Origin of the sequence: Herpetosiphon sp. NSE202 (assembly GCF_042688385.1) — a bacterium.
Classification (GTDB): domain Bacteria; phylum Chloroflexota; class Chloroflexia; order Chloroflexales; family Herpetosiphonaceae; genus Herpetosiphon.
This window is the reverse complement of record NZ_JBHUPY010000017.1, coordinates 57,672-115,342: the sequence shown is the minus strand read 5'-3', so window position 1 is coordinate 115,342 and position 57,671 is coordinate 57,672. Positions and strand designations below refer to the sequence as shown.

Genomic DNA, 57,671 nt, shown 5'->3' with positions numbered 1-57,671 from the left:
CATCACCCGCGCCTCAGGATAAAGCAATTTAACTTCTTCGACCACCCGCTGCGTGCCAACCCCAAAATCGCGAATGCGGGTGCTAAAACAGCTTGGGCAATTACGCGGCACCCAATCGACGTGGCCACAATAATGGCAGCGCAACGTCGGCGGCGCATTCGGCTCGCCCTCGGTTCCGTGCACCGCCAAAGCTACAGCGCAACGCGGGCACTGAATCGTCGTGCCACAATCGCGGCACATCACAAACGAGGCGATGCCGCGCCGATTCAAAAATAAAATGGTTTGTTCGCGTTTTTCGAGCGTGCGCTGAATCGCGCTTTGCAACGGGCGGCTAAACATCGACCTCACGCCGGCCTTGAGTTCGCTGCGCATATCGACGATGTGGACTGGCGGCATCGGAATCGGATCGGCTTTGGTTACGCCTGCCACGGTTTTGCGCCCAACTCGTTCGTGTAATTCCAACACTTCGTATTTGTTGATTTGCACGGCATAGGCACTTTCGAGCGCAGGCGTGGCGCTGCCCAAAATCAGCACTGCGCCCGCCAATTCGGCCAACTTCACTGCCAAATCGCGGGCGTGATAGTAGGGCGTGGCTTCGTGTTTAAACGAATGCTCGTGCTCTTCGTCAACAATAATTAATTGCAATTTGCCCAGCGGCGACCAAATTGCCGAACGCGAGCCGATTGCTACTTGGGCAGCGCCACGCCGCAAGCGCCGCCATTCGTCGTAGCGCTCGCCAACGCTCAGTTCTGAGTGCAACACCGCCAATTGCTCGGGAAAGCGCGCCGCAAACCGCCGCACTAACTGCGTGGTTAGGGCAATTTCTGGCACCAGCACCAAGGCTTGGCCGCCATTGCGCAAGGCACGGCCAATCGCCCGCAAATACAGCTCGGTTTTGCCGCTGCCTGTCACGCCATGCAACAAGATTGGTTTGGCTTTGCCAGTGCGGCTTGCTAAATCTTGGGCCTCAACAATTTGTCGCCAACCCCGTTCTTGCTCAAGCGTTAGTTCTGGCGGAAATTCCAAGGGTGGAATACGCCCAAGCAGTGGGTCGCGCCGCACCTCAACTTGCTCAAGCTGAATCAAATTACGCAAGGCCAAGCTGCGCAGATGGCTCAAGGTTGCGCCAACATCACGTAACTCAGGCAACAGCACCATTTCACCATCAAGCGCTTGCTCCAAAATTGCTTGATAAATTGCCGCCAAACGTGGTGCTTTGCTCAATTCGGCCAAGGCATCAGCAGGGCTGGCGCTGGTTGGTTGCACGCTCCATTCGCGCTTTGGCTTGGCCGCTGGCCGCGAAACCAAACTACCCAGCGCAATCAAGCCTCGTTCATGCAGTTCGGTATAACTGCGGCGCAGATCAGCGTCCGAGCCACGCAAATCAACTCGTAGCTGGCGTTCGCTTTGCTCGCCAACTCGCCGCAGATGAAACAGAATCGCCCGTTCGCGCTCATCGAGCACGCCAAGCTCGATCTTCTGGCCTTGCTCGGTTGGCCGCCACGTGCGCTCAATTTCTTGCTTCACACCAGGCGGCATAGTCAATTGCACCGCTTCCCACAGGCGCACCGCTTGGGTTTGGCTAAACCATTGAGCCAAGGCCAATTGAGCGGGCGCGGCAATCGCTTCTGGGTCGGCGTGTTCAAGAATATCGCGCACCACAAAGCCTTGAGGCCGTTGGGTAATAAATTCTAAAACGACACCTTGTACCCGCCGCGGCCCAAGCGGAACCCACACCAACGCTCCAACGCTCAACGGTCGGAGCTGCGGCGGCACGGCATAGGTCAAAATCGCCTCAGGGTTATCGGGCAAATAGGCATTGAGAGCAACGTGGGCATACATAGCAGTAGGCTTGCTTCCTTCACACAAAACAGCGCAAATCTATCATAGCACATCCTTGCTAGCCCATTTTTAATGAAGGATGAAGGATGAAAACAAAAGTCAAAAGTCAGAAGGCAAAATGCAGAAGGCAAAATGCAGAAGTGAAAAAGTGATCAGGGATCAGTTGTCAGGTGCTAGGGATCAGGCTGTAAGAACAGAGATATTAGGGATTGGGCTTTTGGCTATGGGAACATCACATCATCAAGCAAATCTGTGGCAATCTGTGGCTAAAAGATAATTATTCGTGGAATTCGTGGAATTCGTGGCTAAAAAACGTTCTTCGCGCTCTTCGCGCTCTTCGCGGTTTCATCCTTCGTGTTCTTCGTGGCATTTGTGGGTCAATCCGTTAACACAGCGAGCAAGGAGCGGGCTAGTGGGTGAGGGAACCTTTCTTGTGCACTTAATTCGGTCAAGAGGCGGTACAATCAATTGCGATTAATTGGCATAATTGGAGCGATCAAGGAGGATGCAATGCTCGACGATCAAACACTTATTCGCCAATTGGTAACGACATGGATCGAAGCAACTGAGGCTGGAGACGTTAGCAAAATCTTGCCGTTGTTGGATGATGAGGTGATTTTTTTGGTCGCAGGCCAAGCCCCAATGCGCGGCAAGCAGGCCTTCGCCACTGCTTCAGCAGGTTTAAGCCAATTCAAACTCAATATCGCGTTTGAAATTCAAGAGATTAAGCTCAATGGCAAATGGGCCACCTGCTGGAACCAACTGCGGGTGCAGATTCAGCCACCCAATGGCCAAGCGCCAATCATTCGGGCGGGCGATAGCTTTTCGTTGTGGCAGAAGCATGCCCACGGTTGGCTCTTGCTGCGCGATGCGAATATGCTCCAAACATTAAAAGAGGATTGACCATGTACATCCCCAAACATTTTGCCGAGCCACGCCGCGAAGTATTGCACGAATTAATCCAGCGCCAACCCTTGGCAACAATTATTACCCTCAATCAAAACGGCATCAACGCCAATCACATTCCGCTCTATCTCGACCCACAAGCTGGCGAGTTTGGCACGCTCTACGGCCATGTGGCTCGCGCTAATAGCATCTGGCAGGAACATACTTCGCAATACGAAATCTTGGCAATTTTCCATGGCACTGATAGCTACATCACGCCAAGTTGGTATGCTAGCAAAGCCCAAACTGGCAAGGTTGTGCCAACTTGGAATTATGCCGTCGCTCATGCCTATGGCCCTTTGCAGGTCATCGATGATCCGCAATGGCTGCGCCAACAACTCGAACAGCTGACCAAGCACAATGAAGCTTCATTTGAGCATCAATGGCAAGTTGGCGATGCGCCGCACGAATATACCGAAGCCTTGCTCAAGGCGATTGTTGGCATTGCAATTCCAATTACTCGCTTGCTGGGCAAATGGAAGGTTAGCCAAAACCAACCTCATGCCAATCAACAAAGTGTGATCGTAGGCCTAGAGGCCAGCAACGAACCAGCAGCCTCGGCAATGATTGAACTGATCAAACAACGCCAATCATCGTGATCAAACGATGTGCCAACCCCTCTCCCTTTCAAGGGTAGGTTGTTAAGATCCCCTCACCCCAACCCCTCTCCCGTGGCGCGGGAGAGGGGCTTTAACTCCCTCGTTCTTAGGCAATGCGTCGGTAAAAACGAGTGCGCCCCCTCGCCCGCGTCCAGTGGGAGAGGGGGTTGGGGGGTGAGGAAACGTGCCAAACCACCACCAATTCTTAAAAACCTACCCTTGAAAGAACCCCGCTCCCCCGTGGCGGGCGAAGGGCTTTAATGCCGTGGTTCTGCCGCAATGCGTAGTAAAAAACGGGTGCTCACCCTCGCTCGCTCGCGAGGTGAGGGGGAACCGCGCGGTCGGTGCTCCCCTCGCCCGCGTTCAGTGGGAGAGGGGCCGGGGGTGAGGGAATGCTTCTGGTGGCCAATCCAATGTACCAGTGCGATTACACAGCTACATCGCGGCGCTCAAACAGTTTGACCGCAGCAAACCCACAGAGCACAATCACGCTGCCTAACACCAAAAATGGCAAATAGTGAAAGCCATGTTTGAGCGGTTGGTTGTAATCGGCATAATAGAATGGCGAAAGTTTTTGCAATGGCGCGAGCCAATCGATCACCGTGGCCAGCGAATTCACAAAATAGCCAATCACTGCCAAAATCGTGGCCACCGCCATGCTCAAGGCGCGCTTGCCTGTTGCCGCGCCAATTAGCAAGGCGATAGCCCCAAAACACAGCGCCATCAAGCTCATGTTGAATGAGGCAGCGCCAAGTTCGCTAGCGCCAATTTGCATATCCAGCAGCAGCACACCAAGCCACAAACTGAGCCAGGTAATTAGGCCCATCGCCAGCGACAGCACACTTAGCGCCGCAAAACTTTGCCAAACAATCGTCGAGCGCCGAATTGGATGGGCCAAAATCAGGTCGAGTGTGCGAGCTTCTTCTTCGCCAGCAATCACCCGTGAGCCAAGCCCAATCGTAAAAATCATGACGATCAGCGGCAGCATAAAGCCAAATAAGCGGCCTTGAATATAGCCTGCTGGCGTGGTCAAATTGGCAACATCAGTTACCCCAAACGCCGCCAACATCTCCTTGGGCATGGCTTCCATAGCTTTGGCAAGCTGCTGGCTGGTTTCTGGGTTGTTCATCGCTGGGTAAAAGCCAATCAACACAGCAACTAACATGATAATGCCCAAGCCCCACCACAGCAGCGAGCGCCGGCGTTCGTAGATGGTTTTGCTGAAAATATTACGCAACATCGCTCACCTCGCCTTTGTAGTAAGCCAAGAAAATATCTTCCAAATCGGTTGCTTGGCTGACTAAATCGCGCAATTCAAATTGGGCTGCGGTTTTGATCAACTGGTCAATCGAGCCAGTGACCGCACAATGCACATGGTTGCCAAGCACTTGCAAATCGTCGATATTCGGAATATGGGCAAACGCACTAGGCTCAACTGGCTGGGCAAAATAGAGATCAAGTGTGCGCCGCGCCCGCGCCTTGAGCGCTTTGACCGTATCAATTGCCAGCAACTTGCCAGCCCGAATAATTCCGACCCGATCGCAAATATGCTCAACCTCCGACATCACATGCGACGAGAGAAAAACCGTGCGCCCAGCGTTTTTGGCTTCGAGCACCAGTTGATAAAAGGTTTGCTGCACCAACGGATCAAGCCCGCTGGTCGGCTCGTCGAGAATTAACAGCTCTGGCTGGCCCATAAAGGCTTGCACCAAACCAACTTTTTGCTTATTGCCCTTGGATAAGGTGCGAATTGGCCGCTTTAAATCCAGTTCAAGGCGCTCGGCTAATTGCTTGATTGCTTGTTGGCTGACATTGCCACGCAGCTGGGCAAAATAATTCAGCATTTCGCTGCCCGTCATTTTTTCATACATCACCAATTCGCCAGGCAAATAGCTAATTTTCTGATGAATTGCCAGCGAATCACGCTGCGAATCGAGGCCAAAAATCTGCGCGTTGCCGCTGGTTGGCCGAATAAAATCTAAAATTGTCCGAATGGTCGTGGTTTTGCCTGCACCATTTGGCCCCAAATAGCCAAAGACTTCGCCTTGCAACACCTGCAAATTTAAATCATCGATGCCGCGATTTTTGCCATAGGTTTTGCAAAGGTTCGTGGTTTGAACAACCGTGGTCATGGTTATTCCTTTCGTTCGTTGCGCCATTTTTCAATGAGCAACGGTAATTCACGCTCAAAAAATGCATACAGATCGTGCATTTCGCGCAGCCGTGCACCTTCGTGACCCTCAGGATCGTTCAATAAGGCCAAGCCTTGGTTCGCCAGCTCGCGAAATGCCCCAACCGCTTGAAATTGTTGGGCCAGCAAATCGGCCCATGTGCCTTCGCGAATCTCAAAATAATCGCGCCGTTCACCTGGAATGGTGGTTTTGTTGATCAGGCCAATGTGCAGCAACCAGCGGGTCATGGTGCTAATCGAGCCTTTGCTAGCGCTCAACACCTGCGCCAGCTCAGTCGCATTTTGCTGCGGCGGATCGCAAACCAACAACCAGCCCATAATTCGCCCAGCCATGCGTGGGATACCTCCAGCTTTTTCGTAAAAAACCGCAATTCGTTCTGCATACGCCAAACGTGCTTGTAAATTGTCCATAGCGCTACTCAATTCTGTTCAGTACTGATTGAATAGAATCTAGCACGTTCAGCAAGTTCAGTCAATACTGAACTGATTGAATATGATACGTGGTCTAAAACAAAAGGTTGCAAACTACTTGACGAAGCGCAAACGATTTGATAATTTAGCAATTGTGCAATCGTTTATGTGAGGTCTCGATTATGCATGACCATAATCACGATGGAATTAATCCGGCCATGGTTGAGCGTGGGCGGCAAATGCTCCACGACGACGAAAGCTATTTTTTGATGGCCGAAACCTTTCGAGCCTTGGCTGATTCGACGCGAGTAAAAATTGTTGGCTGTTTGCTGGAGCAGGAGCTGTGCACCGCCGATTTGGCGGCGATTCTAAATTATTCCGAATCGGCGGTTTCGCAACATTTGCGGGTGCTACGCCAATTGCGCTTGGTCAAGCAGCGCCGCGAGGGCAAATTGGTTTTTTATAGCCTCGACGACGACCATGTGCGGGTGCTGGTGCTGGTTTGTCTGAATCATATTCGCCATGGCTCAACCACAGATCCATCGGTTGCGCCAATTTTAGCTGTGCTGGAGGAAGAACGATGAGCGGACATCACGACCACGGACATCATCACCATCATAGCGTGCCCGCCGATGCCGGTGGCCGCCTGATTTTGGCTTTAATCATTACCTTTGGCTTTGTTGGGGTCGAAATTGTAGCTGGTTTGTGGTCTAACAGTTTGGCGTTGCTCACCGACGCTGCCCACAACGCCAGCGATGTATTAGCCTTGCTGATTAGCTGGATTGCGCTGTGGCTCACGCGTCGTCCTGCTCACGCCCGCAAAACCTTTGGCTACCATCGGGCTGGCATTTTGGCGGCCTTCGTCAATTCGTTGACCTTGGTTGGCATCGCTTTGGGTATTGGCTGGGAAGCGATCGAGCGCTTACAAAACCCGCTAGAAGTTGATGCGCCAATTATGATTGGGGTTTCGTTGATTGCGGTGTTGGTCAATGCTGGCACGGCGTGGCTGGTACATCGGGGCAGCGAAAACGACCTCAATCTGCGCAGCGCATTTGTGCATTTGATGGGCGATGTGCTCTCGACGATTGGTGCAACGATTGCAGGGGCTATCATCTTCTTTACCAATTGGCGCTGGCTTGACCCGCTAGTTTCGGTGTTGATTGCAGGCTTTATCATCTGGCATGCTTGGCAAATTCTGCGCGATTCGATCGATGTGTTGTTGGAAGCAACGCCCCGTGATATTGATGTCGACAAAGTGGTCAGCGATTTGCAAACCATTCCTGGGGTGCAGGCGATTCACGATTTGCATATTTGGAGCATCACTGCCAGCATGCGCGCGCTCTCGGCTCACGTTGTAACCAACCAACAAGATCCACAGCGCAGCCCACAATTGATTAACGCGATTAATGAATTGCTTTGCCATAGCTACAACATTGGTCACGCAACCTTGCAACTTGAATGTTCGTGCAATACAACCCAACTCTATTGCACGCTGACCGAGCAACACCAACATTAGCAAATCAAAAGTCAAAGGGCAGAAGTCAAAAAGGGGTCAGGATTCAGGGATGAGGTAAAGTCAAAAGTCAGAAATCAAAAGGCAAAATCGAGGGATCAAGATTCAGAACTAGGGCAAAAGCAGAAGGTAATCGAACCAACTATGGGAATCACAGCATAATCGAGCAAATCTGTGTCAATCTGTGGCTAGAAACTTAACTTTGTGTGCTTCGTGGATCAATTCTGACTTTTTGCCTTTTGACTTCTGTTTTTTCGTGGATCAATTTTGACTTTTGCCTTTTGATATTTGACTTGGTAGAAAGTGCTACAATGCACGCCAATTGATTTTTTGCTAACAGGGATGGAATCGAGGCCATGACACAAAGCGAACAAGAAGCGATTATTGCGCAGAGTGATACATTTTTGTTGCCGCTCTACAAACGAGCCAAACTCGCTTTAGTCGGTGGCGAAGGCGCATGGTTGCATGCCGCCGATGGACGGCGTTTGTTGGATGGCACCGCTGGAATTGCGGTCAATGCCTTGGGTTATGGCGATGTCGAAGTTGTGGCGGCGATTCAGCAGGCAGCAACTGGTTTGTTGCACACATCAAATCTCTATTACACTGCCTCGGTCGCCGAGTTAGCCCAACGCTTGGTCGATCTGACCCCGTGGGCCAGCAAGGCTTTTTTCTGTAATTCTGGCACCGAAGCGATCGAAGCCAGCCTGAAGTTTGCCCGCCGCTATACCCATAATCAACGGCCTGAGCAACAAACTGGTTTTGTGGCCTTTCACGATTCGTTTCATGGCCGTTCGATGGGCGCGTTGTCGGTTACCTCGCGCGAGGCCTACCGCACACCGTTTAATCCTTTGATTCCAGGCGTGCGTTTTATTAGCCTTGAATGCGACCAAGCAACCCTCGAAGCAACGATTGATAGCAGCGTTGCCGCCGTGATTATCGAGCCAATTCAAGGCGAGGGCGGCATTCGGCCAATCAGCCCTGAGTTTGCCCAAGCCCTACGCCGTCGTTGCGATCAAGTCGATGCGATCTTGATTTTCGATGAGATTCAATGTGGCATGGGCCGCACTGGCGATGTTTGGGCGCACGAAGCCTTGGGTATGACTCCCGATATTATGGCGCTGGCCAAGCCGCTTGGTGGTGGCTTGCCAATTGGTGCGGTTTTAGTCAACGAACGGGTTGCCAAAGCCTTGAATTATGGTGATCATGGCACGACCTTTGGTGGCAATCCCTTTATTTGTGCCGTGGCCAATGTGGTTTTGCAAAAGCTGACCCATCCAACCATGCTTGATCATGTGCGCTCGGTTGGAGCCGAATTGGGCGCTGGTCTGCGTGATTTGGGCGAACGTTTCGATGTAATTAGCGCTGTGCGTGGGCGGGGCTTGATTTGGGGCGTAGAATTCAAAGGCCCAACCGCTGCCCAAATTACCGATGCCGCCTTCGACCAAGGCTTGTTGTTGGTTGGTTCTGGCAACGATGTGGTGCGGGTTATTCCGCCGTTGGTGCTCGGCCACAACGATGCCGAGGAATTAGTTACCCGCTTGGGCGATGCAATTAGCCAAGTTGTAAGCTAAAAAAAAAGACCCCTCACCCCAGCCCCCTCTCCCACACGGCGGGCGAGGGGCTTTAACAGCGTGGTTCTATCCCAATTCCTTGGTGAACCACGGATGCTCCCCCTCGCCCGCATTCAGTGGGAGAGGGGGTTGGGAGTCAAGGAACCACGGGTTCTCCCCCTCGCCCGCGTTCAGTGGGAGAGGTGGTTGGGGGTAAAGAAACCACGGGTGCTCCCCCTCGCCCGCATTCAGTGGGAGAGGGGGCTGGGGGGTGAGGGAACGGCTTACTTTAGAAAATTTCCTGCAAGGCCACCATTTGCTCACGCGAAGGGCCGACCGAAATCATGCCCAAGCGCACGCCAACCAATTGGCTTAAGCGGCGCACATAGCGTTGGGCAGCTTCGGGCAATTCATCTAAGGTGCGGGCATCGCTGGTATTAGTTTTCCAACCTGGATATTCTTCGTAAATTGGTTCGACTTGGCTCAGCACCGAAATCGACGATGGGAACGAATCAAGCTCGGTGTCGTTCCAGCGATAGCCAATACAAATCTTCAGCGTTTCAACATCATCAAGCACATCGAGCTTGGTCAGCGCGATTGAGCTAATGCCATTGATTTCGGCTGCGTAGCGGGCTGCGACTGCATCGAACCAACCAACCCGCCGAGGCCGACCGGTGGTTGTGCCAAATTCTTGGCCAGCTTGACGAATATGCTCGCCAAGATCGTCGGTTAATTCGGTTGGGAAGGGACCGCCACCAACGCGAGTTGTATAGGCTTTGTAAATTCCCACCACGCCATTTAAACGCATTGGCGGAATCCCAGCGCCTTGGCAAGCGCCTGCTGAGCCAGTTGCGGTTGAAGTCACATAGGGGAATGTGCCATAATCAACATCCAACAAAGCTCCTTGATTGCCTTCGATCAAAATTGGAATATCGCGGCGCAAGGCATCTTGCACCATGCCATGGATTGGCACGATATGGGATTCGAGTTGGCGACCAAACTCCAAATATTGCAAATACATATCGTGCAACGAGGCGCTTGGCTGAGCGCTATACATTTTGTTCAGCACGCGACCTTTGTATTCTAAGACGCTGGTTAGGCGGCTAAGCAAGGTTTCTTCGTGCAACAAATCGCCCATCCGAATGCCCATGCGCGATGCTTTATCAACATAGGCTGGGCCAATGCCGCGTTTGGTGGTGCCAATTTCGTTTGCACCACGATCTTTTTCTTCGAGCGCATCGAGCGAAACGTGATAGGGCATCACGACATGAGCGCGATCGCTGATATACAATTGATCAAGCGAAACATTGGCCTCGCGCAAGGCTTGAAGTTCCTTCAACAAGACCGCAGGATCGATCACCGTGCCTGCGCCGATAATATTGACCACATTGGCATCGAAAATTCCGGCGGGCGTGAGGTGCAATTTAAATGTGCCAAGATGGTTGATCACGGTATGGCCGGCGTTCGAGCCACCGGCAGCGCGAATAACCAATTTGGCTTTAGTTGCCAATAAATCGACAACACGACCTTTGCCCTCGTCGCCCCATTGAGCGCCAAGAACTGCAACGACTGGCATATGTATCACCTTTTCTGTAAGAGGAGCAAATACCGTGGTTATGGGCGACCGAGCAAACGCAAACGGAATAACGCCCAAACCGTCAAAAAGCCATATTTGGGGTGCATTTTCTTGCCCTCTTCATAGGTACGCCCCAAGTATGTAATTGGCACTTCAAAAATTCGCTCACCCTGCATCAGAACCTTCGCCGTTATTTCTGCCTCAATCCGAAAATCGTTGGAAACCAAGTTCATCGAGCGCATAATATCAGTGCGCATGACCTTGTAGCAGGTTTCCATATCGGAGATCCAACAGTTGAACAGCAAATTGGTTAAAAAGGTGAGACCTTTGTTGCCAATAGCATTCCAAAAATACATGCCGGTATGCCGACCCATAAAGCGCGAACCAAACGCAACATTCACCAACCCAGCTTCAATTGGTTTGATCAATTCATAAAAATCTTGGGGGTCATATTCGAGGTCGGCATCTTGAATTACAACAATCTCGCCAGTTGCGTGGGTAAGGGCCGTGCGAATGGCAGCGCCCTTACCGCGATTGTGGCTATGCAGCACAACCTGCATGTGTGGGTAGGTTGTCGTTAATTGTTGTAAGACCTCATAGGTAGCGTCTTTCGAACAATCATCGACGGCGATCCATTGCATTGGAATGGTAATTTGCGCCAAGCGCTCTAGCATTTTTGCAATCGTTGCTGCTTCATTGTAGCAAGGAATTAACACAGATAAAAGCATCATTTTTTTCCTAAAAATCCCCAAGCAGCAATGCAACTAGAACACAAACAACACAATCACAATCAAAATAGCCAGAATGGCAATTGCCGCTCCCAAGAATTTAAGTTGTTCTGTTTGGCGTTGTTTGGCAATAATCACGCGACATTCTGGGCAGTAGGGTACATCCGGCAAGGTTGCACTTAAGAGGGAAGGGGTTTTAAAAGCTGCTTGCACCAACTCTTTGAAGGTAATCAAAGGTTGCGCCATGCGCACGTCATCGGGCGTAAGCTGTCGTTGACAGCGGGTACATACAACAGGTGATTCGGCACTCATGGCGCATCCTTTACAATTTACAATGAACGAACGTAGCGCTCGATTCGTTCTAAAGCGGTTTCAATATTATCCATGCTGGTTGCGTAGCACATGCGCACGAAGCCCGCGCCGCTTGGCCCAAAGGCATCGCCTGGCACAACCGCAACTTTTTCATTATAAAGTAAGCCTTCAACAAAGGCTTCACTGGTTAGCCCCAAACTACTAACTTGGGGGAAAACGTAAAACGCGCCTTGTGGTTCGAAGGTTGGCAGGCCAATTTGGCGCAACCCAGCCACAATCACTTGGCGACGGCGATCGTACTCGCTGACCATGCGTTGCACATCTTCTTCGCCAGTTTGCAAGGCTGCCAAACCAGCATATTGGGCAACCGTTGGCGCAGACATAATAGCGTATTGATGGATTTTGCGCACGGCATTGGCAATCTCTGCTGAAGCTGCCAACCAACCCAAGCGCCAGCCAGTCATGGCGTAGGCCTTCGAGAAGCCACCAAGCAAAATTGTGCGCTCGCGCATGCCAGGCAATTGGGCAAAACTGGTGTGCTCAACGCCATACACCAAGCGATCGTAAATCTCATCGGAAAATACCAAGAGATCGTATTGTTCGGCCAAAGCAGCAATATCCAATAAGCGTTCGCGGCTCATTACCGCACCAGTTGGATTATTGGGATAGCCAATTAAAATCGCTTTGGTTTTGGGCGTAATTGCGGCCTCGATTGCCTCGCGAGTTACTTGAAACTCTTGCTCAACCGAAGTGCTGACATACACCGGAACCCCGCCAGCAAAGACCACACTTGGGCCATAAGCCACAAAACATGGCTCAGGAATAATCACTTCATCGCCAGGATCGATAGTTGCCAGCATAGCATTTTGCAAAGCTTCGCTAACCCCAACCGTAATCAACAACTCATTCTCAGGATCATAATTGATTCCATAGAGCTGATTGAGATGTTTTTGCAATTCTTGGCGCAGCTCAATCGTCCCCGAGTTTGAGGTATAGGCAGTTTTGCCTTGCTGCAACGAACGAATCCCCGCTTGGGTAATCGTATAGGGCGTGACAAAATCTGGCTCGCCTATTCCGAGCGAAATCACATTCTCCATTGTGGCAGCAATATCAAAAAACCGCCGTATCCCTGATGGTGGAACGCTCTGCACCCTTGCAGAAAGTCGCTCACGCGTCATGGCTGCCTCCTTAGCTGCTTGATTTGGCTTGCTGGTCTATGATACCACAGCCATTTTGCAAAAAAACATCCCCCTGAATCGCCGTAGCAATCCAGGGGGAAACGATTGGGCGAGCCAATCAAGTGCTTATTGAGCAGCGGCTTTGATCACGATGACCAAAATGCCATCGCCCATGCTCATGCTCGCGCGGTCGAGGGTCATCACAACCAAGGCTTCGCCAGCGCTCATGTTGGTGTAGGTCAAGGTTTGTGAACCAGCCATGCCGGTGCTATCACCAGCAGGCATAGCCATCCAACCAGCTGCTTCTAATTCGCTGTCATAGAAGCTTTTGATTTCTGCAGGGGTAGCAGTTGAAATGTAGGCTGCTTTGCCCAAGACATTGGTATCGCCAGCGCTGCCAGCAAAACCTTTTTCAAAGCTTTCCATGAAGGTATCGGTCAAAGCATCGTCACCAGCTTTGTATTCTTCGCTGCTTGGTGGAGCTGGAATATCGCTCAAGTCGCCAGCTGGCATTGGATCGCTGCTGCCGCTGCCGGTATCAGGAGTCGCGTCAGGCATGGTGCTGCCACCGCCACCCAAACGACCAACAGTGGTGAAGATGATTGATTGGTTCATGCTGCTATCAACGGTTGAAAGATCCAACACGCCAATCATCGCAACGGTAGTTGGTGAGCTTGCGCTTGGGTAAACCAACACTTTACCGAAGTTTTGGTCTTGAACTTGGCCCGTGCCCCAACCGTAGTTTGCCATTTCACCTTCGTAGAAATCGACCATGGTTTGAGGAGTTTCTTCGGTGATGTAGTAGGTCAATGGTTCGAGATCCAAGCCAGTTTGTTTTTCTTGGTTTTCGAATTCACCTTCCATACCACCAATAGCTGCGTCAATAATGGTGTTTTCACCTTTGACGTATGGCTCGCTTTGTGGTGGAGCTGGAATTTCAGCTGCATCAGTTGAGGGGCTGCCAGTATCGCGGGTTGGTTCAACAGCTGCTGCTTCGGTTGCAGTTGGAACCGCAGCTTCGGTTGGAGCTGTAGTTGCAGTTGGAGCCGTGGTTGCGGTTGGAGCGGCAGTGCTGCCACAAGCGCTTAATGCTAGAGCAATTAAAATTGCGCTAATCGTCCGTTTTGACATGAGGGTCAATCCTCCTAAATAAAATCTGTTGTCGGCATTCCTACTGCCAAGAGGTTTCCTACTTAGCAATGATCGCGCCACCCATTCTTCCAAACTCTCAAATCACAAACGTGCCCTACCAAAAACTGTGTGGTAATAATCACAAGCTTTGGTACGCCAATAGCTTTCTAAAGGTTACAACGAGGCTCAATTCTGGCAATCTGCGACACAAAGCCCTCAGCCTAAGCAATTGCTCAACACTGAGGGCCAGCGTAAACTCAGCAGATTTGGAACCTTATTTGACGGTCGTGCCAGTCGTGATAACCAGAATCCCAGTGCCGCCCGCCATACTCATATCAATCATATTAATCGCAGCTACATTGTCATCTGCTTGAAAATTGACTGATGTGGTATCTGGAATCGATGGTGATTCGATGGTTTTCCAACCACGATTGGTCATCTCAGTGGTATAGAAATTCTTGATTTCTTCCGCGCTTGCGGTTGACACATAGAATTTGTTGGTTGTGCTCGTTCCACTGCTTGCCATACTTTGGCTAAAGCTATCAACCATAATATCAAGGGTTGGATCTTGGCCTTTTTGATATTCACTGCTGCTTGGTGGCGCAGGAATGGTTGTATCGCTAACACCACCACCACAGCCAACTAAGCCAACCATTAATACGACGAGTAATACATACCCAAAAAACCGTTGCATTCGACCATCCTCCTAGTAAGTGTTTATTGTTACGCCATGATGACGTATCAATTTTGCAAACCGTTCCTTAAAAGTTAGTCCAATTGCTTGGCACACTGTTTTTGGTTGTTAAGGCACATCAATTGCGCTACTGGTGCAAAGTTGACGAACGCATCATACACGCCTTGTCAACCCCTGAAGCAAAGTCAGAAGGATGAAGGATGAAGGATGAGAGATGAAGTTGAGGGTTCAGGGGTTAGGCTATAGGTGTAATGGTTCATTGCGTTAACCTTCGATTTCCCCCTCACCCCCTAACCCCCTCTCCCGCCCGCGAGGCGAGGGGGAACCGCCGAATCTGTGCTCCCCTCGCCCGCGTTCAGTGGGAGAGGGGCTGGGGTGAGGGCATGCCTCTGATTGCCAAGCCAATGAACTCGTACAAATAGCCCGCAGCCAATAGCCATTTCCCCTTCGTGTCCTTCGTGTCCTTCGTGGATCAAACGTTCGCATGCTTCGTGATTAAACGCCTGAAAACGTTAACGCTTGGCCTCTTGCAATCACCTGCGATATGCCGCATACTGCATAGTACCGAAATATCAATCTACTCTAGTTCGAGGAGGACGAAGGCGACAATTTGGATTATTGCTGCTGCGTCGATCACCAGCCTGCAATAGTAGCGCCGCAAGGCCCGATTGAAGCCGATAGAACCCATGGACCCTGCATCTAGTTTGGAGCTGCTTGGGCTGGCGATGTGTCTCATTATTGTGAGTGTCGCCTCAGCAGCCGAAGCAGCGCTCTCTACTATCTCACGCCATCGAATGAATACGCTGTTGGAAAACGGCGAACGCCGGGCCAACGTGGCTATGCGCCTGTTGGAAGACCCCTATCATCTACGCATCGGCACGCTCTTGCTCAGCACGGTTGGCACAATTGGCGCAACCGCGTTGCTCTTGACGTTTGTTGCCAATCGCACTGGCTGGCAGCAAGCCACGTTTCTCTTGGGCTTTCTGTTGGTCTGGCTCACAATTGGCACAACCTTGCCCAAAACCCTCGCCACCGCCTACCCCGATAGTATGGTGCTTTGGACGGTTCGTCCACTGCGAATTTTGCTCTGGTTAGTAGCGCCTATGCAATGGCTGCTGCGCCAAATTGCCCGCCCAATTGGCCTTGTCACCGGCCAAAATGCCAACCTCGTCACCGAAGAAGAACTTAAATTAATGGTCAACGTCGGCGAAGAAGAGGGCGTGATCGAAGCAGAAGAACGCGATATGATTGCGGGTATTTTTGAATTTAGCGATACCGCCGTGCGCGAAGTGATGGTGCCACGGATCGATATTGTGGGCTTGGCCGCTAGCGCCAGCATGGAAGAAGCGCTCAATTTGTTTATTAGCGCTGGCCATTCGCGCTTGCCAATCTACGACGATTCAATTGACCAAGTGCTCGGAGTGTTGTACGCTAAAGATCTGTTTCCGCTGTTGCGCGATGGGCTACGTGATGTGCCCTTGCGCTCATTGGTACGCCAGCCCTATTTTGTGCCCGAATCACTTAAGGTTGACGATTTGATGCGGGCTTTGCAAAGCCGCAAAGTGCATATGGCCATTATTGTCGATGAATATGGCAGCACGGCGGGCTTGGTGACAATCGAGGATTTGCTGGAAGAGATCGTTGGCGAAATTCAGGATGAGTTCGATAGCGAAGAAGCGCCAATTCAACAGCTTAGCCCCAACGAATGGCTGTTCGATAGTCGGGTCTCGATTGATGAAGTCAACGATGCTACAGGCTTAACCCTAATCAATGACGATGTAGATAGCCTCGGTGGCTTCGTTTTGGCCCTGCTTGGCTCGATGCCCAATGTCGGCGATGTGGTGCATGTCGATGATACAACGATTGAAGTTGTGACGATTCAAGGTTTGCGCCCGCAACGCCTACACTTAAGCTTAGCCACTGGCGAACCAGAAGTAGCCGAGGTTGGGAGCAATACCGATGATGGTTGACTACCAAATGCTCTTGGAGAACGCCAAGAGCGCCCGCGAACGAGCTTATACTCCATACTCACGTTTCAAAGTTGGCGCGGCAGTGCTGACAGCCAGCGGACGCATCTTCCATGGCTGTAATATCGAAAATGCTGCATACCCTGTGTGTTTGTGCGCTGAACGCTCGGCGCTTGCTGCCGCTTGGAGCGCTGGCGAAACTGAATTTGTAGCCATAGCCGTGGTAGCTGATACGCCTGGGCCAGTTGCGCCCTGCGGCATGTGCCGCCAATTTATGTTCGAGCTAGCCCCCGATATGTCAGTGCTGTTGGCAAATTTGGCCGATCAAACCCAGCCTACCACGCCACGCGAGTTGTTGCCCGGCGGTTTTTCACGTGAAAGCTTAACCGCCAACGATTAAGCTGATTTTCAAAATAATGCTTGCTCCAGCCCCTGTTGAATTCAAAAACAGGGGCTTTTGCATGGCCCAAAATTGGCTCTTGACTTAGAGCGCGCGCAAATGTTTAGAATCCTAGCAACGAGAATATTTAGCTAGGAGATACCCGCATGTTAAAGCGAACTATCGGCAAAAGTGGCATCGAAGTGAGCGCCTTGGGCTTAGGCTGTTGGGCAATAGGCGGCCCCTTCAACCACAATGGCAATCCTGCTGGCTGGGGCCAAGTCGACGATGCAGAATCAATTCGGGCAATTCATGCAGCGCTTGAACTTGGGGTCAATTTTCTTGATACCGCAAACGTTTATGGCTGTGGCCACAGTGAGGAAGTGATTGCCCAAGCAATCGCAGGCCGCCGCGATCAACTCGTTTTGGCAACCAAATTTGGCAATAGCTGGGCCGAGGGCAGCAACGATGCCTTTGAGCAAATGCCCATTAGCGCTACAGAAATTCGCCAACAACTTGAAGCGAGCCTCAAACGGCTCAACACCGATTATGTCGATTTGTTGCAACTGCACTTGTGGGGCTATCCCATCGAAGATGCAGCCGCAGTGCGCAATACGCTCGAAAGCTTGGTCAGCGAGGGCAAGATTCGTGGCTATGGCTGGAGCACCGATCGGCTTGAAGCTGTTAAGCTCTTTGCCGAAGGCCCAAATTGTATCGCCGTGCAGCAGCAATTGAATTTATTGCATGGCCATAGCACTGGCGAAAGTGATGCGATTATTGCTTTTTGCGAAGCTCACAATTTGGCCAGCATCAATCGTGCGCCCTTGGCCATGGGCTTGTTGACTGGCAAATTTACCCCAAGCACCAGCTTTAGCAGCGACGATGTGCGCAGCAAAGTCGAATGGTTTGAAGGTTTTCATGCCGGCAAACCAAACCCAGAATGGCTCAAAAAGCTCGAAGCCCTGCGCGAAGTGCTCACCAGCGAAGGCCGCACGCTAACCCAAGGCGCGTTGGCATGGTTGTGGGGCCGCAGTAGCCAAACCTTGCCGATTCCAGGCTTTCGCACCGTGGCCCAAGCTAGCGAAAACGCCAAAGCACTGCAATTTGGGCCATTAACCGCCAGCCAAATGCAGCAAATCGATAGCATTTTGCAACACTAAATCCGATCCACGAAGCGCACGAAGGCTGGAAACCGCGAAGATCGCGAAGAACATTTTTTAGCTACGAATTGCACGAAAATGAGGCTATGGGCTATGTGTAATGGTTCATTGGATTGTCAACCAGGTACATGCCCTCACCCCCAGCCCCTCTCCCACTGAACGCGGGCGAGGGGAGCCCTGATTCAGCGGTTCCCCCTCGCCCGTTCGACGGGCGAGGGGGCTAGGGGATGAGGGGAGAAGCGTCGTTAACGCAATGAACCCTTACAGCTATGAGCTATCGGAAGATTTTGAGGCAGCTCAATAATTCTGATAGCTGTAGTGGTTCATTGGATTATCAACCATGTTCCCTCACCCCCAGCCCCCTAGTCCACGAAAACGCGGGCGAGGGGGAGCACCCGTTTTTACCAAGGAATTGCCGCAGAACCACGGCTTAAAGCCCCTCGCCCGTCGGACGGGAGAGGGGTTGGGGTGAGGGGATCTGCCGATTACCCATCTTATTGCACTCATGTTGCACCCCAACCATTCCACATCTGCTATACTGACAAGGCGAATGCTTGGTGAGGATTATGCAACGCTTTAACCCCAAACGCTATTTTGATTTACGCAATCGCCTGCAAAGCGATCAGCAACGCCTCTGGGCTTTGTTTAGCACATTAATCGTCAGTTTGTGCCTAACTACGCTGGTGCTGCGAATTGCCCCGTCGCCCACGAAAACCGGCCAGCTGATTTTTCGGCCTGTTGATTCGATCTCCGAGGACGACCTCAACCAAGCAGAACAACCGCCACCAACCTTGCCTCCAGCTGTCGAGCCGCAAAATGCAGTCGAAGCGAGTTCGATTTTGCCACGCGCAGCCGAACCGCCAACTTTAATCGATGATATTCGCTTTACATCCGAGCAAAATCTGACTGTTGAGAATATTCAAACGCTCTTGGATGCGCAGCCAGGCACGCTCAAAGCTGCGTTGCTGACAGTTGGCGATCGCAATTTGTCCTTGGCTGAGGTTGTGGTTGGCCAATCGTATCTCTACAGTTTGAATCCCAAATTGTTATTGGCCTTGCTGGAGTTTCAGCAAGGCTTGTTGACTAACCCAACGCCTAATCCCGATCAACTCGATTGGGCCATGAAATATCAGGGCGAAAATGAAAACTGGCGCGGTTTGCATGGCCAAATTCGCTGGGCCGCCCGTGAGTTACGCCGTGGTGTGCGCGATTTTGCCTATGTGACCGAATTGCAATATCGCGATAAAGATGTCAAAGGCCCAATTCCCGCTGGCTTAAACCCTAGTTCATATGCGGTTGTGCGTTTGCTGGCCCAAACCATGACTCCCGAAGAATTAGCCAAAGTGCTGAGCGATGGCAGTTTTGTCGCAACCTACAGCAAGTTTTTTGAAGATCCACGCCAAACTTTGGGCCAAGTACCTGCGCCAGCTACGCCATTTTTGCGTTGGCCGCTGCGTAATGTCACCTATATCACCTCATTTTTCGATCACGAGTACCCCTTTTTAACGCCTAACCAATCGTTGGTCAGTTGGTGGGGTCGGCGTGAAACCCAAATTTCCTACGATGGCCACGATGGCTGGGATTATGGCGCACGACCGCCAGAGGCCGTGGTTGCCGCCGCCGATGGCACAATTGTCTGGGCCAGCAATTCCGATGATGGCTGTGGAGTGCCCGCCAAAGGCGTGGTCATCGATCATGGCAATGGCTATCGCACGCTCTATTGGCATCTCAGCGAAATTTCGGTCGAAGTTGGCCAAGCCATTAAAAGTGGCGAACAATTGGGCATCGTTGGCTCAACCGGCTGTGCAATTGGCCCGCACTTGCACTTCCAAACCCAATATCTTGGCCGCAATACCGACCCGTATGGTTGGTGTGGCAGCGAACCCGACCCATGGAGCAGCTATCCGGTTGGCACAGCGTCGCGCTGGCTGTGGGCCGATCGCCCGAATCCTTGCGATTTGGGCCAAACGATTGCGGTTCGGCCAACCGACCAAGGATTTAGCCGCACCGAAGGCAATTGGCAAACAGTACCAATTGGCGCTGGAGCAGAAACGCTCTGGATTACCTCGCAGATTCCGGTGATTGAGACCGACACGCTGACCGACACGATTTCGGATTTGACTGGTGTGGCGACCCCGCAGCCCACGCCGAATCAACCACCAAGCACCGCAACCTGGCAAACCAGCCTGCCAAGCGCTGGTCGCTACCGCGTGCTAACCTACATTCCCTACTACTACAACGGCCACGACGATGCAGTCACGGCACATTATGTGGTTGAGCACGCAGAGGGCCGCAGCGATGTGGTGGTCAATCAGTATGTTTTCGCCAACGAATGGGCTGATCTTGGGACCTATACATTTGACCCAAACAAGCCCGCCAAGGTTGAGCTGAGCAATGAAACCACCATGGCCGACCAAGGCATTTGGGTTGGCACGACGGTTTGGTTACCAGCTGATTGACATTTCATCCTAATAATGATACATTATATCAATATATGGTCGTGCTGTGCGCGACCACTTTTTTGCCTATTTTATAATGATATACAGTATCAATATGTCAAAGATAATGCCAAATTATGCTTTACCAAAGCCTGTGCAGCACACAGGACGACCATTATTCGAGCAACAATGTTGGTGTTGGGGCCACGATGTGCGGCGCGGTGCAGGCAATTTGCTGCTGGAATATGGGGCAGAGCGCAGCCGCATGCCTGCTGAGCAGCGTGGCAGCAGCAATTATCGCTTTCAACTTGGCAACGGGGCGACGCTTGATTTGTGGGGTTGGGGCTTGTGGTATGGCGATGGCTATGCAGCAAGCCTGTTTTTGCGCCGCGACAAGCTACAAATTGGCTTGATCGATCGGGCCGCACCGCTGTGCAATGTTTGGTCGCTCAGTGCAGTGCCGCCAGTGCGCATGCCCGCCAATTTGAACGAATGGCTGCGCATGACCAGCCTGCTTTGTCATTGCTGCACGTGGATTGCAAGCTATGAGCAGTGGGTAATTGCCCATGCTGGATTAAAATATCGCCAGAATTGCCTCGCCGATTGGAATAAACGCGCCTTGCCAGCCCACGAGATGGCTGAGCGCTGGCAACAACTCCACGAGTTAATTGTTGCCAGCCAAGCAACATCAAGCTCAGTGCTAGCTTAGGCTTGTTTGGCTAACCATTGAGCTGCTTGTAAAGTATTTTGCAGCAACATCATATTGGTAACTGGGCCAGTTCCACCTGGTACAGGAGTGATTGCGCTGGCAACTTCGCTGGCGCTGGCCCAATCGACATCACCAACCACTTGACCTTCGGCCACTTCGTTGATGCCAAAATCGAGCACCACCGCGCCTGGTTTGAGCATTGCACCCGTTACCAAGCCAGCCTTGCCAACCGCTGCCGCCACAAGATCGCCTTGACGAATAACTTCGGCCAAATTGGCGGTGCGCGAGTGGCAAATCGTCACGGTGGCATGGCGCGCCAGCAACAATTGAGCAAGCGGTTTGCCCACCACATTCGAGCGCCCAACCACCACTGCATGCTTGCCAGCCAAACTAATTTGATAGCGATCGAGCAAAGCCATGCCGCCAGCAGGCGTATTTGGAACCAAGGCAGGCAGGCCTTGAGCTAAACGACCAGCGTTGATTGGGTGCAAGCCATCAACATCTTTTTGAGGATTAAGCGCGGCAACTGCTCCATCAGCAGAGAGCTGGCTAGGCAACGGCATTTGAATAATAATGCCGTGAATGCTGGAATCGTTGCTGGCTTGCTGAATTGCTGCTTCTAAGGTCGCTTGATCGCAGGTTTCGGGCAGAAGTTGCAGTGCAAAGCCAAAGCCAACTCCTTCACACGAGCGGCGAATTGAACGCACATACCAATCGGAAGCAGCATTGCCCGCCACCTGAACCACGACCAATTGGGGCGTATAGCCAGTGCGAACCTTGAATTCAGCCGCTTGCTGGCTGATTTGAGCCTTCAATTCCTTCGCTAATACGCGACCATCAAGCAAAAGCGCTGTCATAACATCCTTTACGTAAAAAAGCGGAGCTTATGCTCCGCCAGCGTTGGAAACCATTTTTAGGCTTGCAGTTGTTGGTTGACCAAGGCCATTATTGCCTCGGTATCTTCGTGCAGAGTGGCGGTAAGTTTAGCAACCTCGGCCCGCGTTTCGCGCACATAAAACTGATCTTCAAGCGAATTCAGGTTGATTTCGACGTTGAGCAAGGCGCTCCGCACCGCAGCTTGAGCCAAAAGTACTGCCACGCCAACATCGCTGACCGCAGCAGAATTGCCTTTTTGAGCGGCTGGGCTACACAGCGGCAAAATCGCAGCGGCAGCTTGGGCCGTGCGCAATGGCACATCGGTGGCAATTCTGGTTGCTGCTTGAATCGCATCGCGGCGAATTGCAATATCGGCGCTGGTTTCGCGCGGCAATTTATAGGCCACACTCAAGCGACGAAATGCCTCAACATCAGCCTCGGCCAATTCTTGCAACTCGCGGCGCAACGATTCCGAGCGATCCATCAAACCGCGAATTTCATCCTCGACCTCGGCATATTTCTTCTTGCCAAGCGTCAGTGAACAAACCATTGAAATCAAGCCTGCGGCCATTGCCCCAGACACGGCTGCAACGCTCCCGCCGCCTGGAACTGGCTCTTTGGTTGCAAGCTGATCCAAAAATTCGGTGATTGGCACCTGTAATAGGGTCATAATGACCTCCTTGGTGTTGAATCAAGTTCATGCTGATCGTACCACATCTCGGCAGCTGTGCGGTTGGTTCTATCCGCATGCTTAGCTGCTTAAAGTGGCCCAAACTTGATCATATACAGCAACACACCAAGGCATAAATAGGTTCCATAGGCGATATAGAGCGTGCCTTCGCCTCTGATCTGGCGCATCACCAAAATCCCAAGTGAGGCAAGCCCCGCCAAGCCCATGCCATATATGAGCACACCGCCAAGATAGCCCCAACCAACCGTTGCGCCCATCAAAAAGGCTAGATAGACATCGCCTAAACCAAACGGCGCATCAGCATCAGGATAAAGCACAATCGAGCCAGCAAAAAAGAGCAAAAACAAAAGCCCAGCAATCAAGGCCCCAATCAGCGAAGCTTTGAAACCAAAGGTTAAAAAGGCCGAGCCAATTAACGCGGCGATGGTTGCAATCAACACCAACAGCACATCAATCAGGCGCACTTTCCAATCGACGGCCCCAATCACAATAAAAACTAGGCTCATTGCATACCAATAGATACCCCGCAGCGAAAGCCCATAATCGCGATAACAAATCCATGCCATCAGCCCACTTATTGCCGCAACCAATACGCCAACCCAAGTTGGGCCACCAAGCAAGGGGTGACGCGGGGTTGGCAACGGGTTGGCAGCTTTGGGGTCAGTGGCGATTTGGGTAATCCAAGGGTTTAATCCAAAGCCAATTGCAATCCCAACCACAATCACAAGTGCTAACAACATAGGCTGATTATCCTTGTAGGGCCGCTAGGGCAGCGGTACGCATCACTGCTAGCGGTGCAGGCTGATTAAACCAGAGGCTAAAAGCTAAGCCAGCTTGGCGGACCAACATATCAAGCCCATCGCAATGGGCCGCGCCAATTGCCGCCGCCGCTTTAAGCAATGGCGTTTGGCGATAGACTGTATCGTACACCAAAAGCTTGGCGTGTAATAGGCCTAAATCAAGCGGTGTAGGATCAGTATCCTTCCAACCAAGCGAGGTTACATTGATCAACAAGCTCGCCTTGGCTAAACAATCAGCAACGTGAGGATCAGTGGCCGCTAGCGCTTGCTCGTGGGGCAAAACCAAGGCTTGGGCACTGCTGAGCGTACGATTGATTAGGCTAATCTGTTGGCAACCAGCGTTGCGCAAGGCCCAAAGTGCTGCCCGTGCCGCCCCACCAGCGCCCAAAATCACCGCCCGTTGGCTAGCTAAATCAAGATCAGCGGCTTGGAGCGAGGCTTGGAGCGCGGGTGCATCGGTGTTATGGCCAGTCAAACTGCCATCGGCTTCGCGCACAATGGTGTTGACCGCACCCAGTTCCTGGGCGATTGCGAGCGTGCGATCAAGCAAGGGAGCGATTGCGACTTTATGCGGCAAGGTTACATTTGCGCCCAGCATACCCTCGGCGCGTAGGCTTTGCACGCGGGCGGGCAACTCAGCGGCTGGGGTGTGCCAACGTACATACTGCTGATTAATAGCAAGCGCCTGCAATGCAGCATTGTGCATTGCAGGCGAAAGGCTATGGGCGACTGGATCGCCAATGATGCCAAGGGCAGTTATTTGGGACACGCCAAATACTCTTCTTGTAAGCTGTTAAATTCAATATAGTCGTTGGTAAAAGCGTGGGTTGGCCGTTCGCCAGCGGCAACACATTTGGCCACAAAATAGGTCACATCCTCATCTGCTGGTGCAGCGGCTGCTTGCAAAGCAAACAATCCAGGCGCACTAATTGGGCCTGGTGGTAGGCCAGGGTTGACCCGCGTGTTGTATGGGCCTGCGGCACTATTAATTTGTTCAACCGTCAGCTGATCGAGCTTTGGCCACCAGTTGCCCGGCTCGCCCAAAATATATTGAACCGTCGGATCTGCGCCAAGTTGGTTGCCGGCAAACTCTGGCTTTAGCCGATTCCAGAAGGCGGCGGCAATCCGCGGCATTTCTTCGTTGTTGCTCGCTTCGCGCTGCACAATTGAGGCCACTGTGAGCACTTCGTGGACAGAGCGTCCAGTTGTAGCGCTGCTCAATGGCGAATCGGCCCAGCGAATTGCGAACGTATCGAGCATTTTGCGCACAATATCTTCGCTGCTTGCATCGGAGAAAATGTCATAGGTATCGGGGAAGAGATAGCCTTCTAAGCTGGCGCTATCGGGCAAGCTCGCCAAAAAGCTATAATCGGCCTTGAATTGCGAGCCATTGCGGGCCACGCTCAAGAAATCGTCGGCGCTGACCACGCCAGTCGATTCGATAACGTTGGCAATTTCTTCGATTCGCAAGCCCTCGGGCACGGTAAAGCGCACCGCCGTTTGCACTTCAGGCGCAACCCGAAACATTTCCAAAATTTGGTTGATGGTCATGTTGGGGCTGATTTTGTAGGTGCCCGGGTACAACTCTGTTTCAGCGTTGCGGATATCGGCGAAAACGCGGAAGACAATTGCGCGGCGAACCAAGCCTTCGGATTCTAGATTGCTGCTAATGACGGCCAAACTTTCATTTTGGGCAATCGTAAAATTTTTGGCAATCTTGCTATCGCCAGCAGGCGTGGTTAACTCACGCAGGAACAATGTTGCAACACAAGCGACCACGAGTGCGCCAATGGTGGCAACAATCAACAAAGCTCGAATTAAACGTCTCACAAGCATCCCTTATTATCTATAGGTAGCGTTGGCATGTGCCAACAATCGGTCAATCGCAAACGGCAAAACCTTGGCTATTATAGCCTTGCGTTATCTATTTGACAACAACTCCTCCTTGCTTAACAATCCTTTACCCCATCCTCATGAGCTAAAACCTTAGGCAAGCAATCTGCAAGAGCATCACCTCTAAGGGTGAGATACAAGTCGTCTTAACGAACGGGACTGACGCTTGTTTATACGACTGCACAACAGCCCCAAGTGTTGCTATACTAGCTAGTATTCTTTTTGGATTCGTTGCTGGCTTGTGGCCAGTTAGGTTGCGTTTGGCTGGTTGGTACGCCTTATCAAGATATATTCCATGATTGAGTTTAGGATCAGATTAATGCTTGCTAGTGATTCGATCAGCTTGTGAGTTGCTTAAATAGCTAGCTACACATTGACATGACTTAAGGCCTGAGTCATAATAGTTCTACCGACATACCAACCAATCATCGCAGGATGGTGTTTTATGCAATGGAGCATGCGGCTACGTTCGCTCTGCATTCCTGCTCTATTGACGTTCATGATCGCTGGTTTATTCGCGCTCATGGCTCGTCAACCGCACGCTAGCTTCGCTCAGGATAGCGAAGGTTCGCCCCCCGATTGCCCTGGCTTAGGCGATCTTGGTGCTTGGTTCAGCGCCGAAAACGAAGTTGTTATTATCAATCGTTCGAGTGTTTGTACCTATGAAGTTGGCACGGCTGTGTATCAAAAATTCGATGCCGTAACCGATCATCAGGTGCTCTTTGCCTCGCAAAGCGACCAATTACCCCCCAATACCCAACGCACATATCGCCAAACCTTAACCACCTGCGCTGGCCAAATGAGCGCCTTCTTCGGGCCAGTTTTGCCAAACCTGATGAACCAGCGCTACCACGATCGCTTGTTAGCATCCAATCATTATGGCGGCACCAATTATTGTTTGCGCAACTGCGATTCGGGCCGTTTGCTTGGTTGGGTGGGCGTAAGCCAAAACGCAGTTTTACAACATTCAGCCAGAATTGGCATGAAAATCACTGGCGCGCCACCATGGCAAATTGAATTTCGCCTGACCGGCCCAATGACCAAAACCCACATCGAGCAGATCGATCCCTATCTGTTCACTGGCAACACTTGGAATTTAAGCACAGTGCCTGCTGGCGATTACACACTGAAAGCTTCGTATATTGCCAACCAAGGCATGCGCTGCGATAGCAAAACGATTCAATTTAAGGTCGCAAGTGCGCCTCTGCCAACGCCTACGCCATCACCAACTCCCACGCCAGTGCCAATCTATCGGGCGCGGATTGTGCTCAATTCGTTGGTGATTTGGGATGTTAATCGTGGCAATCAGCTGCATAATTTTGATGGTTTTGTACGGCCTGGTGATACGATTTCGTATACTCTCGCCATCCAAAATACTGGCAACATGCCCTTGAGCAATGTTCAAATCGTCGATCCCTTCTCAAGCGCTACAAGTTTTAGTGGGCTAAGTTGGCCAGCGCCACAAATTCAGCCAAGCCCCAATGGCTCAGGCCCGATTGGCTGGCAAATTCCGCTCTTGCAACCAAATCAACGAATTAATGTGACCTTCCAAGTGATCGTCAAAGAATCAATTCGCGGAACCTATACCCAAATTATCAATAATGCAAGCTTCTCGAGCAACGAAACTGGCCAGCAGTGGAGCAATACAACTGAGCATATTTACAATCCTGATTTTGATCGATAAGTTGAGGATCAGTTGTTGGGGCTTGGAGATCGGAAACGGTAACCACGCAGGACGCGAAGAACACGAAGGTTGAAATAGCATCACAACAACCCCTCTCCCACATTGAGTATGGGAGAGGGGCTTTTTAATTGAGTGGGTTGAGATCCCCTCACCCCAACCCCTCTCCCATCCGCTGGGCGAGGGGCTTTAACTCCATGGTTCTTGCGCAAATCGTCGGTCAAATGGGTGCTCCCCCTCGCCCGCGTTTTCGTGAGAGCGGGGGCTGGCTTTCAAGGGTCGGCGGTGGAGCGTTCCCTCACCCCAACCCCGCTCCCGCCCAGCAGGCGAGGGGCTTTAAACCGTGGTTCTCGCGTAATTCGTCGGTCAAATGGGTGCTCCCCCTCGCCCGCGTCCAGTGGGAGAGGGGGTTGGGGGGTGAGGGAACGCTCCACCGCCGACCAATTACTAACAAGCGATCCTTGAAAGGAGGGGGCTGGTTTTCAAAGGTTGGATGATGCCCTCACCCCAACCCCGCTCCCGTGGCGCGGGCGAGGGACTTTAACGCCGTGGTTCTCTCCCAATTCCTTGGCGAAAAATGATCGGCTCCCCCTCGCCCGCATCCAGTGGGAGCGGGGGCTGGGGGGTGAGTGGATCATCCAACCTCTACGATTGTGAGCGAGGATTATCAGCGTGTGCCTCGCGCATAAAAACCATTGCCAAGCCAACCACGCCCCAAAACAGCGTGCCCATATGCGGAAACTCGATATTGAAGAAATAGTGATCGAGCACACCAACTGCGAGTGCAGCCAAAATCGCTGCCTGCAAGCCAATAATTGCATCGCCAACCGAGCGCTCGCTGCGGCGGATGGCTTGGGTTGTGAGCACCATAAAGGCAATTGCCGTCAAAATGTATAAGCCTAAACCAACCAAGCCCATGCGCGAGCCAAGCGCCAAATACACGCTGCTCACGCCAGTTGTCAGGTCGATATTTGGGGCGCGGCCAAAGCCCACCCCAAACACAGGATACTCGCGCATAATCGCGATTGCATTGCGAAACTCGGCCAAGCGCATTTGGTTGGCTTGATCTTTAAACTGAATGCCTTCAACAATCCGCTCGACAAAATCGCCGCCCTTGCCCAAGCCCAAAATGGCAATTGCACCAGCAATGCCTCCAGCACCAATCAGCCACCACAATTGGCGATAGCGCACGGTTGCCAGAAACAGCCCTGCAATCGCAAACCCACCAAGCGCCGCCCGTGACGAGGTTAAAAATACTGCCAAACCAAAGCTTGCGGTAATCAGCCATAACCATTTGCGGCCTAAAACAGGGCGCTGAGCCAAGGCTTGGCCTAGTGCAATCGCCCCGAGCAAGGCCATCATCCCGCCAAAACCGTTGGGGTCGATCGATGTCCCAATCGCGCGCTCAAACCCATTTGGATCGTCTTCAACATAGCGCAAGACGCGGCCACTTGCAGGATAGCCAATTGGCGCAAGCGCGGTCAAAAAGCGCAGTGCTAAGCCGTCGGGGGCAAAGCGCAGGCCAATGCCGAGCAGCGCCGCCGCCCACCCAGCCAGAATCAGCAAGCGCAGCCACCAACGAGCTTGTTCAAGCGAATCGAGGGCGTTTTGCACCCCCCAGAACAAACAAATGCCAAGCAATAATTTGAAATAATTATGTAGCAATAGGCTATCGGGCGCAGCATTCGAGCCAATGATAAACGAGAAAAACGAGCTACCAAGCAGCAAAATAACCCATGGCGCGAGGCTGCCCCAACGCCAGCTACGTTCAGGATCAACCAAATTGCGAACGACCAGCATGGCATAGAGCGCCAACAAACCTAGCTCAAGCAAGGCAGGAGTTAGACCAACTTTGAAGGGCAAAGTCCCAAAGGGCAAAAGCGTGGCAACCAAAACAGTCGCCGTCAGAATCGAATGCACTGAACGAGCAAACCATGCCCCGACCAGCAAGCCCAGCACGCCTGCAACAACCAAAAAGCCTGGCACAAAAGCAGCAATCGCGCCTAAGCCAATGCCAAGCAGCGTACCGCCGAAAATCAACCCAAGCTCACGTCGTCGATGCTGATCGAATGCTGCAAACATGCCAATCTACCTTTTATAACTGGGGTACGTTTTGATCCACGAAGGACACGAAGGGCGGAAACCGCGAAGAACACGAAGAGCGCGAAATGAGGCTATAGACTATGGGCTATAGGCTATTGATTTTTTGTTTCCACCTAATTTCCGATAGCCTTGAGCCGATAGCCCCTGCCCTATGCTCTGCGCCTCTGCGTTGAAATTGATCCACCAAGGATACGAAGAGCACGAAGGACGGAAACCGCAAAGAACACGAAGAGCGCGAAGGCCGTTTTTCGCCACGAATTGCACGAATACCCACTCTTCATCCTTCATCCTTTCGTTCTCTGCGCCTCTGCGTTATAACTTTTTGACTTTTGATTTCTGACTTTTGCCTTTCCTTCATCCTTTTCTATGCTCTATGTTCTATGTTCTGCTACGCTACCATAGATCGTGGTGTGCTGCCAAGCTCAAAGGCCAAATATTACACAATTGTAACAGAGCGACAGGTGGCTAAAATAAAAAAAGCGCCAGCAGGCCACCTGCACATGGCACACTAGCGTTACCCAAGAGCAAAAAAAGGGGGCCAGAACCGATTCTGGCCCGCGAACGGTCGTTCGGAGGTCGGCAGCCTTATACGAAATGGGCCAACTCGTTAGCGGTACGCTTCATGTCTAAGAAGATCAGGCCAAGCTTTGCCCGGCTTTGCGCCAAGGCGGTTAGCACTGCATCTTCACCGATTGAAATCAGAATAACGTAGCCTTCTTCACCTTGTACGAAGACGAGGTTAAGTGCGCCACGCCGAAGCTCGCCAGCGATTCGTTCGCCCAGAGACAACATCGCGGCACTCATAGCAGACACACGATCTTCTTCCACATCGTTCGGAAGATTCGAGGCCATGATGAGACCATCAACGCTGACGACCGCCGAGGCTTCGATGTCAGGCGTATTCATCTGCAGTGCCTTGAGATGCCGCACCATCTCTTCGGTTCTGGTTGCCATGCAACTCCTCCTTAGGCCGTAGGCCGGCGTGGAATCTATAATGAATGACTTGCTTGGAACGATCAGCCTTCAGCGGGTTGGCCGTCTGCGCCATTCTACTACATCTTTTGCCAAATATCAACTACAGATCCCACTATAACGGGCTAATTTAGCCCTTGCTTGTCAAGCGGTTCGCTGTAATATGCTGGGTTGGCTACTCGCTCCGTAGCAGGCGATCGGCGTTCGCGATACTTTCTTCCAAGGGTGCGCCATTTAAGCTATTACGCACCAAAGCGATCAGGATGTCCCATCCGTTGTTGAAGCGGAGGGTGGTGGGCCAAGCGCTCGCGCGACTAACTGCCAGCTGAAGTTGTGGGTAGAGTGGGTCGCTACTGGCTAAGTCGTTACGCACACTTGGGATATCAGCGGCTTGAAAAGCCGTTTGCGCTTTCATCTCCACAAGAAACCGCATCACGTCAAGCGCGGCGTTTTGCTGTTGCTCGGTGCTGCGTGGGCTGATCACAAGCACACTGCTCCGAACAAAGGGTTGCGGTTCTTGGCCGGTTTGGCTCAGGCGTGGCAATGGTTGCACGCCAACGTTCTCCCCCCACAATTGACGATAGGTGCTGATTTGATCGGCCCAGTCAATCGTCATAATCGCACTGTTTTGGCTCACACTGCGAGCTATCAGTCGATGATCATCACGGGCTAACAAGCTTGGATCTTGGGCTAATGCGTCGACCCAGGTTAGCCACTGTAATGTTGGGGTATAGCTTTGTGTCCCCAGAACCACCGCCCCAGTCTCATCGAAGATTGCGCCCCCGAAGGCTGGAAGGTAGGGTTGGGTAAAGTATAGCGATAAATTATACGCTAATCCGTACTGTCCTTGATCATCGCTAAACCCGCGAGCGATTTCAAGCCATTCAGCGGTGCTTTGTGGCGGTGTGCTTACAAAGTTTGCCCGATTATAGTACAGCACAGGTAGATTAAGCGTCAATGGCAAGCCATATAACTTTTCGCCATAACGGGCACCATCAAGCGCCGCTGGCACAATTGGCTCAAGGTTAACCCCACGCAACCGTTCCGTCAGATCAATAATCAGTTGTTGATCTGCTAGCTCGCCTACCCAACGATTTTCGTTAAGCCAGATTAGGTCTGGTGGTGTGCCTTCAAGCAGTGCCGCCCGATAATCGTGCAGAAGGTTTGGCCCACGATTGATAATTTGAATCACAACGTTTGGATGTGCCCGTTGGTATTCTAACAGCAATCGCGTGAAAAGTTCACTACGTTGGCCATCTGCTCCATGCCAAATTACCAGTTGCGTGCGGGTCAGAGGATTAGCGGTAGCCCCCGGGGTTAACAACATGTTATCATAGCTTGTTGCGCTACAACCAACAATGAAAATCCCAATCATCAAAAGGCTAAAATACCGCCATACTGCCCTCATGGGTGTATCCCGTTCTTTCGTTAATTGCGTTTTATCTGATTATAAAGGCATAAAACGCCAACGAATCATCAAAAGTATACCATGCTCAGGCGTTACTGACAAGCTGACCTAGCTGGCTAGGCTCGGGCACATTCCACTACTTGACTTTGAGCGCACTCAAAGGTGTAGACTGCCTGCATTGGTTTATGATCTATTGCTGGAGACAGGAATGAAACAACGGTCACTAGGCAACCAAGGACTCACAGTTAATCCAATTGGCTTGGGTTGTATGGGTATGTCGGAGTTTTATGGCCCAACCGACGAGGCCGAATCGCTGGCAACCATCGACCGCGCCTTAGAATTAGGCGTGAATTTCTTCGATACCGCCGATATGTATGGGCCTTTTACCAATGAGCAGCTGGTTGGCAAGGCGTTCAAAGGTCGCCGCGATCAGGTTATTCTCGCAACCAAATTTGGCATTCAACGCGGCCCCGATAATCAACGCTCAATCAATGGCCGGCCTGAATATGTGAAAGCCGCCTGCGATGCTTCGCTGCAACGCTTGGGCGTTGATCATATCGATCTCTATTATCAGCATCGGGTTGATGCCAATGTGCCCATCGAGGAAACGGTTGGCGCAATGGCCGAGTTGGTACAGGCTGGCAAGGTGCGCTACATCGGTTTATCCGAAGCCGATGCGCCAACGATTCGCCGCGCGCACCAAGTTCACCCAATTAGCGCTTTGCAAACCGAGTATTCGCTCTGGTCGCGCGAGCCAGAAATTGAAATTTTGGCGACAACTCGCGAGTTGGGCATTGGCTTTGTGGCCTATAGCCCGCTTGGGCGTGGCTTCCTAACCGGCCAATTTCGCAGCGTCGATGATTTTGCCGCCGATGATTATCGCCGCTACTCACCACGCTTCCAAGGCGAAAATTTCCAGCGCAACTTGAGCTTGGTGCAGCATATTGAGCAATTGGCCAGCCAAAAAGGTATCACGCCAGCGCAATTGGCCTTGGCTTGGGTCTTGGCCAAAGGCGATGATATTGTGCCGATTCCAGGCACCAAGCGCCGCCGCTACCTCGAAGAAAACATGGCTGCCTTGAATGTTGAGCTAAGCGCCGCCGAGCTAGCCGCAATTGACGCTGTGTTGCCAATTGATGCTGCGGTTGGCACGCGCTACTAAACGTATCAGTGATGGTTCCCTCACCCCCCAGCCCCCTCTACCACGAAAACGCGGGCGAGGGGGAGCTTCCGTGGATTTCCGACGAATCATGCTAAATCCACCATGTTAAGCCCCTGGCCCGCGCCATGGGAGAGGGGTTGGGGTGAAGGAACCACGCTTGCCCATAAACCACCTCTCTACAAGCCTCGCGGCACACTTCTGGCTTGCGAACACCTGCTATAATGGGAACCGACCTCTGCAACATGTCCCGCATGTTCCGCTCAGAAGGAGCATCTATGCCAAAACAAGGTGCGTTTACGTTTGTCTTACATAGCCACTTGCCCTATTGTCGCAAGGCTGGCCGCTGGCCTCACGGTGAAGAATGGCTTCACGAGGCCGCTTCCGAGACGTATATTCCACTACTCAATGCGCTGACTGATCTAATCAACGATGGGGTTACTCCTCGCTTGACGATTGGGATCACGCCAATTCTAACCGAACAATTGGCCGACCCAACGATTTTGCACAATTTCGAAGAGTATCTCGACGAAAAGATTGTTGCTGCTCAAGCTGATATTGATCGGCTGGCCGATGTTCAGGCTGTTTGGGAAGCCGCCCAACGTGCTGAAACAGAGCCAGAGCCGCAGTCAACGCCACTACTTTCGAGCGAAGAGCTTGAAAGCTTAATTACGAAAAACGATGCCCTGCTTTCTTCAACTGCTGGTGATTCGCCAGCCCCTCTCCATGCAGGCTTGTTGAGCGCCACCACTGTTGCTAGCGCCGACGTTGCGGAAATTGATGAAGCTGTTGATGCTGATGCCGAGGCAGAACTTGACCTTGAGCCAGAGCCTGAAGAACCTGCTCCTCTAGAGCAACCAGATCCCCACAAGGCCTATTTGGCCCAGTGGTATCGCGATTGGTATAGCATGATCAAGCGCTCGTTTATCGAACGCTACAACCGCGATATTGTCGGAGCCTTCCGCCAATTGCAAGATGCTGGCTATATCGAAATTATCACTTGTGGCGCAACCCATGGCTACTTGCCGTTGGTGAGCCGCGATTCAACGATTTATGCCCAAATTGCGGTGGCAGTGCAAAGCTACGAGCGCCATTATGGCCGCAAGCCCAAAGCGATTTGGCTGCCAGAGTGCGCCTATCGCCCAGCCTACTATCCTGAAGATCGCAGCGAAACCGAGCGCAAACCAGGGGTGGAAGAATTTCTCGAAGCCCAAGGCATCGAGTGTTTCTTCGTCGAAACCACAACGATCGAAGGTGGTGCGCCCTTGGATAAAGCCGAAGGCAAAATTCTTGGGCCATATGGCGATACGCTGCGCAAATATGTTGTACCAGTTACGCGCGAAGTTCCACCAACTGGCAATAGCACGCTTCAGCCCTATTTGGTCGGCTTGAGCGATAAAGTTGCCGCGATTGGTCGCCACCACAAAACTGGCTTGCAGGTCTGGTCGGCAGAATGGGGCTACCCAGGCGATGCCAACTATCGCGAGTTCCATCGCAAAGATAGCGAAAGCGGCATGCAATATTGGCGCATCACTGGGCCAAAAGTCGATCTTGGCTTTAAAGATTACTATCATCCCGATTGGATTAACGACAAAATTCATGCCCACGCCGATCACTTCACCAATTTGGTGCACCAAGTCATCAGCGAATATCGCGGCCAAACTGGGCGCTATGGCCTGATTTCATCAAACTACGACACCGAATTATTCGGCCACTGGTGGTTTGAAGGGGTCGATTGGATGCGCGAAGTGCTCCGGCGCTTGGCTGCTAATCCCGATATTGACCTGACGACTGCTTCGGAATATATTGCCAATAATCCACCACGCGAATCGTTGAACCTACCCGAAAGCTCGTGGGGTTCCAATGGCACGCACCAAACCTGGCTCAACCCCGAAACTGAGTGGATGTGGCCCATTATTCATGCGGCAGAAAAACGCATGGAAGGCTTGGTCGCAGCCTATCCCCAAACTGATGGCGATTTGGCTGCGGCCTTGGCCCAAACTGCCCGCGAATTGCTGCTGTTGCAATCAAGCGATTGGCCTTTCTTGGTCACGACTGGCCAAGCCCAAGATTATGCCACCAAGCGCTTTAACGAGCATGTCGAGCGGTTTAGCCAATTGGCTGATGCAATTGAGGCCAATGACCTTGGCCTGATGCGCGAACTCACCGCCAGTTTCAACGACCTTGATAATCCGTTCCCAACGATTGATTATCATGTGTTTGCTGCCCGCGAGGGTTTGGTCGCTTAAACCCGCAAACCCATGGCGGGGTTTAAGCGCTACGCCATGGGTTTTGCCCCCGCAATCAACTCTTTACGAATCGCTGAATCAGCTTTGATTTGGCGATTCTATTAGTAATTTAGGCCTATGAAAGTACTTGTGCTTGGCAACAATGGCGCAGCCCATGCCTACGTTTGGAAGTTGTTCAATAGCCAGCGAATTGATAGTTTGGCCACCATACCCGGCAATGGTGGTACAAGTTTGCTTGTACCAAATGCAGAGCCATTTGAAAGTATGACCGAACTGGCAAAGTGGGCCTACGATGAGCATTTTCAGGTAATTGTGCCAGCAGATGGCAGTTATCTGAGCAATGGTGTGGCCGATGCAGCACTCATGTATAAAATTCCGGTCTGTGGACCACCCAAACAATCGGCAGTGCTTGAACGCTCGCGTTTGTGGCTCAAAGAATTTCTCAATCGGCATCAAATTCCAACCTCAACTGGCCGCGCCTTGGGTGATTTGGCAACTGCTGAGCGTTATGTTGCCTCGCAACCACTGCCGATTGTGCTGTGGGGCGATTATCCTTCCGAATACGATGGGGCATATACTGATCGCGCTGAAGCACTGGCTGCCTTGGCTGGAATTTTTGCCTTGCCACCACGCGCAGGTCATTATCGTGGCGTGGTGATTGAGCAACCTGCGCTTGGCCCAACCGTCGCGCTTTCAGCCCTGACCGATGGCACAACCTTGATTCCAATGCAAGCTGTGCGAATCTACGATCGGCTTGATGATAACGATCAAGGCTGGGCGGCTGAAGGCATGGGTGCGCATACCACGCCTAGCGGTATCCTCAAACAAATTGGCGATTATCTGAGTGCCACCATTTTGGAGCCAATTCGGGCGGCGCTGCTGCGTGATAAATTGCCGTGGTGGGGCATTTTGGGCGTTGACTGTGCAATTACTGCGCGTGGGCCGCAAGTCTTGCGCATTCGCACAACGCTCAGCGATCCCGAGGCCCAAGTGCTTTTGCCCGTGCTCGAAGACGATTTGTTTCCGCTACTGGTTGCGGCCAATAATCGCAGTTTGCTCAATGTGCCCGCTCTGCGTTGGCGACCAGAAGCCAGCGTTGGAGTGACCATGGTGGCAAGTGGCTATCCGCATAGTTTTAAGACCGGTATGGCAATCGATGGCATCGCCGAGCTGGAGCCTGGGGTTGTGGCGTTTCAAAATGAAACTGCTAATCCCAATGGCTTGCGTTATGTTTCTGATGAAATGCATATGCCCGAAAAGCGCAGCTTGTTGAGCGGAGTCAGTACTGCGCTCAGCGATGCGATTTTAGTTCGTTCAATGGGTAGCAATCATCTTTCTTCAAAGGCTGGCCGCATTGTGACGGTGACGGCTCAGGCTGACAGCTTGGCCGATGCTCATGCCAAAACCTATCGCAATCTCAAACGTCTACGAATCCCATCAGCGACCTATCGCAACGATATTGGCCTGCGCGAACTTTAGAAAATCGGTCTTTGGTCGCTAGGCGTGGCGAAACATCGCGCGTATGCTGCGTTTAATCTACAGTTGAGGGAAGTTGAATATGTATCTGCTACGCACTATTGGGCTTGGGCTATTATTGATCGTGCTTACTGGCTGTACGATCAATGCCGAACCACTGTCAATCCAAGAAGCCTCCGATCAAGGCTTAATCGATTTAGAATTTAAAACCGCTGGGACTGCTGGTAGCGTCCTGGTGATGACCGTCACAGGCAAAACTGATCGCTCGCTTCGCATCACGATTCCTGCTGGCCTAATCTTGGATAATCAAACCGATTATCACGAAGATATGGTGTTGATTGCCTATGAAGGTCGGCTTGATACTCCCGAAGATACCTATATTCAACCAAGGGCGCTGGTTACTCAACAGGCCACCGCTCGCTACGGCGTTATTGAAGCCTACAGCCTTGAATTGTATGCTGAGCCAGGCGCTGAAGCTGATGTGTATGCATTTGATGGCTTTGTTGATCCAGAATTGCAACGCCTGATTGACCATTTGGCCCTGCAAAGCAGCGACGAGTTTGTGGGCAAACAATTGGCAATTTGGGCCTTAACCGATAACCCCGATTACGATACTATTTCAGAGATTATCGAATTTAGTGAGCATGATTTGGCTCAAGCCCGCACATTTTTGCTCGCTGCCAAATTAGATCCAACCAACTATTTGCTGTTTCAAGAGTAAACAAAACCCCCGCCATTGTAAAAATGGCGGGGGTTTTTGGTTATGCTAACAAAATTTAGGCGGTTGGTGGTTGCTCGCCAACCGATTGCAAGAGAATTTCGGCTACATCTTTGCGGCCAAGGGTTTCTGATTGATTGGTGTTCTTGGCAGCGTCCTCGAACATCACCATACAGAAGGGGCAGCCCATGGCAACGGTATCAGGCTTTTCGGTTTGCAATTGTTCAAGCCGAATCACATTGACGTGTTTGTCGCCCCAACCTTCGAGCCAGGCATTCCCGCCACCGCCACCACAGCACATGGCTTTTTCGCGATTACGTGGGCCAGCTTCGACCAACTCCAAGCCAGGGATGCTGGTAAGCACATTGCGTGGCTCTTCGTAAATATCGTTGTAGCGGCCAATGTAACATGGGTCGTGATAGACGACTTTTTCGTTGACTGGCACAGTTGGATTGAGCTTGCCAGCTTCGACCAAATCGTTCAAGAATTCGGTATGGTGCACCACTTCGTAATCCACGCCTGCTTTGCCGCCAAATTGAGGATACTCGTTTTTGACGGTGTTATAGCAGTGGGCGCAGGTGGTAACGATCTTCTTGAACTTATATTGGCCCATGGTTTCGATGTTGGTGTTGGCTTGTTGTTCGTACAACAATTCCTCGCCCATGCGGCGGGCTGGGTCGCCAGTACAAGTTTCTTCGTCGCCAAGGATGGCAAAATCAACGCCAGCTTTTTGCATCAACTGGACCATTGCACGGGCGGTTTTCTTCGAGCGATCATCATACGATGGCGCACAACCAACCCAATACAAGACCTCGGCTTCTTCTTTTTCGGCCAAGGTTGGCACTTCGAGGCCATCGGCCCAAGCGGTACGCTGGCGCTGTGGCAATTTCCATGGGTTGCCGTTGCGCTCGATGCCTTGCAGCACTGTTTTGACCCCTGATGGAATTTCGCCCATCACCATGGTCAAGTTGCGGCGGAAATCGATAATATCATCGACGTGCTCAATCGTCGCTGGACACTCAGTCATACAGGCACGACAGGTGGTACAAGCCCAGAGTTCGTTTTCGGTAACGATGCCTTGCTCATACAATGGCAAGGTTTCGGGCGTGCCTTCGAGCAATTCGATTTTCACGCCGTTGCTGACGGTTGGCGCGGCGGCGGTTGCGCCAGCAGGCTGGAGCATCATCACCGTGCCATCGCGTTTGAGCACAGGGCCACCGTGCATCAAATCGCTCATCTTGGTAATCAGCCATTTGGGCGAAAGATCGGAGCCAGAGGCAAAGGCCGGACAATTATCTTGGCAGCGGCCACAGCGCATACAGGCATCGAAGTCCATGCGGCGCTTCCATGAGAAGTCGCTGAGGCTAGTAATGCCCAATTTTGGCTCATCTTTTTCCAGTTCCTCTTCCATGTTTGGAATGCGGTCGAGCGCGCCTTTGGGGTCGCGATCGCGGAACAAGGTGTTGAGCGGAGTATAGAAAATGTGGCGGAATTTGGTAAAGGGAATCGAGCCAACGAAGGCAAACACGACTGCCATATGGCTCAGCCAGAGCACGCGGTGAATCCACAAGGCAACTTGGCTATGAATGATCGTACCATCGGCGGCGCGTTCGACCCCAAGGCCAATCGCGCGAGCAACTGCTGCGCCAGGATAGCCGAAGATCGCCCATTTGGCCCAACCTTGCTCGTAGACAATCGCGGTAACGGCGTTTGCGCCTTCGCCAACGGTCATGGTTTGGTTGGCCAAGCGCAGAATTTCAATAAAATAGCCACCAACCACAATGAAAATCATCGACCAAAGCACCCATGCATCGGTACGGCGATTATCCAAGCGAGTTGGTTTGGTTTTATAGCGTCGCCACAACGCCCAGAGCAAACCAGCAAAAAAGACCACACCCATAACATCGAGAATCAGCTCGTAATACTGATAAAAGCCACCAGTTAAAATCTTGCCTTGCTCTTCACCAGCAATCGGAATGGTAAAGTCGGCTTCAGCGGCAATAATATCGGTGCCGATAAACAGCGCCAAAAAGCCGTAGAAGATAAAGGTGTGCATGATGCCTGGTGTGCGATCGCGTAAGACGCGCTTCTGCCCAAAAACCTCGGTTGTCGTTGACCACAAGCGACTGGCAAAATTGGTCGAGCGCACTGTTGCATGGCCGCGGCGCCACAACAGAATGTCTTGATACATCTTGTAGAACATCGTGCCAATGGCAGCGATCGCAAACAAGTACAACACATACTCAACCGCATGCGGTAAGTTCCAGTAAATCTCGCGAACGGCGATAACTTGGCTGTTGAATAAGATTTCGTGCATGGGCGTTCCTCATCGAACTGGTTGAACACGGTGTGGGTCTATTGTATTACAAAAGAGGATATGCCGAGTTTAGCATGCATGACATCATGCGTCAAACGTTTTCGTGGGTTTGGGGGTTGGGTGTTAGGGGGTTGGGGATTAGGGGTCTTACAAGGGTAGGTTGTTAAGATCCCCTCACCCCAACCCCTCTCCCACGTGGCGGGCGAGGGGCTTTAACGCTCTGGTTCTCTCCCAATTCCTTAGTGAACCACGGATGCTCCCCTCGCCCGCGTTTTCGTGGGAGCGTGAGCTTTTACAAGGGTAGGTTTATAAGATCCTCACCCCCCAACCCCGCTCCCGTGGCGCGGGCGAGGGGCTTTAACGCTCTGGTTCTCTCCCAATTCCTTAGTGAACCACGGATGCTCCCCCTCGCCCGCGTTTTCGTGGGAGAGGGGGTTGGGGGGTGAGGGGACGTTTGGCTCCCCCTCGCCCGCGTTCAGTGGGAGAGGGGGTTGGGGGGTGAGGGAATCTTCAACGCTGACAAGCAATCTTCGATCTAGCTAGATTATTGGTTAATTGCGGCTAATTCGGCCCTAAGGCTGAACCTTTTATTAAGTGGATGAGTAATATACACAATACCTCAACGCTCATCCTCAGGGCCAATTGGAGACTAGACCTATGAGCCGACTTATCCTACGCAAACTTGGGTTGTTGATCGTGTTAGTGCCGGTATTGCATTTGTTCGGGGCGTGGTATGCCTATAAGTATATAGGCTATTTTAACCCACCAAAATTAGTTATTACTACGTTCGAAAATGGCTATAGCGAAGATTATGAGATCGATACGCAACCATTTATGACCCGTTATCGCGAAACGCTCGGCGCAATGGTCAATGGCGATCTTGGCCGAATTGATCGTGATCGAACTAAAATCAGCGCCTATATGGATGATTTTGTGATTCGTTCGGCCAAATTGTTGGGTTTGGCGTTTCTCATGACGATTGTTTTGGGCTTGGGCATGTGTTTGCTGGCAATTTCGCCTCGCACTGGGCGCATCTCGCCTGTTATGGTTAGCGTGTTTACGCTGGGCAATGCGATTCCTGGCTTTTTCTTAGGCTCGCTCTTAATTCTAGCCTTGTTGTATGTCAAACGCATAGGCTGGACGAATCAATTATTGCTGCCAGTTCAGGGCTATAGCACAGCGAAACATATGATTTTGCCGGCGCTCATTTTGGCCTTGCGCCCAGCTTTTTATATTGCCTCGATTGGCGCAAGCTTGCTCGAAAACGAATTTCAACAAGATTATGTGCGCTTTGCCAAAAGTAAAGGCTTGCGTTGGAGCACAATTGTGCGTCGCCATGCGATTCCGAATGTTGCGCCTGCGGTGTTTGCGAGCTTAGGCCGGGGCTTGCAAATGGCGGTCGGGAGTTTGGTGTTGGTCGAAGCCTTGTTCGATTGGCGCGGCATTGGCTGGATGTTGTTCAATACCCTGACCAATACCAAAGCAATAACCTTCTTTAATCCACTAATTTTGGGCTTGTTGTTGGCGATGATGGGCGCTGTATTAATTGCAGTTGATTTGTTGGCCTCGGTGTTGAGCCTTTGGATCAATCCAATTGGGCGGCATGCTAGTGTGGGGAAAGGCTAAATGAAAAATCTGCCATTAACCTTGGGTTTATTGATTACTGGTTTGATGCTGCTGATTGCGATTTTTGGCCCTAGCCTAGCGCCGCATGATCCGCTGGTCGAAAATCGTTCGTTTCGCTATGAAGGCAAGTTTTATGGTGGCCCGCCACGTGAAACCTTGCCGCCATTTGTGCACCCTGAACACCCCTTGGGCTTCGACGATATTAGCCGCGATTTGCTGAGCCGCTTATTGTGGGCTGTACGGCCAACCTTGATTTTATGTGTGATTATTGCGACGGTGCGCTTGGCACTTGGCATGGCAATTGGTGGCATTACCGGGTTTTTAGGCCAACGGGTCGCATGGTTGCTCGATACGCTTATGAGCATTACCAGCGCCATCCCAATTTTGATTATTGCCTTGGGCTATTTGATCTGGACGAACGGCACGGCGGTGGTCATCTATCAGGGTGTTACGCCGATGGTTGCCAATAAAGCTGGCATCAGCGCCTTTCTGATTGCCTTATGTTTAACTGGTTGGGTCAATAGTGCAAGCGTCATTCAAGGCCATGTGCAGAAGGTTTTGCAGGCGCAATATTTAGAAAGCGCGCTTGCGATTGGCCTTAACCGCTGGCAAATTGCTTATCGCTATATTTTGCCTCAAATGCTGCCACTCTTGCCGATGTTGCTGGCCAGCGAATTAACCGCCGTTACCTTGATTGTGGCCGAGCTTGGCTATTTGGGCTATTTCATCGGTGGCAGTTATGTCTATAGCGATTTTACCAAAGATGTTCCTTTGCCCGATATTGTTAAACAAAAAGCCAGCCAGCCAGAACTCGGCCAGATGCTTTCGGATTTCTTTGGCCAATATAGCCGCTCGCCATGGGTTTCGGTGTTTGCTGGCGTTTTGATGGTGTTGCTGTTGGTTGGTTTTACGCTCACCAGCGAAGGCTTGCGCCGCCAGTTGGATATTACACGGCCTCGGCGTTGGAATTGGCGTGGCCTGTTTCAGCGCAAACCCAGCAAAACCAAGCTCAATCAAACAGCCTAGAGCTTTGCTATCGACAATCATTTTTTTGCTGTCGCTCACCTGTTCCAACACAGCGCCGGAACGGGTACAATAGAGCCAGCAAGATTGACATAGATCACGGTTTTTGACCGTCATGTAAGGACTAGATCAATGACTCACCCGCTGCTGATTGGGCTGAATGCCCAACAACAACGCGCAGTCCAAGCGATTCATGGGCCAGTGTTGGTGCTGGCTGGCCCAGGCTCAGGCAAGACCCGCGTGCTCACTCATCGTATTGCCTATTTGATTAATGAAGTTGGCGTGCGCCCCTATAACATTTTGGCGGTGACCTTTACCAACAAGGCTGCCCGCGAAATGCGCGAACGTCTTAGCAATTTAATTGGCGAAAGCCGCGCCCACGATGTGATGATGGGCACATTCCACTCGATTTGTGCCCGTTGGCTGCGGCGCGATATTCAGCACTTGCAACGCGCCAACGATTTCGTGGTCTACGATGCAGACGATCAGCAGCGGGTGATGAAGCAAATTTTGCGCGAATTGGATTTAAGCGAGAAGCAATATAATCCGCGTTCGATCCATGCCCGCATTTCTGCCGCCAAAAACGAATTAATTGGCGTAGCCGAATTTGCCCGCAGCGTCAGTAGCTATTTCGATGAAATTGTGCTGCGTTGTTATGAGCGCTACGAAAAACAATTATTCGCCAATAACGCGCTTGATTTTGATGATTTGCTGCTCAAAACGGTTAATTTGTTTGAATATCATCCCGATGTGCTGGCCCGTTACGCTGAGCGCTACGTCCATGTGATGGTCGATGAAGTACAAGATACCAATCGGGTGCAATTTTCGTTGGTCAATCACGTTGGCGCTGGCCACAACAACTACTTTTTAATTGGCGATATTCAGCAATCAATTTATGCCTGGCGTGGAGCACGCTTGGCAAATGTGCGCGAATTTGAAGAAGCGCATCCCGATGTGCAAATTATTCCCCTCGAGCAAAATTACCGCTCAACCCAACCAATTCTTGATGTGGCTCAATCGATTATCGATGCCGCCCATGATCGCCGCCATACCACCAAAATCTGGACTGATCAGCAAGATGGCGACTTGGTTGCGCTGGTCGAGGCCTACGATCACAACGAGGAAGCCCGCTGGGTTGCCGACGAAATTATGCGCATTCGCGGCCGCGATGGTCGTTCGCTCGACGATTTTGCTGTGATGTATCGCACCAATGCCCAATCGCGGGCCTTTGAAGAAGCGATGATTAGCCGCAGCTTACGCTACAAATTGGTCGGCGGCACGCGCTTCTACGAGCGCAAAGAAATTAAAGATATTGTGGCCTATCTGCGGATTATCCATAACCCGCACGACGAAGTTAGTTTGCTGCGGGTGATCAACGTGCCAGGCCGGAGCATTGGCGATCGCACGCAGCAAGAGTTGCTGCAATGGGCGCGCAATCTCGATATTTCCATTTGGGATGCACTTGAATTATTAGTAACCAACGAGGCCCAAAATCCCCCAATCGGTGGCCGGGCGCGCAACGCCGTCGAGCAATTTCAAAAATTGGTGGCTGGGCTACGCGATCTGCGCCACGATTTAATGCTTGGCGAACTGATTCAACGCTTGCTTGAACGCGTGCCATTCCAAGATCTCTTGGTAGCCGAGTATGGCGAGGAAGAAGGCGCTGAGCGCTGGGAAAATATTCTCGAATTGCAAAACGTCAGTATGGAATATTTGGCCTTGCCAACCGAAGATCAATTACCGCGCTTTTTAGAAGAAGTGGCCTTGGTCAGCGATGTTGATAGCCTTGACACCACCAAAGCCCGCGAACCAGGCGTGACCTTAATTACCTTGCATCAAGCCAAAGGCCTTGAGTATCCGGTGGTCTTTTTGGCTGGGCTAGAAGAAGGCCTGTTGCCGCACGGACGCTCGATTGACGACCCTGAGAGCATCGAAGAAGAACGCCGCTTGTTGTATGTTGGCACGACCCGCGCCAAACAACGGCTGTATATGCTCTATGCTTTCAAGCGCGCCACGTGGGGCCGCACCGATCTGACCATTCCTTCGCGCTTTTTGGGCGATATTCCCAAAGATTTGCTGCAACGCACGCCAACCCGTGAGGTCAAGCAAATGCCGGTGCATGCGGCGACCCAATGGCAAAGCAGCACGCCGCAACGCACGCGTGGAGCGCAACCAAGCAGCAGCAGCATGTGGAGTGGCGCAAGCGGCCCAGCCCGTCCCAAACGCCCAGAACGCGAGCCAAGCGCCGCCAGTTATAACGCTGGCGATAAAGTGCGCCATGCCAATTTTGGCGAGGGCGTTGTCGTCAGCAGTAAAATGGTTGGTGACGACGAAGAAGTCACAGTGGCTTTTCCAGGCAAAGGCGTGAAAAAGCTGCTCGCTGCCTTCGCCAAACTCGAACGAGTTTAGGAGGATGCGATGAATCAAGCAACATGGGATTCAGTTGATCAGTTTATTTCCGATTCGTTGGTGCAGGCTGATCCGATTCTGGAATCAGCCTTGCAAGCCAGTGCTGAGGCTGGCTTGCCACCAATTAATGTTGCGCCTAACCAAGGCAAATTGCTGCACATGTTTGCCATGATGTGTGGGGCGAAACGTATTTTAGAAATTGGCACGCTGGGCGGCTATAGCTCTATTTGGCTTGCTCGCGCCTTGCCTGCCGCTGGCAAATTGATCACGCTGGAATATGAGCCGCGTCATGCCGAGGTTGCCAAGGCCAATCTTGCCAAGGCTGGCTTGAGCGAAAAGGTCGAGGTGCGGGTTGGCGCAGCCTTAGCTAGCTTGGCTCAACTGGCGAATGAAGAGATTGAGCCATTCGATCTGATTTTTATTGATGCAGACAAGCCGAATAATCCCCATTATTTGGCTTGGGCGCTCAAATTTGCCCATGTTGGCACAGTGATTATTGGCGATAACGTGGTGCGGAATGGGGCAGTCACCAATCCAAACGATCCTGATCCAGCGATTCAAGGCACACGCCAATTATTTGCTGATTTGGCCTCAAATCCCAAGCTCACTGCTACTGCACTGCAAACCGTTGGCAGCAAAGGCTATGATGGCTTTGCAATTGCAATTGTGCAGCAGATCTAAAATTCTCTCACCCCCCAGCCCACACTCATTTGAAGGGTAGGGTTGCAGTGTGAGCAAATGTCCCCTCACCCCCCAGCCCCCTCTCCCACTGCACGCGGGCGAGGGGGAGCCGCCATTATTCAGCAACGAGTTGCAATAAAACCACAGCGTTAAAGCCCCTCGCCCATCGGATGGGCGAGGGGTTGGGGTGAGGGGACTCTACCCTCTCAATTCTTAAAAGCTACAAGAAATATCTATCACAAGCTTGATTAAGCATAGATAATGCCTATGTTAAACCAAGGGCCTCTCTAGTTGCAGGAACGGCAGGCGGCGAGTACCATAGTAGGCAGAGCTAGAAACGAGAAATTGTTCTAGACCCAGCATGTCCTGATGCTTGGGAATTAACGAATTAGTGCCTAGAGAGGTTGCGATGACGCACAAACGCCAAGATGATTTCGGAGCCAAAGCCACATTGACCGTCGGTGATCGGTCGTTGGTCTACTATCGGCTCAACAAACTCGAAGAAGATGGGATTGCCGCCGTCTCCAAGTTGCCATTCTCAATTAAAGTGTTGTTGGAAGCTATGCTGCGCAACAACGATGGTTTTGCCGTAACCAAACAAGATGTTGAGAATATGGCGCGCTGGAACGCCGCCAGCCCAGAAAAAATTGAAGTTCCGTTTAAACCAGCCCGCGTTATTTTGCAAGACTTCACCGGCGTTCCTGCCGTGGTCGACTTGGCTGCAATGCGCGCTGCAATGGCTCAACAAGGTGGCGATCCACAACGGATTAATCCATTGGTGCCTGTCGATTTGGTCATCGACCACTCGGTGCAAATCGATCAATTCGGCTCGAAAATGGCCTTATTCTTCAATGCCGAGCGCGAATTTGAACGCAACGCCGAACGCTATGAGTTTTTGAAATGGGGCCAACAAGCCTTCGATAACTTCAGCGTCGTGCCACCAGAAACTGGGATTGTCCACCAAGTCAACCTTGAATACTTGGCAAAAGTCGTCCAAGTGTTCACTGAAGAAGGCGAATTGGTCGCCTTGCCCGATTCATTGGTCGGGACCGACTCGCACACCACGATGATCAACGGCCTTGGTGTGGTTGGTTGGGGCGTTGGCGGGATCGAAGCTGAAGCAGTTATGCTTGGCCAACCAATCTACATGTTGTTGCCAGAAGTTATTGGCTTCAAAGTAACTGGCCAATTGCCCGAAGGCGCTACCGCGACCGACTTGGCCTTGACCGTGACTGAATTGCTGCGCAAAAAAGGTGTGGTCGGCAAATTCGTCGAATTCTACGGCCCTGGCGTAGCAAATATGGCCTTGTCAGACCGCGCAACGATTGCCAACATGGCTCCAGAATATGGCGCAACCATGGGCTTCTTCCCAGTTGACCAAGAAACAATTCACTTCTTGCGCAACACAGGCCGCTCTGATGAATTGGCCGATTTGGTCGAAGCCTACAGCAAAGCCCAAGGCTTGTTCCTCGATGCCAATTCGCCAGAAGCAGAATACACCGACACCGTGCACTTGGATCTTTCGACGATTGTGCCAAGCGTCGCTGGCCCAAAACGTCCCCAAGATCGGGTCGAATTGCCAAATACCAAGGCTTCGTTCCAAAAATCGTTGACAGCTCCCATTGCTGAACGTGGTTTTGCCTTGTCAACTGAGAAGGCCGAAAGCACCGCTACCGTGAAAAACAACGGCCACTCGGCCACGATTGGTCATGGCGCAGTCGTTATCGCTTCGATCACCAGCTGTACCAACACTTCGAACCCATCAGTTATGTTGGGTGCTGGCTTGTTGGCCAAAAAAGCCGTCGAAAAAGGCTTGACCGTTGCCCCATACGTCAAAACCAGTTTGGCCCCTGGCTCACGCGTGGTTTCAAGCTACCTCGAACAAGCCGAATTGATCGAGCCGCTCGAAGCGCTTGGCTTCCACATCGTTGGCTACGGTTGTACAACCTGTATTGGGAACAGCGGGCCGCTGCCAGAGCCAGTTGCCGCCGCCGTGCAAGAAGGCGAATTGGTTGCAGCCGCCGTTTTGAGCGGTAATCGCAACTTCGAAGGCCGGATCAATCCATTGGTCAAGGCTGCCTACTTGGCCTCGCCACCATTGGTTGTGGCCTACGCTTTGGCCGGTACGATGAACCTCGATTTGGCCACCGAGCCATTGGGCAACGACAAAGAAGGCAATCCGGTGTACTTGCGCGATATTTGGCCAAGCCAAAGCGAAATTCAAGAAACCGTGCGCAAAGCAATCAAGCCAGAAATGTTTACCCAACAATATGGCAATGTCTTTGCTGGCAGCGATGCTTGGAAACGCGTGCAAGCACCAACCGGCGACATTTATGCTTGGAGCAACGACTCAACCTATATCCAACACCCACCATTCTTCCAAGATTTGCAGCCAGAGCCAGCGCCAATCGGCGACATCAATGGCGCACGGGTTTTGGCCTTGTTGGGCGATTCGGTAACCACCGACCACATCTCGCCAGCAGGTTCAATCGCCAAAAACAGCCCAGCCGCTAAGTATCTGATTGATAATGGCGTTGATCCGCAAGATTTCAACTCGTATGGCGCACGCCGTGGCAACCACGAAGTGATGATGCGTGGCACCTTTGCCAACATTCGCCTGAAAAACTTGTTGTTGAATGGGGTTGAAGGCGGCTATACGCTCTACTTCCCAACCGGCGAACAACAATCAATCTACGATGCCTCGATGGCTTATCAAGCCAGCGGCACGCCGTTGGTGATTTTGGCTGGCAAGGAATATGGCACTGGTAGCTCACGCGACTGGGCCGCCAAAGGCACATACCTGTTGGGCGTGAAAGTCGTCATCGCCGAGAGCTACGAACGGATTCACCGCTCGAACTTGGTCGGCATGGGCGTGTTGCCATTGCAATATCGCGCTGGCGAATCGGCTGCGAGCCTTGGCTTGAAGGGCGACGAAACCTTCTCAGTCGAAGGCATCAACGACGATTTGCAAGCTCGCTCAGAGTTGACCGTTCGCGCCGTTCGCCCAGATGGCAGCGAATTGAGCTTCCAAGCTGTCGTGCGGATCGACACGCCAGTTGAAGTTGAATACTATAAGAATGGTGGGATTCTCCACACCGTTCTGCGCCAATTGGCCAAAACCGCCTAATAGCTAAACCTAACAATCCCCATGCTGCCCGAAAACAGCATGGGGATCGTTTTTCAACCAATGAAGTTAAATGTCCCCTCACCCCAACCCCTCTCCCACGGCGGCGGGCGAGGGGCTTTAATGTCGTGGTTCGTGCATGATTGGTGGTAAATATGGGTGCTCCCCCTCGCCCGCGTTCAGTGGGAGAGGGGGTTGGGGGTGAGGGAATGTGCTGCAGCAGACCAATCACTCAAAACCTACCCTTGAAAGAACCCCTCTCCCACGGCGGCGGGCGAGGAGCTTTAATGTCGTGGTTCGTGCATGATTGGTGGTAAACATGGGTGCTCCCCTCGCCCGCGTTCAGTGGGCGAGGGGGTTGAGGGGTGAGGGGATCTTAATCCTCTGCGTTAAATCTAGCCCCACAGCCCCAAAAACCTAGAGCCTAATCCTTCTTGGCTTTTGATTTTTGCCTTTTGACTTCTGATTTTATTTCATCCCTCATAATTCATACTTCATCCTTTTCTAGCCCGTATTTTTCAAGCCCGCCGCAATCCCATTGATGCTGAGCAAAATTGCATCTTCAAGGTCGTTGTGCTCAAGCCCATCGGGATCGGTGCGCAACCGCCGCAGCAGTTCGATTTGCACAAAACTTAATGGATCAACATAGGGGTTGCGCTGCTTAATCGAGTGCTGCAAGATTGGGTTGGTATCGAGCAGTTCGTTAATCTGGGCAACCTCGCAAATCCACTTAACCGTCAGTTCGTATTCAGCCTTGATCATGCCAAAGATTTCGTTGGCGAGGGCTTGGTCGGGCACAAGCAAGGCATATTGGGCCGCAATATCCATATCGGCCTTGGATAAAATCATTTGGGCGTTATCAAGCATCGTGCGAAAGAATGGCCAATCGTTATACATGCCTTGCAGCGTGGTCAAACCATTGGCATCTGCCTGAATTAAATGCTCCAAGGCACTGCCCAAGCCGTACCAACCAGGCAAGGTATGCCGACTTTGCATCCAACTGAACACCCACGGAATCGCCCGTAAATCTTCAATTCGATCGCTGGCTTTGCGGCTGGCTGGCCGTGAGCCAATATTCAAGCGGCTAATTTCGGTAATCGGCGTAGCATTGCGAAAATATTCCAAGAAATGTGGATGATCGTAGACCAAGCCACGATAGACTTTGCGCGAAACCTGCGCCAAGCTACTCATCGCTACCTGCCATTCTGGGCTGATATGGGCGATGCTCACGCCCAACGACGAGCGCAAAACGGCGTTGATAATCTGCTCCTGATGGCGATAGGCGGTTTCTGGCTCGGCGTAGCGGTCGCTAATGACCTCGCCTTGTTCAGTGATTTTGATCCGCCCGCCGACGGTGCCTGGTGGTTGGCCCAAAATTGCCCGATTGGCTGGCCCGCCACCGCGTCCAACCGCGCCGCCGCGACCATGGAACAAGCGCATTGCTACCCGATGGCGGAAACAGGTTTCGGCCAAGGCAACTTGGGCCAGATACAAGGCCCAGTGCGCATCAGCAAAACCACCATCTTTGTTGGAATCGCTGTAGCCCAACATAATTTCTTGCACATCGTTGCGCAACACCAAATGTTGGCGATAGGCTTCGCTCGAGAGCAATGTGTGCATAATCTCCGGCGCGGCGATCAAATCGGCTCCGGTTTCAAATAAGGGCACGATATTCAGCCAACTATGCTCGCCTGGCTGGTAAATGCCAGCTTCGCGGGCTAGCAACAGCACCGCCAAAATATCGCTTGGGCCTTCGGTCATCGAAATAATGTAAGTTTCGATCGCCTCTGCATTCAAATCGGAGAGCACAGCCCGAATTGTGCGGAAGGTTTCGATAATCTCCACCGTTTCGGCACTGTAATACAAGTGAGTTGGAATCAAAGGCCGATTATTGGCTAGCTCACGCTCCAAAATGGCAGTGCGTTCAGCTTGGCTGAGGCTAGCGTAATCGTCACAGATGCCTGCATATTCAAAAATTTCGCTCAGGGCGCTGGTGTGGCGGCTGCTATGTTGGCGAATATCGAGCGTGGCGGTGTGCAAACCAAACACTTTGGCCGCGCACTGCACATCGCGCAAAAAACCATCGGCGACCGAAGCCGCACCATTGGTGCGCAAACTATATTCCATGGTCGCCAAATCGTGGAGATATTCGTTGGCGTTGGCATACCAGGTGCCCTCTGCTGGGCGATGGCCGCCGCGTGCCCAATCTGGCTCGTAGCGCTCAACGTAGGCCAGCGTTGCATGCAGTTTGGCGTGAATATAGGAGCATTTTTGGCGATATGGCTCGTGCGGATTGCGCCGCTCCAGCACTTGCGCCAATTCGGGGAATAATGGCGCATCGTGAACTAAGGCTTGAGCCAATTCTTCGCTGATTGGCACTTGGCGCGACGATTGGCTTAAACGATGGCTCAAGCGCTCGACCGCGTGAATATGCTCGCGCAACGAACGGCCCATCAATAATTTAAGCGTTTCAACTGTGACCGATGGAATCACAAACGGATTGCCATCGCGATCACCGCCAACCCACGAGCCAAAACGCAAAAATGCTGGTAAATGCCAATCGTGTTCAGGATAGATGCGGCGTAACGATGCTTCGGTGTCACGATAGAGCTGCGGAATCATGTCAAACAATGATTCTTCAAAGTAATAGAGATTATTCTTCACTTCGTCGATCACAGTTGGTTTGATAATCCGCACTTCATCGCTTTGCCACAGCGCCACAATCTCCTCGCGAATCGATTCGAGCAAGCGTTCGCGTTGGCGTTGGAAGGTGGTTTCAGCAGTTAATTGGCGCGCTGCTTCGGCAATGCGATGATGTTTTTTGAGCGTCGTGCGCCGCTTGGCTTCAGTTGGATGCGCCGTAAAGACTGGCCGAATCTCGGCATGATCAAGCAAATCTTGAACTTGCTGAGCAGTAATGCCACGATCACGTAGCTCTTGCAAGGCCAATTCGACCGATTCTGAGCGCGGCGAATCGCCGTTTTGCCGGTCGCGTTCGGCCAGCACGCGCAAGCGTTCGACACTTTCGGCCAAGTTTACTAAACCAAAATAATGGGTAAAGGCTTTGATTAGCCCCATGAGTTGGGCGACTGGCAATTGGCCAACCAACTCGGTGAGCGCATGAGTCTCATGCAGTTTGCCATCGCTTCGGCGTTGCTTGGTGCGTTGGCGCACATCTTCTTCAAGCTCAAACGCTGACACCCCATCTTGGGCCACAATCACATCGCCAAGCACATTCCCCAAGGAATGGATTAGCATAGAAAGCGGCGTGCGGTCGGTTTCAGGTGTATACATCGCCACACTCCAAACCATAGCGGCACGCTGGCCGCAGCCTAATCACAATAGCGCCGCACCACCTGCATCAAATCGTCGATTGCGATTGGCTTTTCGAGATAGCCAACCGTATAGGGGAGCGGCGCAACTTCGTCGTATACATAGGTCGAAATCACCACCACCGGAATCGCGCTGAGGCTTGGCTCTGCTTGCAATGCTTGCAGAAATTCAGCTGACGACATATAGGGCAACACACGATCAAGCAATATCAGGCGCGGTGGTGGGCTGGATTGTAGGTATTTTAACCCATCAACGGCAGTTGTATAGGTTGCCACATGGTAGCCTTCATCGCGAATGATATGCGCAAGCATATCGCGCACCGTCGCACTATCTTCAATGATTACGATTTGGGCGCTCTGAGGCGTTGCTTTTAACATACTGGCGCTCCTTGCCATCCTACCCGAGTTTGCTGCAACTCAGAATGTCGACTAAATACGATATGATGTAGTAGTACAATACTGACTATACGATAGCATATTGCGGCGAGCGAGTTGTTGGCGTGAATAGCCGAGCGATGCAGCAAACATTGGTCTGTGATCGGTATCGGCCATAGTAGGCAGTTTAGAGGGGATTAAGGTACTTTAACCATTTCCCCCCAAAGTCGTGCTTGCGTGGGGTGATTTTTGGCCCCTATAATTAAGCTAGATGATTTTGCGAATTGAGCAATACTTGTTGCAACGGCAATATACGAAGGGATGTGAGGCATGCGATTTTTACTGGATGCGCGTTCGTATGACGAAATGAAAGCTCGAAATGATCATACACCCGACTGCTACGTGCGTCCGGGCGAATATTTGCATCATATGTATGTCGATGGCATCAAGTATGCCGTCGCGCGGGCTCTCTACGATTGCTTGAAGGAAGCGCGCGAGCAAAATGATTACGAAGCTACCCGCCACTTAAATATGCACAAACAACAGCTCGATGCCTTGGTCGCCGAAGCCCAAGCCAATGGCAAATTGAGCGGCGCACGGGTTTTAGGGGGGGATATACCCAACGACGATGGCTCAGCCCCATCGGGGAATAGCTATCACCCCAAAGTACCAACCACCATCGAAGAAACTGGCCTGAATCGAACGCAAATTCAGGACCAATTGCTGCGGGTCATTTATAATCGCTCGCGGGTCACCGGCATGGAGTTGGCCCAAGAAGTACGCTTATTCTATAGCGTGCTCGATCCGGTGATTACCCAAATGCGCAACTCGGAATATATTGATATTGCTGGCCAACGCGGCTTTGGCGATACCAACTATGAATATGTTTTGACTCCACGTGGCTCGCAGGCCGCTGAAGATGCCATGAAGAAAAGCAATTATAGCGGCCCAGCCCCTGTGCCATTTGAGCAGTTTCTCGAATCGGTCAAAGCTCAAACGATCAAAAATATGGTCATTACGCGGCGCAATATTCGCAAAGCATTTAGCGATTTGATTATCACCGACCAAGTGTTGAATGAAGTTGGGCCTGCGGTCAACTCTGGCGCGTCGATCTTCTTGTTTGGCTACCCTGGCAATGGCAAAACCAGTATCGCCGAGCGCATTACCCGCTTGATGGGCGATGATATTTTCGTGCCGTATGCGATTGATGCCGATGGCCAAATTATCAAGGTTTACGATAGCATCGTGCATACTTTGGTCGATAAAGATGTCAACGTCGGTACATCGGATTATGATTTGCGCTGGGCCAAAATCAAACGCCCGGTGGTGGTGGTTGGGGGCGAATTGACCCTCGAAGCGCTCGATTTGACCTTCAACGAAACTGGTCGCTTTTACGAAGCGCCATTCCAAATGAAGGCCAACGGCGGCATTTTCTTGATCGACGACTTTGGTCGCCAACAATGTCGCCCGATGGACTTGCTGAACCGCTGGATTGTGCCGCTCGAAAAACGCTACGATTATTTGACCACAATCACTGGCCAAAAAATCGAAGTTCCATTTGATGAGTTGCTGATCTTTTCGACCAACCTCGACCCCAGCCAAGTTGCTGACGAAGCCTTCTTGCGCCGGATTAAATTCAAAATCGAGGTCCGCGACCCCGATGAAGCCCAATGGCGGCAAATTTGGTCGTTGGTCTGTAAAGGCCGTAAGATCAACCTTGATCCCAAGGGCTTAGATTATTTGGTCGAAAAATGGTACAAGCCCGAAGAACGCCCCTTCCGCATGTGCCAACCACGCGATATTCTCGATCAGATGATTAGCATCGCCAAATATAATATGGAACAAGTGACCTTCAATCCCGATTTGATCGATGCTGCCTGTGGAACCTACTTTGTCAGCAAAGAAGCCAAAAACTTCGGTGCTAAAGTGCGCTTGGATTAATCAGATTCGCCAAATAAGCATCAAACAGCTTGGTGTGTTACCAAGCTGTTTGTATTTAATACTATTTTTTAGATTGACATGCGGCTTATACTTATAGATGAGGCAGAGTAGTGGAGGTTTAATGCAAAATCCCCTACCAGCCCATGATATAACATCTACTAACGTTGGGAGCGTTATCATGGCAGCAACATGGTTTGGTAAGCGGCAGATTGGCATTGGTTTTCTACTTATTGTTATCCTGCTTCAGCTATCATTAGCTCAAGCACAATCAAGCGTAGCTTCACTCAACAACACCCCGTTCACTTCCTCAGCTGAAAGCGAATTGCCCCCATTAGCATCACAACTCACCCAAACGAGCAGTTTAACCGCAACCAATCTGATTACTGGCACATGGTATACAGGCTATGACCGAAGTTTAGAGCTTCCTGGCTTTATTCGACGAATGTTTGTTGATGAACAAGATCGGTTATATATCTCGGGAGAATTTGACTCGATTGAGGGCGAAACAATTAAGCAATTTGCCTCATGGGATGGCGCAACGTGGCAAGATTATGGTCTTACCGATGATGATAAGATCGATATCAGAACGATTCAACTCTATCATGGCGAATTGGTTATTGGCGGTTCCTTTCGCCAAATTGGCGGCAGGACGATGAATAGCCTAGCACGCTGGGATGGTACGCAGTTTCAACCCTTTGGTAACGGCCTCATCCAAAGTCCAACGTCAATTGGCTATGTATTCGACTTAGCTGTGATCAGCGATAGTCTCCAGATTGGTGGCAATTTTACTTCCTTTGATAACGTTCCAGCCGAATCGTTTGCCTATTGGAATCCCACGAGCTATGGTCAAATAGCGAAGGTGATCGATCGGGTTGACGAGATTGCCTCAACTACCAATGCTACGATCGTGGCTGGCTATATAACCAGTATCAACGACATACCAATCAACCAATTGGCCCTTTTGCAAAACCAAACGTGGAGCCAATTGCCTATGCCTGCCGGTACAAGCACCATGAGGGGCCTTGAGGTGCTGAACAATACAATGTATCTGATGACCCCTGCGCCCAATCAATCAAGCCATACCATGGTTCACCAGTGGGCCAACAATACATGGATTAGCGACACCTCAGTTATTACTGAATCAATAAATGGATCGACGGTAGGCAATGGAACTCTGTACGCCGCTAATTATGTGGATTCCAAATCGATCTGGCAACGCAGCAACGATGGTTGGCATAAACTTAACCTTCCAGTTACTGTTAGAAGAATAAGCTCAATCGCAGGCAATAGCACCGGAGTGTATGTGGCGGGAAGTTTCATCATTAATGGGCAACCAAGTAACTTATTTCATTGGGATGGCCAGAATGTGACCAATATACCCCAGATTATGCGCCACGCTCCGATAAATGAAATTGGCGATCTCGCAGGCAAGCCGATTATCCAAGATAATAAACTTCAGCTATGGACTGAAAATCGCTGGAAAACCCTCTATTCAAGCAATTCGGGCCTGATAACAACCCCTGCAAAAACCTATTTAGTTCAGGGCTACTCAATCTCGCCAGTCCCGCCTATTCATAGTGCGATTTGGCACTTTCTGCCAAACGGAACCCTAACCACCTCGTTAGTACTCGCGGACGCTCCGAATCAGCTTAATTTTATTCATTTAACTTCACAAATGGGCCAAGTTTGGTTAGATACGCAACAAGCGCTCGCCAATAATCAAGAAATTAGCGGCGTATTTAAGGTTACTGACTCAGGCTTGCAAAAAATTACCAATACGCACTGTCGCGGCACGGTCTATGCCACTAACCGCCGGCTCTATTGTATTGTGTCGTACTACCCAACTACCCACAATGATATTTACTATTGGAATGGTCAATTCTGGCAGTTTCTCAGCAGCCATTACACGGTTGATTCTGAAAGGCCGCTTCAAGCAATTGCCTGGCGCGATCATCTCTATTTTATCCATGGCAATGAATTACGCCGGTATGATGATGGCCCAACAACGGTGATTGCGACGTTTGATGGAAAACTTCATCTGCTACGAGCTATTGGTACTCCCTATTTGTATGTTACTGGGCGCTTCACGCAGATCAATAATCAATCAATTGAGCGGATTGCGCGCTGGGATGGGAGCAACTGGCAAGGGTTTGCAACGGTGCCAAATGGCGATATTGAAACAATGGTCGTTACTAACGATGTTATCCATGTTAGCGGCAAGTTCACGCATGTTGGGCCGATCAGTTCGTTTGGCATTGCCAGCGTTGATCTTACGCCCTATACGATCTATCTACCATCGATCAATAAGTAAACCATGCCCTACCCGGTATAGGGCTAGTTCATCAACCTAGAAAGAGGAGTTTAAGATGAATATCTACCGCATTGGCGCAAGTATTGTTAAGTTGGTGTTGCTGATCATACTGGTTTGCGCTAGCAGTTTGGCAACCCAAGCCCAACAACCAAGGCTGCTTGATCAGCCTCCTGCTGAGCAACCACAATCCAGCGTAGCAGTTGATTCGATGGCCCCATTAACCGCAACCAATCTGATTACTGGCACATGGAATAGCAGCCTTAACAATCAGCTACAGGTTCCAGGCACAATCAAAAAACTCTATGTTGATGACCATGATCGGCTGTATGTGACGGGATCATTCAATTATCTGAATAATCAAGAATTCAATGGCCTTGCGTCGTGGGATGGCAATACCTGGCAAGGCTATGGCTTACAGCCTGATGATCGTGACACTATTTATGCCATGAACACCTACCATGATCAACTGATTGTTGGCGGTGAGTTTAAAACCTTGGCTGGGCAGCCACGCAATGGGATTGCTCGCTGGAATGGCACGGCCTTTGAGGGCTTTGGTAGCGGTTTTCAGGGAGTCAGCGCACCCTACGATTATTCAGAGCGGCCAAAAGTCTATGATCTTGATGTCGTCAGCGATACCTTGTATATCACTGGGAGTTTCACCAGTTTTAATCAATTAGCGGTTAACGCATTGCTGGCGTGGCAGCCAACCGGCTATCGTAAGGTTGCCGAGATTGAGGGAGGGCTGTATCAATTTTCAGCAACCAATTCCAAAATGCTGGTAACTGGTCGCTTCAGCTCGATTGGGAACATGGGTGCTGCCGATTTTGCGCTTTGGCAAGATGGAGCTTGGATGAATCCATGGGTGCCATCGTGGGCTCCGTGGGGCTCAGAAACCTTTGTCTTGAGCGATACCTTCTATACCCGTGGTTATGAAGTTTATTATCCTTTTTTTACTAGCATCTATCGTTGGGAGAATAATACGTGGGTTACTGATAGCAAGATCAGTGAAGGCTCAGCCATCGATTTAGTGCAATGGAATGGGCAACTGTTTAGTGTTTCCAATGCCAAGTTGTGGCAACGAACGAGTTTCGATTGGAGCGTAATCAATCTCCCAATCACTATCTATAAAATTGCCGATATGGCAGCAAGTAGTACCGGCATCTATCTGGCGGGCGAATTCGAG

Annotated in this window: 44 protein-coding genes (2 of these 44 cut by a window edge); 23 read left to right on the top strand and 21 right to left on the bottom strand. The window is 51.5% G+C overall.

Going from position 1 to position 57,671, the window contains the following annotated elements; all coding sequences use genetic code 11:
• Positions 1-1,842: the 5' portion of a primosomal protein N' gene (gene priA, locus ACFMKP_RS19875; protein WP_382294389.1), read on the bottom strand. It extends 648 nt beyond the left edge of the window; only the first 1,842 of its 2,490 coding nucleotides appear in the window; its start codon is at positions 1,840-1,842; the stop codon falls past the left edge of the window.
• A 510-nt stretch (positions 1,843-2,352) separates the two neighbouring features.
• On the opposite strand from priA, the gene ACFMKP_RS19870 reads away from it, so the two are divergent.
• On the top strand, positions 2,353-2,745 hold the full coding sequence (locus ACFMKP_RS19870) for a YybH family protein (protein WP_382294387.1): 393 nt from the start codon (positions 2,353-2,355) through the stop codon (positions 2,743-2,745).
• Between the two features lie 2 nt (positions 2,746-2,747).
• Entirely contained in the window at positions 2,748-3,386 is a 639-nt protein-coding gene (locus ACFMKP_RS19865; RefSeq protein WP_382294385.1) for an FMN-binding negative transcriptional regulator, read from the top strand.
• Between the two features lie 427 nt (positions 3,387-3,813).
• Here the strand turns inward: ACFMKP_RS19865 and ACFMKP_RS19860 are convergent, their stop codons facing one another.
• Genes ACFMKP_RS19860 through ACFMKP_RS19850 form a run of 3 tightly spaced genes read right to left on the bottom strand, consistent with a single transcriptional unit; the run spans position 3,814 to position 5,988 of the window.
• Positions 3,814-4,626 (bottom strand): ABC transporter permease subunit, encoded by an 813-nt coding sequence (locus tag ACFMKP_RS19860; RefSeq protein ID WP_382294383.1) that lies wholly within the window; start codon positions 4,624-4,626, stop codon positions 3,814-3,816.
• Positions 4,616-5,518, bottom strand: coding sequence for an ATP-binding cassette domain-containing protein (locus ACFMKP_RS19855; protein ID WP_382294382.1), 903 nt, complete (start codon positions 5,516-5,518; stop codon positions 4,616-4,618). Before ACFMKP_RS19855 ends, ACFMKP_RS19860 begins: the two co-directional genes overlap by 11 nt.
• A gap of 2 nt (positions 5,519-5,520) precedes the next feature.
• Positions 5,521-5,988, bottom strand: coding sequence for a GbsR/MarR family transcriptional regulator (locus tag ACFMKP_RS19850; RefSeq protein WP_382294380.1), 468 nt, complete (start codon positions 5,986-5,988; stop codon positions 5,521-5,523).
• Positions 5,989-6,170: 182 nt separating this feature from the next.
• On the opposite strand from ACFMKP_RS19850, the gene ACFMKP_RS19845 reads away from it, so the two are divergent.
• The 3 genes from ACFMKP_RS19845 to ACFMKP_RS19835 all read left to right on the top strand — a co-directional run bounded on the left by ACFMKP_RS19845 (position 6,171) and on the right by ACFMKP_RS19835 (position 9,072).
• Complete coding sequence (locus ACFMKP_RS19845) at positions 6,171-6,572, top strand: metalloregulator ArsR/SmtB family transcription factor (protein WP_204755002.1); 402 nt, start codon at positions 6,171-6,173, stop codon at positions 6,570-6,572.
• Complete coding sequence (locus ACFMKP_RS19840) at positions 6,569-7,504, top strand: cation diffusion facilitator family transporter (RefSeq protein WP_382294377.1); 936 nt, start codon at positions 6,569-6,571, stop codon at positions 7,502-7,504. Before ACFMKP_RS19845 ends, ACFMKP_RS19840 begins: the two co-directional genes overlap by 4 nt.
• A gap of 353 nt (positions 7,505-7,857) precedes the next feature.
• Positions 7,858-9,072: an aspartate aminotransferase family protein gene (locus ACFMKP_RS19835; protein ID WP_382294375.1), complete on the top strand. Its 1,215-nt coding sequence runs from the start codon at positions 7,858-7,860 to the stop codon at positions 9,070-9,072.
• 268 nt (positions 9,073-9,340) lie between these two features.
• On the opposite strand, the gene ACFMKP_RS19830 is transcribed toward ACFMKP_RS19835, so the two are convergent.
• From ACFMKP_RS19830 to ACFMKP_RS19805, 6 genes are all read right to left on the bottom strand, one after another.
• Positions 9,341-10,627 (bottom strand): adenylosuccinate synthase, encoded by a 1,287-nt coding sequence (locus tag ACFMKP_RS19830; protein WP_204755005.1) that lies wholly within the window; start codon positions 10,625-10,627, stop codon positions 9,341-9,343.
• A gap of 38 nt (positions 10,628-10,665) precedes the next feature.
• Complete coding sequence (locus ACFMKP_RS19825; protein WP_382294373.1) at positions 10,666-11,358, bottom strand: glycosyltransferase family 2 protein; 693 nt, start codon at positions 11,356-11,358, stop codon at positions 10,666-10,668.
• A gap of 33 nt (positions 11,359-11,391) precedes the next feature.
• Positions 11,392-11,667 carry a hypothetical protein gene (locus ACFMKP_RS19820; RefSeq protein ID WP_204755007.1) on the bottom strand — a complete coding sequence of 92 codons (276 nt, stop codon included), beginning with the start codon at positions 11,665-11,667 and terminating at the stop codon, positions 11,392-11,394.
• A gap of 17 nt (positions 11,668-11,684) precedes the next feature.
• The gene (locus ACFMKP_RS19815) at positions 11,685-12,845 is read right to left on the bottom strand and encodes an aminotransferase class I/II-fold pyridoxal phosphate-dependent enzyme (protein WP_110513113.1); all 1,161 of its coding nucleotides are present in this window, start codon (positions 12,843-12,845) and stop codon (positions 11,685-11,687) included.
• A gap of 126 nt (positions 12,846-12,971) precedes the next feature.
• Positions 12,972-13,976: a hypothetical protein gene (locus tag ACFMKP_RS19810; protein WP_382294370.1), complete on the bottom strand. Its 1,005-nt coding sequence runs from the start codon at positions 13,974-13,976 to the stop codon at positions 12,972-12,974.
• A 274-nt stretch (positions 13,977-14,250) separates the two neighbouring features.
• Complete coding sequence (locus ACFMKP_RS19805) at positions 14,251-14,670, bottom strand: hypothetical protein (RefSeq protein WP_382294368.1); 420 nt, start codon at positions 14,668-14,670, stop codon at positions 14,251-14,253.
• 686 nt (positions 14,671-15,356) lie between these two features.
• On the opposite strand from ACFMKP_RS19805, the gene ACFMKP_RS19800 reads away from it, so the two are divergent.
• From ACFMKP_RS19800 to ACFMKP_RS19780, 5 genes are all read left to right on the top strand, one after another.
• Positions 15,357-16,640 carry a hemolysin family protein gene (locus ACFMKP_RS19800; RefSeq protein WP_382294366.1) on the top strand — a complete coding sequence of 428 codons (1,284 nt, stop codon included), beginning with the start codon at positions 15,357-15,359 and terminating at the stop codon, positions 16,638-16,640.
• Positions 16,630-17,037, top strand: a complete 408-nt coding sequence (gene cdd, locus ACFMKP_RS19795) for a cytidine deaminase (RefSeq protein WP_382294364.1) — start codon at positions 16,630-16,632, stop codon at positions 17,035-17,037. Before ACFMKP_RS19800 ends, cdd begins: the two co-directional genes overlap by 11 nt.
• A 146-nt stretch (positions 17,038-17,183) precedes the next feature.
• Positions 17,184-18,176, top strand: coding sequence for an aldo/keto reductase (locus ACFMKP_RS19790; RefSeq protein ID WP_382294362.1), 993 nt, complete (start codon positions 17,184-17,186; stop codon positions 18,174-18,176).
• A 566-nt stretch (positions 18,177-18,742) separates the two neighbouring features.
• On the top strand, positions 18,743-20,635 hold the full coding sequence (locus ACFMKP_RS19785) for a peptidoglycan DD-metalloendopeptidase family protein (protein WP_382294360.1): 1,893 nt from the start codon (positions 18,743-18,745) through the stop codon (positions 20,633-20,635).
• A gap of 94 nt (positions 20,636-20,729) precedes the next feature.
• A complete protein-coding gene (locus ACFMKP_RS19780; RefSeq protein ID WP_382294359.1) occupies positions 20,730-21,323 on the top strand; it encodes a hypothetical protein in 594 nt (197 codons plus the stop codon).
• On the opposite strand, the gene ACFMKP_RS19775 is transcribed toward ACFMKP_RS19780, so the two are convergent.
• The 5 genes from ACFMKP_RS19775 to mltG all read right to left on the bottom strand — a co-directional run bounded on the left by ACFMKP_RS19775 (position 21,320) and on the right by mltG (position 25,520).
• Positions 21,320-22,180 (bottom strand): bifunctional 5,10-methylenetetrahydrofolate dehydrogenase/5,10-methenyltetrahydrofolate cyclohydrolase, encoded by an 861-nt coding sequence (locus tag ACFMKP_RS19775; protein ID WP_382294357.1) that lies wholly within the window; start codon positions 22,178-22,180, stop codon positions 21,320-21,322. The two genes, ACFMKP_RS19780 and ACFMKP_RS19775, sit on opposite strands and share 4 nt — an antisense overlap.
• Before the next feature lie 56 nt (positions 22,181-22,236).
• Positions 22,237-22,869 (bottom strand): cyclodeaminase/cyclohydrolase family protein, encoded by a 633-nt coding sequence (locus tag ACFMKP_RS19770; RefSeq protein WP_382294355.1) that lies wholly within the window; start codon positions 22,867-22,869, stop codon positions 22,237-22,239.
• An 89-nt stretch (positions 22,870-22,958) separates the two neighbouring features.
• Positions 22,959-23,630 carry a hypothetical protein gene (locus ACFMKP_RS19765; protein ID WP_382294353.1) on the bottom strand — a complete coding sequence of 224 codons (672 nt, stop codon included), beginning with the start codon at positions 23,628-23,630 and terminating at the stop codon, positions 22,959-22,961.
• Between the two features lie 7 nt (positions 23,631-23,637).
• Complete coding sequence (aroE, locus tag ACFMKP_RS19760; RefSeq protein WP_382294351.1) at positions 23,638-24,459, bottom strand: shikimate dehydrogenase; 822 nt, start codon at positions 24,457-24,459, stop codon at positions 23,638-23,640.
• Positions 24,447-25,520 carry an endolytic transglycosylase MltG gene (gene mltG / locus ACFMKP_RS19755; RefSeq protein ID WP_382294349.1) on the bottom strand — a complete coding sequence of 358 codons (1,074 nt, stop codon included), beginning with the start codon at positions 25,518-25,520 and terminating at the stop codon, positions 24,447-24,449. Before mltG ends, aroE begins: the two co-directional genes overlap by 13 nt.
• Positions 25,521-26,028: 508 nt before the next feature.
• On the opposite strand from mltG, the gene ACFMKP_RS19750 reads away from it, so the two are divergent.
• A complete protein-coding gene (locus tag ACFMKP_RS19750; RefSeq protein WP_382294347.1) occupies positions 26,029-27,267 on the top strand; it encodes a hypothetical protein in 1,239 nt (412 codons plus the stop codon).
• Between the two features lie 642 nt (positions 27,268-27,909).
• Here the strand turns inward: ACFMKP_RS19750 and ACFMKP_RS19745 are convergent.
• From ACFMKP_RS19745 to ACFMKP_RS19735, 3 genes are all read right to left on the bottom strand, one after another.
• Entirely contained in the window at positions 27,910-29,346 is a 1,437-nt protein-coding gene (locus ACFMKP_RS19745) for an O-antigen ligase family protein (RefSeq protein WP_382294345.1), read from the bottom strand.
• Positions 29,347-29,952: 606 nt separating this feature from the next.
• Positions 29,953-30,321 carry a roadblock/LC7 domain-containing protein gene (locus ACFMKP_RS19740; RefSeq protein WP_054535499.1) on the bottom strand — a complete coding sequence of 123 codons (369 nt, stop codon included), beginning with the start codon at positions 30,319-30,321 and terminating at the stop codon, positions 29,953-29,955.
• A gap of 193 nt (positions 30,322-30,514) precedes the next feature.
• Positions 30,515-31,666 (bottom strand): extracellular solute-binding protein, encoded by a 1,152-nt coding sequence (locus ACFMKP_RS19735; RefSeq protein ID WP_382294343.1) that lies wholly within the window; start codon positions 31,664-31,666, stop codon positions 30,515-30,517.
• A gap of 289 nt (positions 31,667-31,955) precedes the next feature.
• Between ACFMKP_RS19735 and ACFMKP_RS19730 the strand changes: the two genes are divergently transcribed.
• The 4 genes from ACFMKP_RS19730 to ACFMKP_RS19715 all read left to right on the top strand — a co-directional run bounded on the left by ACFMKP_RS19730 (position 31,956) and on the right by ACFMKP_RS19715 (position 37,352).
• Positions 31,956-32,909 carry an aldo/keto reductase gene (locus ACFMKP_RS19730; RefSeq protein ID WP_382294341.1) on the top strand — a complete coding sequence of 318 codons (954 nt, stop codon included), beginning with the start codon at positions 31,956-31,958 and terminating at the stop codon, positions 32,907-32,909.
• A 275-nt stretch (positions 32,910-33,184) separates the two neighbouring features.
• Entirely contained in the window at positions 33,185-35,155 is a 1,971-nt protein-coding gene (locus tag ACFMKP_RS19725; protein ID WP_382294339.1) for a 1,4-alpha-glucan branching protein domain-containing protein, read from the top strand.
• 117 nt (positions 35,156-35,272) lie between these two features.
• On the top strand, positions 35,273-36,634 hold the full coding sequence (locus tag ACFMKP_RS19720; protein WP_382294337.1) for a phosphoribosylamine--glycine ligase: 1,362 nt from the start codon (positions 35,273-35,275) through the stop codon (positions 36,632-36,634).
• Between the two features lie 79 nt (positions 36,635-36,713).
• Complete coding sequence (locus ACFMKP_RS19715) at positions 36,714-37,352, top strand: hypothetical protein (protein WP_382294335.1); 639 nt, start codon at positions 36,714-36,716, stop codon at positions 37,350-37,352.
• Positions 37,353-37,407: 55 nt separating this feature from the next.
• Here the strand turns inward: ACFMKP_RS19715 and ACFMKP_RS19710 are convergent, their stop codons facing one another.
• Entirely contained in the window at positions 37,408-39,666 is a 2,259-nt protein-coding gene (locus tag ACFMKP_RS19710; protein WP_382294333.1) for a (Fe-S)-binding protein, read from the bottom strand.
• A 657-nt stretch (positions 39,667-40,323) separates the two neighbouring features.
• Between ACFMKP_RS19710 and ACFMKP_RS19705 the strand changes: the two genes are divergently transcribed.
• The 5 genes from ACFMKP_RS19705 to acnA all read left to right on the top strand — a co-directional run bounded on the left by ACFMKP_RS19705 (position 40,324) and on the right by acnA (position 48,532).
• Positions 40,324-41,292 (top strand): ABC transporter permease subunit, encoded by a 969-nt coding sequence (locus tag ACFMKP_RS19705; RefSeq protein WP_382294331.1) that lies wholly within the window; start codon positions 40,324-40,326, stop codon positions 41,290-41,292.
• Complete coding sequence (locus tag ACFMKP_RS19700; protein ID WP_382294329.1) at positions 41,293-42,318, top strand: ABC transporter permease; 1,026 nt, start codon at positions 41,293-41,295, stop codon at positions 42,316-42,318.
• Between the two features lie 129 nt (positions 42,319-42,447).
• A complete protein-coding gene (locus tag ACFMKP_RS19695; protein WP_382294327.1) occupies positions 42,448-44,724 on the top strand; it encodes an ATP-dependent helicase in 2,277 nt (758 codons plus the stop codon).
• A 9-nt stretch (positions 44,725-44,733) separates the two neighbouring features.
• On the top strand, positions 44,734-45,405 hold the full coding sequence (locus ACFMKP_RS19690; protein ID WP_382294325.1) for an O-methyltransferase: 672 nt from the start codon (positions 44,734-44,736) through the stop codon (positions 45,403-45,405).
• A 409-nt stretch (positions 45,406-45,814) separates the two neighbouring features.
• Positions 45,815-48,532 carry an aconitate hydratase AcnA gene (acnA, locus tag ACFMKP_RS19685; protein WP_382294323.1) on the top strand — a complete coding sequence of 906 codons (2,718 nt, stop codon included), beginning with the start codon at positions 45,815-45,817 and terminating at the stop codon, positions 48,530-48,532.
• 501 nt (positions 48,533-49,033) lie between these two features.
• Here acnA and ppc read toward each other — a convergent pair.
• Both ppc and ACFMKP_RS19675 read right to left on the bottom strand, forming a co-directional pair.
• Positions 49,034-51,823, bottom strand: coding sequence for a phosphoenolpyruvate carboxylase (gene ppc, locus ACFMKP_RS19680; protein ID WP_382294321.1), 2,790 nt, complete (start codon positions 51,821-51,823; stop codon positions 49,034-49,036).
• 38 nt (positions 51,824-51,861) lie between these two features.
• On the bottom strand, positions 51,862-52,239 hold the full coding sequence (locus ACFMKP_RS19675) for a two-component system response regulator (protein WP_382294319.1): 378 nt from the start codon (positions 52,237-52,239) through the stop codon (positions 51,862-51,864).
• 327 nt (positions 52,240-52,566) lie between these two features.
• Between ACFMKP_RS19675 and ACFMKP_RS19670 the strand changes: the two genes are divergently transcribed.
• From ACFMKP_RS19670 to ACFMKP_RS19660, 3 genes are all read left to right on the top strand, one after another.
• Positions 52,567-54,177, top strand: coding sequence for an ATP-binding protein (locus ACFMKP_RS19670; RefSeq protein ID WP_204755035.1), 1,611 nt, complete (start codon positions 52,567-52,569; stop codon positions 54,175-54,177).
• 178 nt (positions 54,178-54,355) lie between these two features.
• Positions 54,356-56,488 (top strand): hypothetical protein, encoded by a 2,133-nt coding sequence (locus ACFMKP_RS19665; RefSeq protein WP_382294317.1) that lies wholly within the window; start codon positions 54,356-54,358, stop codon positions 56,486-56,488.
• A gap of 55 nt (positions 56,489-56,543) precedes the next feature.
• A protein-coding gene (locus tag ACFMKP_RS19660; protein ID WP_382294315.1) for a hypothetical protein crosses the window boundary here: on the top strand, positions 56,544-57,671 show its 5' portion. Its footprint extends 987 nt past the window's final position; the window shows 1,128 of its 2,115 coding nt (coding positions 1-1,128); it begins with the start codon at positions 56,544-56,546; the stop codon falls past the right edge of the window.

Bases quoted from the DNA above. Each gene is read 5' to 3' on its own strand.
- ACFMKP_RS19835 (WP_382294375.1), top strand. From the start codon at position 7,858: ATGACACAAAGCGAACAAGAAGCGATTATTGCGCAGAGTGATACATTT.
- ACFMKP_RS19850 (WP_382294380.1), bottom strand. From the start codon at position 5,988: ATGGACAATTTACAAGCACGTTTGGCGTATGCAGAACGAATTGCGGTT.
- ACFMKP_RS19820 (WP_204755007.1), bottom strand. From the start codon at position 11,667: ATGAGTGCCGAATCACCTGTTGTATGTACCCGCTGTCAACGACAGCTT.
- ACFMKP_RS19715 (WP_382294335.1), top strand. From the start codon at position 36,714: ATGTATCTGCTACGCACTATTGGGCTTGGGCTATTATTGATCGTGCTT.
- ACFMKP_RS19785 (WP_382294360.1), top strand. From the start codon at position 18,743: ATGCAACGCTTTAACCCCAAACGCTATTTTGATTTACGCAATCGCCTG.
- ACFMKP_RS19825 (WP_382294373.1), bottom strand. From the start codon at position 11,358: ATGATGCTTTTATCTGTGTTAATTCCTTGCTACAATGAAGCAGCAACG.
- ACFMKP_RS19790 (WP_382294362.1), top strand. From the start codon at position 17,184: ATGTTAAAGCGAACTATCGGCAAAAGTGGCATCGAAGTGAGCGCCTTG.
- ACFMKP_RS19770 (WP_382294355.1), bottom strand. From the start codon at position 22,869: ATGACCCTATTACAGGTGCCAATCACCGAATTTTTGGATCAGCTTGCA.
- acnA (WP_382294323.1), top strand. From the start codon at position 45,815: ATGACGCACAAACGCCAAGATGATTTCGGAGCCAAAGCCACATTGACC.
- ACFMKP_RS19735 (WP_382294343.1), bottom strand. From the start codon at position 31,666: ATGTTGTTAACCCCGGGGGCTACCGCTAATCCTCTGACCCGCACGCAA.
- ACFMKP_RS19775 (WP_382294357.1), bottom strand. From the start codon at position 22,180: ATGACAGCGCTTTTGCTTGATGGTCGCGTATTAGCGAAGGAATTGAAG.
- ACFMKP_RS19665 (WP_382294317.1), top strand. From the start codon at position 54,356: ATGGCAGCAACATGGTTTGGTAAGCGGCAGATTGGCATTGGTTTTCTA.
- ACFMKP_RS19675 (WP_382294319.1), bottom strand. From the start codon at position 52,239: ATGTTAAAAGCAACGCCTCAGAGCGCCCAAATCGTAATCATTGAAGAT.
- ACFMKP_RS19780 (WP_382294359.1), top strand. From the start codon at position 20,730: ATGTCAAAGATAATGCCAAATTATGCTTTACCAAAGCCTGTGCAGCAC.
- ACFMKP_RS19840 (WP_382294377.1), top strand. From the start codon at position 6,569: ATGAGCGGACATCACGACCACGGACATCATCACCATCATAGCGTGCCC.
- ACFMKP_RS19695 (WP_382294327.1), top strand. From the start codon at position 42,448: ATGACTCACCCGCTGCTGATTGGGCTGAATGCCCAACAACAACGCGCA.
- ACFMKP_RS19725 (WP_382294339.1), top strand. From the start codon at position 33,185: ATGCCAAAACAAGGTGCGTTTACGTTTGTCTTACATAGCCACTTGCCC.
- ACFMKP_RS19855 (WP_382294382.1), bottom strand. From the start codon at position 5,518: ATGACCACGGTTGTTCAAACCACGAACCTTTGCAAAACCTATGGCAAA.
- ACFMKP_RS19805 (WP_382294368.1), bottom strand. From the start codon at position 14,670: ATGCAACGGTTTTTTGGGTATGTATTACTCGTCGTATTAATGGTTGGC.
- ACFMKP_RS19765 (WP_382294353.1), bottom strand. From the start codon at position 23,630: ATGTTGTTAGCACTTGTGATTGTGGTTGGGATTGCAATTGGCTTTGGA.
- ACFMKP_RS19750 (WP_382294347.1), top strand. From the start codon at position 26,029: ATGCAATGGAGCATGCGGCTACGTTCGCTCTGCATTCCTGCTCTATTG.
- ACFMKP_RS19670 (WP_204755035.1), top strand. From the start codon at position 52,567: ATGCGATTTTTACTGGATGCGCGTTCGTATGACGAAATGAAAGCTCGA.
- ppc (WP_382294321.1), bottom strand. From the start codon at position 51,823: ATGTATACACCTGAAACCGACCGCACGCCGCTTTCTATGCTAATCCAT.
- ACFMKP_RS19810 (WP_382294370.1), bottom strand. From the start codon at position 13,976: ATGTCAAAACGGACGATTAGCGCAATTTTAATTGCTCTAGCATTAAGC.
- ACFMKP_RS19730 (WP_382294341.1), top strand. From the start codon at position 31,956: ATGAAACAACGGTCACTAGGCAACCAAGGACTCACAGTTAATCCAATT.
- ACFMKP_RS19830 (WP_204755005.1), bottom strand. From the start codon at position 10,627: ATGCCAGTCGTTGCAGTTCTTGGCGCTCAATGGGGCGACGAGGGCAAA.
- ACFMKP_RS19860 (WP_382294383.1), bottom strand. From the start codon at position 4,626: ATGTTGCGTAATATTTTCAGCAAAACCATCTACGAACGCCGGCGCTCG.
- ACFMKP_RS19690 (WP_382294325.1), top strand. From the start codon at position 44,734: ATGAATCAAGCAACATGGGATTCAGTTGATCAGTTTATTTCCGATTCG.
- ACFMKP_RS19865 (WP_382294385.1), top strand. From the start codon at position 2,748: ATGTACATCCCCAAACATTTTGCCGAGCCACGCCGCGAAGTATTGCAC.
- ACFMKP_RS19720 (WP_382294337.1), top strand. From the start codon at position 35,273: ATGAAAGTACTTGTGCTTGGCAACAATGGCGCAGCCCATGCCTACGTT.
- ACFMKP_RS19705 (WP_382294331.1), top strand. From the start codon at position 40,324: ATGAGCCGACTTATCCTACGCAAACTTGGGTTGTTGATCGTGTTAGTG.
- ACFMKP_RS19710 (WP_382294333.1), bottom strand. From the start codon at position 39,666: ATGCACGAAATCTTATTCAACAGCCAAGTTATCGCCGTTCGCGAGATT.
- ACFMKP_RS19815 (WP_110513113.1), bottom strand. From the start codon at position 12,845: ATGACGCGTGAGCGACTTTCTGCAAGGGTGCAGAGCGTTCCACCATCA.
- ACFMKP_RS19870 (WP_382294387.1), top strand. From the start codon at position 2,353: ATGCTCGACGATCAAACACTTATTCGCCAATTGGTAACGACATGGATC.
- ACFMKP_RS19845 (WP_204755002.1), top strand. From the start codon at position 6,171: ATGCATGACCATAATCACGATGGAATTAATCCGGCCATGGTTGAGCGT.
- ACFMKP_RS19800 (WP_382294366.1), top strand. From the start codon at position 15,357: ATGGACCCTGCATCTAGTTTGGAGCTGCTTGGGCTGGCGATGTGTCTC.
- ACFMKP_RS19700 (WP_382294329.1), top strand. From the start codon at position 41,293: ATGAAAAATCTGCCATTAACCTTGGGTTTATTGATTACTGGTTTGATG.
- cdd (WP_382294364.1), top strand. From the start codon at position 16,630: ATGATGGTTGACTACCAAATGCTCTTGGAGAACGCCAAGAGCGCCCGC.
- ACFMKP_RS19740 (WP_054535499.1), bottom strand. From the start codon at position 30,321: ATGGCAACCAGAACCGAAGAGATGGTGCGGCATCTCAAGGCACTGCAG.
- ACFMKP_RS19745 (WP_382294345.1), bottom strand. From the start codon at position 29,346: ATGTTTGCAGCATTCGATCAGCATCGACGACGTGAGCTTGGGTTGATT.